The 40,641-nt window shown below is 40.1% G+C and carries 29 protein-coding genes, 1 pseudogene and 1 other annotated feature (1 of these 31 cut by a window edge); of the genes and pseudogenes, 21 read left to right on the plus strand and 9 right to left on the minus strand.

Annotated features, from left to right (window positions below):
• From FC85_RS12360 to FC85_RS12370, 3 genes are all read left to right on the plus strand, one after another.
• On the plus strand, window positions 1-1,367 hold the 3' portion of the coding sequence (locus tag FC85_RS12360; RefSeq protein ID WP_057865845.1) for an MFS transporter. It extends 67 nt beyond the left edge of the window; the window shows 1,367 of its 1,434 coding nt (coding positions 68-1,434); its start codon lies beyond the left edge, outside the window; it ends in the stop codon at window positions 1,365-1,367.
• A 630-nt stretch (window positions 1,368-1,997) separates the two neighbouring features.
• On the plus strand, window positions 1,998-3,344 hold the full coding sequence (gdhA, locus tag FC85_RS12365) for an NADP-specific glutamate dehydrogenase (RefSeq protein ID WP_057865846.1): 1,347 nt from the start codon (window positions 1,998-2,000) through the stop codon (window positions 3,342-3,344).
• Window positions 3,345-3,648: 304 nt separating this feature from the next.
• A complete protein-coding gene (locus FC85_RS12370; RefSeq protein WP_057865876.1) occupies window positions 3,649-5,103 on the plus strand; it encodes an ABC transporter substrate-binding protein/permease in 1,455 nt (484 codons plus the stop codon).
• Window positions 5,104-5,283: 180 nt separating this feature from the next.
• Here FC85_RS12370 and FC85_RS12375 read toward each other — a convergent pair whose 3' ends face one another.
• Window positions 5,284-6,540 carry a M20/M25/M40 family metallo-hydrolase gene (locus tag FC85_RS12375; protein WP_083485134.1) on the minus strand — a complete coding sequence of 419 codons (1,257 nt, stop codon included), beginning with the start codon at window positions 6,538-6,540 and terminating at the stop codon, window positions 5,284-5,286.
• Window positions 6,541-6,545: 5 nt separating this feature from the next.
• Window positions 6,546-7,715: an amidohydrolase gene (locus FC85_RS12380; RefSeq protein ID WP_057865847.1), complete on the minus strand. Its 1,170-nt coding sequence runs from the start codon at window positions 7,713-7,715 to the stop codon at window positions 6,546-6,548.
• 383 nt (window positions 7,716-8,098) lie between these two features.
• Between FC85_RS12380 and FC85_RS12385 the strand changes: the two genes are divergently transcribed.
• The 3 genes from FC85_RS12385 to FC85_RS12395 all read left to right on the plus strand — a co-directional run bounded on the left by FC85_RS12385 (window position 8,099) and on the right by FC85_RS12395 (window position 11,146).
• Entirely contained in the window at window positions 8,099-8,650 is a 552-nt protein-coding gene (locus FC85_RS12385) for a LemA family protein (protein WP_057865848.1), read from the plus strand.
• 17 nt (window positions 8,651-8,667) lie between these two features.
• A complete protein-coding gene (locus FC85_RS12390; RefSeq protein ID WP_057865849.1) occupies window positions 8,668-9,669 on the plus strand; it encodes a M48 family metalloprotease in 1,002 nt (333 codons plus the stop codon).
• 466 nt (window positions 9,670-10,135) lie between these two features.
• Complete coding sequence (locus FC85_RS12395) at window positions 10,136-11,146, plus strand: ketopantoate reductase family protein (RefSeq protein WP_057865850.1); 1,011 nt, start codon at window positions 10,136-10,138, stop codon at window positions 11,144-11,146.
• Here FC85_RS12395 and FC85_RS12400 read toward each other — a convergent pair.
• On the minus strand, window positions 11,134-11,976 hold the full coding sequence (locus FC85_RS12400) for a prephenate dehydratase (protein WP_057865851.1): 843 nt from the start codon (window positions 11,974-11,976) through the stop codon (window positions 11,134-11,136). The two genes, FC85_RS12395 and FC85_RS12400, sit on opposite strands and share 13 nt — an antisense overlap.
• Window positions 11,977-12,287: 311 nt before the next feature.
• Between FC85_RS12400 and FC85_RS12405 the strand changes: the two genes are divergently transcribed.
• Both FC85_RS12405 and FC85_RS12410 read left to right on the plus strand, forming a co-directional pair.
• Window positions 12,288-13,223 (plus strand): alpha/beta hydrolase, encoded by a 936-nt coding sequence (locus FC85_RS12405; RefSeq protein WP_057865878.1) that lies wholly within the window; start codon window positions 12,288-12,290, stop codon window positions 13,221-13,223.
• Between the two features lie 384 nt (window positions 13,224-13,607).
• Window positions 13,608-14,024 carry a hypothetical protein gene (locus tag FC85_RS12410; RefSeq protein WP_057865852.1) on the plus strand — a complete coding sequence of 139 codons (417 nt, stop codon included), beginning with the start codon at window positions 13,608-13,610 and terminating at the stop codon, window positions 14,022-14,024.
• A 330-nt stretch (window positions 14,025-14,354) separates the two neighbouring features.
• On the opposite strand, the gene FC85_RS12415 is transcribed toward FC85_RS12410, so the two are convergent.
• A complete protein-coding gene (locus FC85_RS12415) occupies window positions 14,355-15,242 on the minus strand; it encodes a LysR family transcriptional regulator (protein ID WP_057865853.1) in 888 nt (295 codons plus the stop codon).
• A 120-nt stretch (window positions 15,243-15,362) separates the two neighbouring features.
• On the opposite strand from FC85_RS12415, the gene FC85_RS12420 reads away from it, so the two are divergent.
• A complete protein-coding gene (locus FC85_RS12420; protein ID WP_057865854.1) occupies window positions 15,363-15,941 on the plus strand; it encodes a sugar O-acetyltransferase in 579 nt (192 codons plus the stop codon).
• A 223-nt stretch (window positions 15,942-16,164) separates the two neighbouring features.
• Here the strand turns inward: FC85_RS12420 and FC85_RS12425 are convergent, their stop codons facing one another.
• Complete coding sequence (locus FC85_RS12425) at window positions 16,165-17,136, minus strand: 2-hydroxyacid dehydrogenase family protein (protein WP_057865855.1); 972 nt, start codon at window positions 17,134-17,136, stop codon at window positions 16,165-16,167.
• A 176-nt stretch (window positions 17,137-17,312) separates the two neighbouring features.
• Window positions 17,313-17,552 (plus strand) — a binding site (T-box leader).
• Between the two features lie 183 nt (window positions 17,553-17,735).
• Between FC85_RS12425 and brnQ the strand changes: the two genes are divergently transcribed.
• Window positions 17,736-19,133: a branched-chain amino acid transport system II carrier protein gene (brnQ, locus tag FC85_RS12430; RefSeq protein WP_057865856.1), complete on the plus strand. Its 1,398-nt coding sequence runs from the start codon at window positions 17,736-17,738 to the stop codon at window positions 19,131-19,133.
• 149 nt (window positions 19,134-19,282) lie between these two features.
• On the opposite strand, the gene FC85_RS12435 is transcribed toward brnQ, so the two are convergent.
• Complete coding sequence (locus tag FC85_RS12435) at window positions 19,283-19,897, minus strand: hydrolase (protein ID WP_057865857.1); 615 nt, start codon at window positions 19,895-19,897, stop codon at window positions 19,283-19,285.
• A gap of 246 nt (window positions 19,898-20,143) precedes the next feature.
• Between FC85_RS12435 and FC85_RS12440 the strand changes: the two genes are divergently transcribed.
• From FC85_RS12440 to FC85_RS12450, 3 genes are all read left to right on the plus strand, one after another.
• Entirely contained in the window at window positions 20,144-23,245 is a 3,102-nt protein-coding gene (locus tag FC85_RS12440; RefSeq protein WP_057865858.1) for a YfhO family protein, read from the plus strand.
• 177 nt (window positions 23,246-23,422) lie between these two features.
• Entirely contained in the window at window positions 23,423-24,070 is a 648-nt protein-coding gene (locus FC85_RS12445; RefSeq protein ID WP_057865879.1) for a peptidoglycan recognition protein family protein, read from the plus strand.
• A gap of 107 nt (window positions 24,071-24,177) precedes the next feature.
• Complete coding sequence (locus FC85_RS12450) at window positions 24,178-25,086, plus strand: metal ABC transporter solute-binding protein (RefSeq protein WP_057865859.1); 909 nt, start codon at window positions 24,178-24,180, stop codon at window positions 25,084-25,086.
• 96 nt (window positions 25,087-25,182) lie between these two features.
• Here FC85_RS12450 and FC85_RS12455 read toward each other — a convergent pair whose 3' ends face one another.
• A complete protein-coding gene (locus FC85_RS12455) occupies window positions 25,183-25,650 on the minus strand; it encodes a DUF2975 domain-containing protein (RefSeq protein ID WP_057865860.1) in 468 nt (155 codons plus the stop codon).
• A 286-nt stretch (window positions 25,651-25,936) separates the two neighbouring features.
• Here FC85_RS12455 and FC85_RS12460 point away from each other — a divergent pair, with 286 nt between their 5' ends.
• Entirely contained in the window at window positions 25,937-26,629 is a 693-nt protein-coding gene (locus FC85_RS12460) for a GH25 family lysozyme (protein WP_057865861.1), read from the plus strand.
• Between the two features lie 230 nt (window positions 26,630-26,859).
• On the opposite strand, the gene FC85_RS12465 is transcribed toward FC85_RS12460, so the two are convergent.
• Both FC85_RS12465 and FC85_RS12470 read right to left on the minus strand, forming a co-directional pair.
• Window positions 26,860-28,014, minus strand: coding sequence for a GH25 family lysozyme (locus FC85_RS12465; protein WP_057865862.1), 1,155 nt, complete (start codon window positions 28,012-28,014; stop codon window positions 26,860-26,862).
• Between the two features lie 197 nt (window positions 28,015-28,211).
• A complete protein-coding gene (locus FC85_RS12470; RefSeq protein ID WP_057865863.1) occupies window positions 28,212-29,162 on the minus strand; it encodes an AraC family transcriptional regulator in 951 nt (316 codons plus the stop codon).
• A 378-nt stretch (window positions 29,163-29,540) separates the two neighbouring features.
• Between FC85_RS12470 and FC85_RS12475 the strand changes: the two genes are divergently transcribed.
• From FC85_RS12475 to FC85_RS15755, 7 genes and pseudogenes are all read left to right on the plus strand, one after another.
• On the plus strand, window positions 29,541-30,959 hold the full coding sequence (locus tag FC85_RS12475; protein ID WP_057865864.1) for an MFS transporter: 1,419 nt from the start codon (window positions 29,541-29,543) through the stop codon (window positions 30,957-30,959).
• Between the two features lie 54 nt (window positions 30,960-31,013).
• Window positions 31,014-32,984 (plus strand): glycoside hydrolase family 127 protein, encoded by a 1,971-nt coding sequence (locus FC85_RS12480; protein WP_057865865.1) that lies wholly within the window; start codon window positions 31,014-31,016, stop codon window positions 32,982-32,984.
• 653 nt (window positions 32,985-33,637) lie between these two features.
• Window positions 33,638-35,077, plus strand: a complete 1,440-nt coding sequence (locus FC85_RS12485; RefSeq protein WP_057865866.1) for an NADP-dependent glyceraldehyde-3-phosphate dehydrogenase — start codon at window positions 33,638-33,640, stop codon at window positions 35,075-35,077.
• Window positions 35,078-35,366: 289 nt separating this feature from the next.
• A complete protein-coding gene (locus FC85_RS12490) occupies window positions 35,367-36,554 on the plus strand; it encodes an MFS transporter (protein ID WP_057865867.1) in 1,188 nt (395 codons plus the stop codon).
• 402 nt (window positions 36,555-36,956) lie between these two features.
• The gene (locus FC85_RS12495; RefSeq protein WP_057865868.1) at window positions 36,957-38,843 is read left to right on the plus strand and encodes a DUF2264 domain-containing protein; all 1,887 of its coding nucleotides are present in this window, start codon (window positions 36,957-36,959) and stop codon (window positions 38,841-38,843) included.
• Window positions 38,844-39,116: 273 nt separating this feature from the next.
• Window positions 39,117-40,112, plus strand: coding sequence for a LacI family DNA-binding transcriptional regulator (locus FC85_RS12500; protein WP_057865869.1), 996 nt, complete (start codon window positions 39,117-39,119; stop codon window positions 40,110-40,112).
• A 375-nt stretch (window positions 40,113-40,487) separates the two neighbouring features.
• Window positions 40,488-40,641: pseudogene (locus tag FC85_RS15755) on the plus strand (MFS transporter); the annotation flags it as partial.

A 40,641-nucleotide genomic window follows, 5' to 3' on the forward strand; every position in this document is an offset into this window, starting at 1 on the left:
CACTTTCAGGTTCGAGTACAAGTTTAGCAATTCCCAAAATTGCGGTTACGATGGACGTATCGAGTAGTGCTGCTACCTGGGTTGTTCAAACCGGATTAATTACAACTGCCATTTTATTAGTTATGTTTGGTCATTTAGGTGATATTTTATCCAAAAATTGTGTCTTTTTAGCCGGTGGTTCTATTTTTGTTCTTGGTGCTGCGATAACTGGGCTTGCACCAAGTTTTGTTATTTTGCTATTTGGCCGAGTGATCGAAGCGATTGGATCGGCGATGATTATGGCCAATTCGATGGGGATTGTGACGCAATACTTTCCAAACGACCGGCGTGCTGAAGCATTGGCAATGATCTCAATGTTTATTTCGGTGGGATCAATATCCGGTCCAGGGATTGGCGACTTCATTATGTCAATTTCGAGTTGGCGATGGATTTATCTATTTAACGTGCCATTCGGCCTGTTTGTCTTATGGCTGGGATTCAAATTTTTGCCCATTCCAAGAGAAACTTGGTCAAATATTCTAAAGGTAACCAAGGGAGCTAATTGGACTGGCCAAAATCTGTTTACAATTGGTATTATCTTATTTTTCTTGAGTGGTACTTTTTTCCAAAGTGGTAGATCCGGGCTGCTGATGGGGTTAGGATTCTTCGTGGTTGGTGGTGCAATTACGATTTACTCGTTTTTCCAAGATGACAAGGCAAATTTGCCATGGATTGCCCCCGAAGTGATTCGAAACTGGGGGTTTATGACGTCAATTTTAGCGCTGATGCTGGTCATGCTGGTAAATGCAATTTCAAATATCCTGTTGCCATTTTATTTCCAAAGCTTCAATGGGATGACGCCTTTTACCAGTGGTCTGATTATTATGTTGCAATCCGTTGCGATGCTGGTTACGACGCCTTTTACCGGTTTCCTGGCCGATCGAATTAATCGTGAACTAATGACCGTCATTGGGCTGGCAGTGTTGATGATTTCTCAAATCGGTTACGCACTGTTTCCGGAAGGGTTGAACATGTATCGTATTATTCCCGCAATTTTATTAAATGGGATTGGCATGTCAATTTTCTTATCACCCAACAATGCCTTAACAATGGGAATGGTTGATAAAAAATTAGCCGGGGTTGCTGGCTCATTTAACTCATTTGCCCGGACACTGGGGTTGACGATCGGGATTAGTTTTGGCTCCGCAATCCTGTTCTTCCAGCTTCCAGGAGTTGGTCGAATTACGTCAACTTTAGGTAATCGGTTTATGCAGGCTTTCACCAATGTCTTCTGGGTTGCAACGACGGTTTCCGCGATTGCATTGGTCATTGTTTTAGTAAGATATCTGAGTTCGAAACGTCATCCCGAGAAAGCTGTCAACCAGTAGCAACTGTATCCAAGTTACAGCGGTTATTAGTTCGTTGAGAAAATTATTATTAACGCTTGATTAACGTCAGCTTTGCGAGTAAATTAGTCGTTAAAACATTATTTAGATTGATACTATTTTTGGACGATTAGAGGTTGAATTAAGCAGTGACAATTTATCAGAAAATTTTCGCAATTTGGGTGATTCTTTTGGTAGGTTTGCTTTATGCAATTGTTCGAAAAAATAAAACGCAAATTGCTTTTTGTGCAGTGGCGTGGGTTGGCTTTACATTATCCACGTTTGCTGGGGTTGTGTTGGTGTTAAAATAGTTTTTGAATACACACAGTCATCGTAATCAAGTTGATCGGCCGCCGAAGATTATTGAAAGATGATCTTTGGCGGCCGATTTTTGATGTAAATGGAATGATTGTTTTTAATCCGATGTTATTTTACGTGTGTTTCAATCAAAGGATATATTATGTTTCAATTTGCCTTTGGAGATAGTTTTGATATGTTTAGTAAAAAATTCATAAAGTGAGAAGATTTTTCATAATAATTCTGATAATATAGATAACATACCGACGTAAGTTATCTTTAGTAAGCTGTATGTTGGTCTGTTGATACAATGTCAAAAGAAAGTGGGAATTTATCGTGAGCAATGCTAAATCATATATCCAATCTGTTGAGGATGACATTCAACGTCGCGATCCAGATCAAGTTGAATTTCAAGAAGCTGTTTTTACGGTATTAGATAGTTTAGAGCCGGTACTTGAACAGCATCCTGAGTATATTAAAGCAAATTTATTGGCTCAGTTGGTTGAACCTGAACGGGCAATTCAATTTCGGGTTCCCTGGCAATCAGACGATGGTCAATTTCATGTTAACCGCGGCTGGCGAGTTCAGTTCAATTCAGCCATTGGCCCATATAAAGGTGGTTTACGATTACATCCCAGTGTTACGCTAAGCGTGGTCAAATTTCTTGGGTTTGAACAAATTCTTAAAAATAGTTTAACCGGTCTACCAATTGGTGGTGCCAAGGGCGGTAGTGATTTCGATCCGAAAGGTAAATCTGATTCAGAAGTCATGCGTTTCTGTCAGAGCTTTATGACCGAACTTCAACGTCATATTGGGCCGGATCTAGATGTTCCAGCTGGTGATATCGGTGTGAGTGGCCGTGAAATTGGTTATTTATTTGGCGCGTATAAACGTTTGAATGGGTATCAAAACGGTGTTCTAACTGGAAAAGGACTCACATTTGGCGGTAGTTTGGCTCGAACAGAGGCGACCGGTTTTGGTTTGCTTTATTATACAAATGCACTGGTTAAAGCACAGGGCGATACGTTAACTGGTAAAAAAATCAAGGTTTCCGGTGCTGGTAATGTGGCAACTTACGCGATTCAAAAAGCAACTGAGTTGGGTGCAAAGGTGATTACCTGCTCAGATTCCGATGGTTATGTGTATGATCCAAGTGGCATTAATTACAAAATTGTGCAACAAATTAAGGAAGTTGAGCGTGGCAGAATTAAGGAATATGCTGATCGGGTTGCAACTGCTCAATACCACGAGGGCTCAGTTTGGGATTTTGATGTTGATTATGATTTGGCATTACCATGTGCAACTCAAAATGAAATTAATCAACAACAAGCTGGCCTAATTGCCAAAGATGGTGCGAAATATCTTTGTGAGGGTGCTAATATGCCAAGTGATCCTCAAGCGATTGCCACATATCGCAAGAATGGCATTGTTTTTGGACCCGCCAAGGCTGCTAACGCTGGTGGCGTAGCTGTTTCAGCTCTTGAGATGAGTCAAAATAGTGAACGGCTCTCATGGAGTTTTGAAACGGTTGATAATCGATTGCATGATATTATGGAAGATATTTTTGAAAAGTCGGAAGCCGCTGATAAGAAGTACCATCTGGATAAAAATTATCAAGCCGGTGCGAATATTGCTGGATTTGAAAAAGTAGCCGAGGCAATGTTGGCACAGGGATTGGTATAAGCTAACCATTAAAAATCATTTAGACGCCTCAAGCTCGCGTTTGGATGATTTTTTATTTTGGCAGTAAATGTGATGTTTTATGTCATCCAAGGCATTAAATGTATTAATATTTTAAAAGGTGAATAAAAAAATAGCTAAAATTAGAGAAACACTCATAAGAATTGTTATTACAAGTGTTTGTTTGATAAAAAAACGTCATTTATATAGTAAAAAAGTAAATAAAAAAATGATTTCACTTCCTATAAGGCTGATATAATGCTATATTTTATAAAACGACTTTTAAGGAGTGGGTATTTTGAAGTGGATTAGAAAAATCCTAATTTCAGGATTGATAATTTTTGCGTCGATGTTTTTAATGAATAATATTGCATCCGCAAAATCAGCAGAACATTATACGATTGGTGTGGGGCCAACCTTTGTACCATTTGAAATTCAGAATAAGCAAGGATCTTATAATACGAAGCATCCGGGCTTAGATGTTGAAATTTTGCGGGCAATTGCCAAGAAGGAAAATTTTACATATACGTTTAAGATTATGAACTTTGCCGGTGCGGTTCAAGCGCTTGAGGGTAATCAGGTAGATGGTGTTATCGCTGCAATGATGGCGACTCCTGAACGGGCAGAGAAAATTGATTTTTCCAAACCTTATTACAATGTTGGTTTGGCATTAGCCGTTCCTAAAAACAGTGACGTTAAGAGCTACAAAGACTTGAAAGGAAAGGTAGTGGCTGTTAAAACCGGGTCAACTTCGGAACAATATGCTGAAAGCGTCCAGAAGAAATATGGGTTTCGGGTTCAGCGGTTTAATGATAGTAACACGGAGTTGAGCAATGTATTAGTTGGTAATTCGGATGCAGCAATTGATTCGACTGCCACATTATTGTACTCGATAAAAAACCACATGAATTTAAAATTGGTTGGCGCCGCCAAGAATAAAAATCCAGTTGCTTTTGGTGTTAAAAAGGGTCAAAACGCTGAACTGTTGAAGCGGTTTAACGCTGGCTTGGCCGCCATTAAGAAAGATGGCACGTATGCTAAAATTGTCCACTTTTATACTGGTGAAAAGAGTAAGTCAGCGATTCCGGTTGAATCTAAATCGGATCGAACTTACTTTGGCTTATTAAAGAGTAACTCAACGTCATTTATTAACGGTATCAAAATGACGCTGGAAATTACGGTTGTGGCCATCTTTTTTGCGACGATTATTGGGATCATTTTAGGTGTCCTAGGTTCACTGCCAAGTAAACTCTTACGGGGGATTTCATCGACGTATGCGTTTGTTTTTAAGAGTATTCCCGTCATGGTTCTGGCCTTCTTCGTTTATATTGGGATTCCGAACTTAACAGGTGAAAAAATTCCATTATTTATCGCTGGGGTGATTACCATTGTTATGGAGAACAGCGCCTATACGGCATCGTTTGTTAGAGGTGGCATTGAGGCGGTTGATTCAGGACAAATGGAGGCCGCACAGTCGAACGGAATGTCTTATTGGCAGGCAATGCGATACATTGTTTTACCACAGGCATTGCGAATTATGGCACCGTCGTTCATTAATCAATTTATTATTGCATTGAAAGGAACCTCAGTATTATCGGCCATTGGGGTTGCTGAATTAACGCAACAAGGGACCATTATCATTTCACGAAATATGGAGGGCTTTAAAGTCTGGTTGTTAGTATCGCTGATGTATTTGGCCATGATCGGACTATTGTCTTACCTATCAAACTTGGTGAAGAAGCATTATCAATTGGATAAATAAGTAAAATGAGGCTTGATAACAAAATTAAAATCGGTAACTAATCAGAAAGTAAGTGATTGATTAGTTGCCGATTTTTTGGGAGATGAAAGGTGATTTATAGGGAAAGTGAACAATCCGTTTTCAATAAATGAGAACTTAAAAGAAACCAGTTTTCATTTATTGAAAACTGGTTTCTGATGACTATTTTAAATATTGGCTGCCAATTTCTTGATAAGTATCAATCATGTTAAAGTATGTGTTTAAGTCGACATACTCATCGTGTTGGTGGCTGGTGGTGTTTCCTGGTCCTAAGACAACCACGTCCATTTTAGGATTTACCCGAGTATATTCTGAAGCGTCGGTTCCCAGTGATACCCCAATCGTTGGTAAATCAAGTGATTCATGAAGATGGTGTTTCCCGGCTGCTTGCGCAATATCAATAATCTTTGAACCTGGATGGTTAATGACAGGTCGTTTACTGGCAATTTCAATTGACAGATTGTAGCCAGGTCGCTGATTGAGTTCGGTGATCATTTCATGAAGTTTGTTGATGATTGTCTGGTTATCGAATTCGGGGATTGTTCGAATTTTAACTTGGAGAGTTGCTTTGTCAGGAATACTGTTAATTTGTTTCCCACCCTGAATAATTGTTGGTGCATAGACTGTCTCACCTAAAACCGGATCTGAAGCTTTAATCGTTTGATAAAATTGCTTTTCTTTTAAGTAGTAATTAATCAGCATATCAATTGCGTTAACGCCCATTTTAGGCATTGAGGAATGAGCGGCTTTACCATGCGCCGTTACTTTATACATGAGCCAGCCCTTATGAGCGTAAAAAATAAAATGTTGTTCTGCGGCGCCATTATCGTGGCTGACTTGATGAAGCTGGGCTGCTAATTTTGATGGGAACTTAGCCCCGCCGCTGTCAACATAGTCATCTAAACGTTCTTTTGAAACACCGCTGGGTTCACCAATTACAACCGCATCCAAGTCATCAACCAAGCCGTCGTCGGCTAAAAGTTTAGAACCGAGTTCACCGACCTCTTCACCCATTGTAACGTAAAGTCGCAATTTTCCCTTTTTGATTTGATGTGCTTCAATTAATTCAATAAACGCAATTGTTAACCCGGCTGTACCGCCTTTCATGTCAGAAGTGCCCCGACCATACAAACGATTATCGCGAACACTGGGTTCGAATGGCGGTGTGGTCCAAGTTGAAAGGGCTCCCTCATGGACAACATCAGCATGACCGGAAAAACCAAGAACCGGGCCAGGGTTTCCAGTATCAAATTCTGCGACTAAATTATCCCGACCCTCGGCATATTGAACATATTTGGATGGGATACCATGATTAGCTAACAGATCGTGTAAATAGCTGGTCACTAAATGTTCATTATCGTTAACAGTCCGGAATGAAATGAGATCTTCTAATATTTGTAGTTTTTCACTTTTATCCATTATGGTTAGTCCCTCTCAAAACTTTCGTGATGGTTTAATGCATTAAGCAGTGCTAATGCGGCCTGTTCATGATATTTGGCAGCATATTGAAGTCCGTCTGGATTAGCGATCATGTCAGGATGATGGAGATTTGACTGTCCCTGACTTCCCATGAACGCGTAGCAGCCGGGAACATATTCTTCATAGGTAGCGAAATCGTCGTCAGCATTTGAAGGAATTGCGGGGACAACATCCATGAAGGTTTCTGCTGCATGCTGGATAATATCAGTCACGTCTTCATTATTATCAACTGGTGCCGGTCCCTGGTCCCAACTGATGGCAGCTGACTGATCATAGGCAGCAGCAGTCTGATTGACAATTTCGTAAAATCGTTTTTTAGCAAGTTTGCGGTCGGTTGCCGAAAAGGCTCGGATAGTTCCCTTAAAACCAGCCGTCTCAGGAATGACGTTATTGGTGTGACCACCACGAATTTGGCCAACGGTTAATACTAACCGATCCGAGGGTGAAATATTTCTGCTGACGATGGTTTGCAATAGCATGATAATACTGGCAGTAGCAACAATTGGATCGCGACCAGTCTGTGGCATGGCAGCGTGAGAGCCAATTCCAGTAATCGTGACGTCAAAATTATCGTTTGAAGCCATCAATTTACCAGTCTTAATGCCCACTGTTCCAACTGGTAGGGTGGGCATATTATGGATGCCTGAAATGGCCTTAACATCCTTTAAAACGCCAGCAGCAATCATTTCGACTGCCCCGACGTGTCGTTCTTCACCAGGTTCGAAGATGAAACGAATTCGCCCCTTTAATTGCGATTCTTGCGTTTTAAGTAATTTTGCGGCACCAAGCAATGCCATGATATGAAAATCATGACCACAGGCATGGGCAACACCAGCAATTTTGGATTGATAAGGCAGACCACTCTCCTCTTGAAGGGGCAGTGCATCAATATCTGCTCGCAGTGCGATGATTGGGCCATCGGTTCCAAGTTCCGCAACAACACCACTTTTGATCGGAAAGTCCAGCAATGGAATTCCGATCCGGGTTAATTCGGCCTTAATTCGTTTGGTTGTCCAAGATTCCTGATGACATAGTTCCGGATGTTCATGGAATTCTTTAAAAATTCGAATCATCCGTTTATTTAATTCCGGCGGCACTACAGTTTGCCCATTCATGAAGGTCACTCCTAATAATTTTCTAATGCATATTTAATAATACACTAAGAGTTCTATTCAGGATAGTCAAGGAAATTAGCTGTTATTATTAATTTTTGATAACTTATTATGTCAAAGCAGGTCAAATGAGTTTATACCAGAAAGCATAGCTATTTCTATCTATAAACAGACAAAGGAGTGTTTTTTTAATATCGTGTAAAGAAATAATTAAATGACGTGATTGTAAGGGTCATTTAACCCCTGGATGAAATCCTTGATTTACAATTAAGTTGTATACAAAAAAACAAGAATTAGTTAATTGTTAAGGTTAGCGGCCAAAGTATCTTTTCCGAACCACCCTGATATGGTATGTTTGTAGTCAAATAGAACAAGGAGGACCCAAAATGATATTATTAATTTCTGGAATTATCATCGTCATTATCATTTTCGCCGTGATTGCGTTGTATAACGGGCTGGTTAATCAGCGAAATCTGGTTGACGAAGCTGCCAGTCAAATCGACGTCCAATTGCAACGACGTGGCGATCTATTGCCCAATTTACTGGAAACAGTTAAAGGATATGCTAAGCATGAACAGGAAACTTTTACCAAGGTAACTGAAATGCGTTCACAGATTTCTGACCCGAACACGAGTTTAGGTGACAAAGTAAAAGCTGATAATGAATTGACCGGTGCCTTGAATCATTTGTTTGCCGTTTCAGAAAATTATCCAGAATTAAAAGCAAATCAAAACTTTCTTTCGTTACAAGAGGAATTGTCTAATACGGAGAACAAGATCGCTTTTTCTCGGCAAAACTATAACAGCAATGTGATGGCTTATAATAATAAGCTACAGACTTTTCCAAGTAACTTAGTTGCCAAATTCGGAACCTTCCCTGCCCATAGTTATCTGGAAGTTCCCGAAGCATCTAAAGAAGTTCCTCAAATGAAATTTTAGTTGAAGGGGGACTGATCATGGATACCATAAATCAGCAGGTTAAACAAAATCGCTACCGCACGTGGTTTGTGATGAGTGGCTTTACTATTCTGATTGCGATCATTGGTTTTCTGATCGGTTGCATATTTGCGAATCAGAATGATTATTTTGATATTATGATTCCTATTTACACAATGCTGGGCTTTTTGGCTGGAGCAGCGATTTATTCAGTAATTGTGTACATGAGTGTTACCAATATTTTAATGCGATCAAGTAAGGCTGTTCAATTGCAGGAATCAGATGACCCACAGCTGTTTAATATTGTCAGTGATCTCGCAATGGTGGCCAACATACCAATGCCGGATATTTACTTAATGGATGACCCGGCACCGAATGCATTTGCGACCGGCCGCGATCCAAAACATGCAGCAGTTGCCGTTACAAGCGGGTTGCGAAAGATGATGGATCGAGAAGAACTTGAAGGGGTTTTAGCCCACGAAGTTTCTCACATTAAGAATTATGATATTCGAGTCTCTTCAATCACGGTTGCCCTAACCACCTTTATTGCTGGAGCAGGTGCGACATTAATTATTTTAGGTGTTAGTCTGATGCGTGGCGGTAATTGGATGGGATTTTTCGGTGGCAATGATCGTGATAATGACTCAAAGAGCTCCTCTTACTTTTGGCTGGCAGTCTTAGGCTTTGGTTTTATCATCTGGATCGGTGGTTGGATTATTCGCATTATTGGGGTACCAATCGCACAAATTATGCAGTTTGCGGTTTCCAGACAACGAGAGTCGCTGGCAGATGTTTCCGGCGTTAACCTGACGCGTGATCCGCAGGGCTTAATTGACGCGCTAACCCTACTGAAAGATGATACCACTCCAACATCTAATCCGGCGGCTAAAGGGGCGGCTCTTTACATCAATGAACCGGTAACGAAACAAGGACGCACGCCGTTTTTAGTTAAAATGTTTGATACGCACCCACCTTTGGATGAACGAATTGCTCGTCTAAAACGGTTGTTGGGTGAAAATTAAATCTATTTTTTGAAAAATAATCTCGTTAAAATGTTAGTTTCCTTGGCATTTAACGGGATTCTTTTATATTAAAGGCCAACTAAAAACGATTATTTTTAAAATTTATGTTGACAATTAAAATTTCATGGGTTAGATTAAAGTCACATTAAAATTTGATTGAAAGAAATGCAGCGATGAGGAGAGTAACTTTGCGAAATCATTTCAGGGAGTCCCGTTAAGTGAGAAGGGATAATGAGTCGTTAGGTGAAAGTAACCTCTAAGCAGTAAATGCGAAGAAATGAGTATTTACGGTGGGCACCCCTTAAAGTGCTAGCGTATCGTCGTCTTAGACTGTACGCGAAGAGACGATTTGTGTGAGCAGATCGTGAATAAAGGTGGTACCACGCATAAGCGCCCTTGATCTTATAAAAAGATCAAGGGCGCTTTTTTTAGTCAAAAATATATTAGAAAATGGAGAGTGATTTTTATGAAGTTCGCAATGATTGGTGCAGGTGCAATGGGGTTACGTTACGGAATTTTACTGCAGGAGGCCGGCAACGATGTCACGTTTATTGATACTTGGCAACCACATATCGATAAAATCCGTGAGCAGGGCGGCGTCTACGTTATGCGGGATCATAAAGATCGCCACCTGACAAAGATTAAATTGGAAACTCCTGAAACTTATGATGATGATCCGGATATGCTGATTTTCTTCACAAAGCAAATGCAGTTGGAAGATTACCTGAAACGCTGCGAGCACTTCTTTAATGATCGTCAGTATGCCTTTACCTGTATGAATGGGATGGGCCACATTGAAAAACTGCAGAAGTACTTTGCCGATGACAAAATCATTGGTGGCACTGCTTTAATTGCCACGGTTTTACCAGGTCCCGGTGAAGTTGATTTTATGGGCAAACGTGGTGCCGGTATGATGAACATGTGCCCGTTGAATGAAAAGCCGGATGACATGTGCTATCAACTATTCAATGAGTTAAAGAAGGCCCAAATGAATCCAACTTTAACTAATGACTTTACTGGAACTTTGATGACAAAAGTTATTTTTAACTCTGTTATCAATACGATTTGTACAATGTTTGAAATTCCGATGGGTGAATTTGGTAATTTCAAAGGGGCTTATCAAATGGGCCGTCAATTAATTGATGAAGCTTATGACATTTGTGCTCGTGCCGGCATTCATTTGGTTTCAACCCGAGATGAAGAGATGGCAGCTTTGGATCACAATACCCGAATTGATATGCCGCTTCATTACCCTTCCATGTATCAAGATATGATTAAGGATCGCCCAACTGAAGTTGATTATATCAATGGCTACATCGCGAACTTGGGTCGTAAATATCATTATGAAGCTGCGACTCACTTGTTTGTTACCCAAGCGGTTCATTTAGCAGAATATCACCGACAAAATGAAGCTAAAAGGCGAGCTGCTGAAAAGCAACGGGCAGAAATTGAAGCTCAAACGGCTCAAACAGCGTAAAAGCCGAGTAGGTGAACGTGATATAGTGAAGCAAGTTCTGTGAGCGTTGCGAATATTTCCTCCTGTTGATCGCGCGTTCCGGAAACTTCAATGTAAAACGAGTAAACACCAAGCTCAGTTTTGGTTGGAAGAGACATTAGGGTAATTAAGTTTAGCTTAGCCTTAGCAAAGTAACCCAATATCTCATATAGTGTTCCTGGTTGGTCGTTGAAGGAAGGTGTAACGAAGAGTGGGGCCTTAAAGTGGTTTGTATCAAGGGGTTGTTTGGATAATTCATCCAAATTGGCTGGTTGGTTTTTAAAAATGATGAATCGGGTGTTGTTATCATCTTGATCAGCAACATGATTCTTCATTAACGGAAACTGTAAACCTGACATTTCTGATTGTGGAACGATCGCAGCGTCGCCAATCTCGCCCGTTTGAAATTTTTCCAATGAAATCATATTTGATGATGTCGTCATGATTTGCACACTAGGTAATTGAGAAAGTAGATTTTGGCACTGCCCTTCAGTTTTGAATTGAACATAGATTCGCTTAATTTGATTTAAGTTGGCAACGTTTGCCACTAACCCGAAGTTAACTGGGATAGTGACTTCACCGATTTCCGTGACGTCGGCAGTTTGTAAACGTTGTAAGGTTGCGGACACATAACCATCAAGCTGATTTTCCAGGGGTAACAGACCAAGGTTGTCTCGGCAAACAGCTTGATAGACCTGATCAAAAGTGGGGTGATAGTCAAGCGTAACTGTTGTACCAGGCTGGGTTTTTAAATAGGCTTTTGCGGCTGCATCGGTAAACGTGCCGGCGGGTCCAAGAACTGAAAGTTTCATAAGCACCATCCTTTAAGTGAGCGATTTGTTGATTAATTGAAAGTTATCTAAAATTCTAAATTCGTTAACTGATATTATCTCACATCCACCACGATTTAAATACATTCGAAAAATGATAAAAATGAAATTGAAATGACTCCCTTCAAGCCATCTTAAGAAAAACGGAATTTCTTAGGTTGAATTGAAGGGATTTTATTGTAAAAAATAAGATCTGGTAAATATGACCTTGGGTGAAGCACTAAATGACATCACTCTGAAGGAAAGTTGTTATAATGAATCTTATGTAAGAAGGGGTGTGCCAACAAATGCTAATGCAGAAAAAGTCATCACTAAAACCGTTACTAATTCCACTAACCGCTATTACAGCTGGCAGCTTCTGGATTAGTCACAAATTATTTAACGTTGCTTTTAAACGGGTTAATTATGTTCCAGAAACTTCTAAAGAAAAGCAAAAGTATGCTGATAGTTATTATGAATATGTTGATTGGTTTCATAAAGTGCCATCCGAAACATGGTATCTAAATGATCGTTCATCGGAGAACAAGGTGGTTGCAACCTATATTCCAGCTGCCCAGTCAACGACTAAGACCGTTATTATTTCCCACGGCTATAAAGGGAATCGTGAAACAATGGCCAATTACGCGAAAATGTTTCATGATATGGGATTCAATGCGTTGGTTCCTGATGATCGCGGGCATGGTGAAAGCTCAGGTGATTATATTACTTTCGGCTGGTTAGACCGACTGGATTATTTGAAATGGATTAACCGCGTGATTAATTATATTGGGACAGATAGTCAAATCGTTTTGTTTGGTGTCAGTATGGGTGGCGCTACGGTCGAAATGGTTTCTGGTGAATCTTTACCATCTCAAGTCAAGGCATTGATTGCAGACTGTGGTTACGCCAGTATCCGCGAAGAATTGATTTATTTGTTAAAGCAACAGTATCGATTGCCCAAATATCCTGTTGAACCACTGGTAAGTGAAATTAATAAACGACATTCAGGCTTTTATTTGGGGAGTGCCTCATCAGTTGATCAACTGGCTAAGAATGACCGGCCAATTTTGTTTATTCATGGTGGCAAAGACACTTATGTGCCGGTGAAGATGGCCTACGAAAATTATCGGGCAACCAAGGCGCCAAAGCAGTTGTGGATCGTTAAAAATGCGACTCACGCCGAAAGTTTTTGGTATGACCCGGAAGCTTATCGACGACGGGTACAAGGATTTTTGAAGACGTATTTGTAATAGCGCGGGATAAAAGATAACTTCCGGCCGTGTGACCGAATTATCCAACTAGAGCTTATTCGAACAATCCAATTACACTATGGAAATTAAGCCCCTTTTATCCTGCGCCCTTTTTAGGCTTAAAAGGGGCACTTGTGTCGTGGGTTGCTCGCTTATGTTACTAAATGATTACAAAAGCGGTGCTTTTTTATTCAAGAATTGATAAATGATTATTCCCAAAAAATCTACTGTAAATATTGATATATCAGTCTTTGTGTAAAAATTCCTTGGAATGTTTCACAAAGTTTAACTTTTAATTAAGCCAATTAGGTTACAAAAACATTTCGTTGACATTATTTTGTAACGTGGTTAAAATGAGTCCATAAATAAGGAGGTATCATTGTTATGAAAAAATTTGCGACCGTTATTACCGCTGTATCACTTGCATTACCTTTAGCATTTGCCGCACCACTTGCTGCCAATGCTGCAACCAAGCCAGTTGCTACAAAGACTGTTAAGGCTGCCAAAGGGACGACCTACACGATTGCTAATAAGGGTGCTCAATTCTTTAGCAAAGCAAAGACTTATCACACCAAAGATGCTTCACCAGCTGTTTACAAAGGCTTAGTTTACGCTGATGCACCTAAAGTAACGTTTACTAAGAAGGGCAACTTAAAGTCTGGAACAACTTATAAAGTAACCCGTTCGCTGAAAACAGCTGCAACCAAGACAACTAAGGCAAAAACGTTCTTTTATGTAAAGGGACAAGGTTGGGTATTGGCTTCTGCATTAACTAAGGGACCATTCCAACAAGCTGACTAAGCATCTTGAATTAATAATATGCTCTAAATAATCATTATTTTAAAATGTATTTGAACTAAAATAACATCCAACTTCCACAAAAAGCTGACCATTTCCGGTCAGCTTTTTGTGTTGTACCACACTTTAATTTAGAAAAAATTGGTTAATGCTTTGATCGCACTAAATAAGCAGGCAACTAAATATGAAGCCACGGCGCTAAATGACATGTTCTCACTTCCCAGGATTTGTTATTGCTATTTTAACTCAATTTGTAACGATTGTTATAAGTGACTTGGATTTGGATCCAAAAGGTTCGGGTCGATTTTGGATGGTTGGCAGATCAGGTCCTTTTTACTCGCTCGCATTGGCGTGAACGATTTTGACAATTTCTCTTAAAAGCGCCTGGGCAGGTGAAGAGGGTGATGCTTCTTTATTCCAAACGAGAGTCGACTGGGCCGTTAGTTGTGGATAAAGTGGCCTGAAAACAAGATTTGTACCATTTAAATTAAGGATGCCATCAAAAGTAAGTGCGTAGCCAACTCCAGCCGAAACCAACAGTGAAGCATTATAAAGCAGATTGTAGGTTGAGACGATGTTCAAAGCATGATGAGTGCCACCAAGCCATTCATCAAATTGCTGATTAACCCCTGTTTGGGTTGAAGCAATTAGTTTTAATCCATTTAGGCTGGTAGGTGTAATTGTTCTCTTCCGGGCAAGTCGGGTATCGCGAGGCATCAATAGCCCCCAGATATTCTCAATGGGTAAAGTAAGAAAATTAAAGTTTTGTTTGTTGGTTGGACCGAGAACGACCCCGAAATCGAAGATACCAGTTCGCAAACCTTTGCTGACTTCATCAGCGTTTGTACTAACGATGTTTACACGGATATGCGGATATTGTCTTATAAGGGACTTGATTGCTTTGGCGATCAATCGAACGGCTGGGGATTCGCCGCTGCCAATGGTAATGCTACCGGAAAGATCCTTATTTTGATTCATATTGCTTGTGGTTTGGTCAGCGATTGAAATGATATGCTTTGCCTGTTGAACCAAATAATCGCCATGTTCAGTCAATTCGATTTTGTGTTTTGATCTGTTAAATAGTGGGACACCCAATTCGATTTCGAGTTCCTTTAACTGACGCGAAATGGTGGGTTGAGAAACATGCAGTTTTTTTGAGGCTTTAGTCATATTTAATTCTTGAGCAACCGCTAAAAAATAACGTAATACGCGAATTTCCAATTGAACGCCTCCTATAGGACCAAGTTATTAATCATGATTGATTATAGGTATTAGACATCAATCGCGTCAACTTTTAAACTGGTTATTGAAAGATAATTTCGAACGGGAGGCAGTTAATAGATGAGTTTTAATACTTCAGAAAATAGTTTGTTGGCAGATGCTTTGGCGGGAAAACAAATTTTATTTGATGACTCGAGATTTAGTGAAATTGATCGTATTGTTGAGCAGAATACAGAGTTACTACGGCAATTTAACTATATTGCCAATACTCGGCAGGCCCGGCGGCAACTTATTAAAAAAGTAATTGGTAAGCCTATCCAAGAGGGGACTGATATTAATCCGCCATTCAATTCTGATTTTGGTCGGCATATTTTTATTGGCAAGAGAGTCTTTATTAATCGTGATTGTATGTTTGTTGATCTTGGTGGTATTTATCTGGAGGATGATGTATTAATTGGGCCCAAAGTCAGTTTACTATCGGTTAATCATAATCAGGAAAATGGCCATCGACGAGACTTATTACCACAAGCTGTTCATATCAAAAAGCACGTCTGGATTGGGGCTGGCACAGTTGTATTACCTGGTGTAACGGTTGGCGAAAATGCGATTGTGGGCGCTGGATCGGTTGTCACAAAGAACATTCCAGCTAATACAGTAGTGGTTGGCAATCCGGCACGGATGGTTCGCAAAACAATATAGGGTGTTTCCTGAGATAGAAAGGTTCATCATAAAAAATAGAAGAGGAAGAATAAATATTGCTTCGAGCTTTTGATGTCAAAAAAATGATTGATCGAAAACCTAAAACGAGAAACAGCAACCTCTAAAAATGATTACTGTTTCTCGTTTTACATATACTGGATTGTGATTGAAAGTGGGCAACTATTTTAAATTTGTACATGTCACCTAATAGTCTTATTACAGCTTATTCAACATTATTGATAACGTATTGTGGCTTGTTGCCTTGATCAACAGCAACCGTATTTTGAGCAACAATTTCTGCCATTGCATTACGTGCTTCGACAGTTGCGTTTCCAATATGAGGGGTCAAGATAACGTTCTTAAGGGCTTTAAAACCATCGTCGACATGGGGTTCCTGTTCGTATACATCCAAAGCAGCCCCGGCAATTTCATGATTGACTAAAGCATTGTATAAGGCTTTTTCGTCGATAATTGGTCCACGAGCAGCATTAATTATAAGGGCGTTGGACTTCATTGCCTTAAACTGATCTGCACCTAATAAGTGATGAGTTTCAGGAGTTGCCGGTGCGTGAATGGTGATGACATCAGATTTTTTCACAATCTCATCAACTGATGCAAAGCTTGCACCAAGTTTGCGCTCGGTTTCCGAATCTAATTGGTGATGTTTATTGTATAAAATATCCATATCAAATGCGTGCATTCGTTTGGCAACCGCTTGACCGATATTCCCCATTCCAATAATGCCCAAAGTTTTATGTGCTAATTCATTTCCAAGGAAGAAGAGGGGTGCCCAACCGGTGAATCCAGTTGTTCGCATCACCTGGTCTCCTTCAACAATTCGGTGAGAGAGGCTTAGCATAAGCCCCGCCGTTACTTCGGCAACAGATGTTGTTGAAACACCTGGTGTATTGGTAACGGGAATCCCTTTTGATTTGGCATAGGCAATATCGATGTTATTGAAGCCGGCACCATAATTTGCGATTAATTTCAAATTGGGTGCACTGTCAATGACCACTTTGTCCACCTGTGTTGAGAGTGGCGTAATTAAAAAGTCTTTATCTGCGATGTCATTGATTAATTCATTCTTTGTAATCAAATTCTGACTATCATCATAAACATCAACATCCAGTCCAGCATCTTTAAGAATACTCATGGCATGGTCTGGAATCCTACCTGCAATTAATACTTTTGACATAAATGTTCACTCCTTTGAAAGATTATATACAATTCTATTATAGAGCTTTAGATATCAGATTGGAATCGCTTTCTATTTTGTACAGGTTGTGTTATTAGTGACAACTAATTAAAATAATTTAGTTGTCACTATTGACATTTCTATGACAGGATATTAGTATAATTGGCAAATAGTTAGAAAACGCTGTGAGAAAGTTGAGTAATGTTTTACGATTCTAAAGCGAGCTTCGTTTGGTGAGAGGAAGCAGAACGATAAACGTGAAAATCCCTTTCGAGCGATGTACCGAAGACAAAGTAACGTGCATTGGTGACACCCATTATCGTGTTAGCGTATCGCTTTTTTAGCCGTACGTGAAAGGCAGCTTTAGTGATAGAGCTGCAAACATAAGGTGGTACCGTGCCATAAGCACCCTTAATTCAGTGTCAGACTGAGTTGGGGGTGCTTTTTTATTTGTCGTTATCAAGGTTTAAAGTTCTAACTGTCATTAACTCAAATCTCAATGATGAAACGGAAGTGGTTTTCTTGGAATCTCAGATTAGTATTGGTCCGATTAGTCAGCTGGTAAAAATTCTATCAAAAACAAAGGGAGTTCTTCATAAATGCGAGATTTACAAGACTTAAATCCGAATCCATTATCAAAAAAAGATTACTTTATCGTGAGTTCAATGTTGTTTGGGCTATTTTTTGGAGCCGGTAACTTGATTTTCCCAATTCATTTAGGGCAATTGGCCGGTTCACATTGGGTGTTGGCAACGGTTGGCTTTTTGGTAACCGCGGTGTTACTACCGTTACTATCAGTGTTAGCTGTTAGTGTTACCCGTTCCGAAGGGGTTTACGATATTGGTAAACCACTTGGGCCGGTTTTCGCGCTTGCTTTCATGGTTCTTATCCATGCAACGATTGGCCCTTTGTTTGGGACACCCCGAACTGCAACGGTACCATTTACCGTGGGGATTCAACCTATGATTCCTGCTTCGTGGGCACATGTCGGATTGCTATTATTCTCAGCAGTATTCTTTGGACTGGCATTTCTGATTTCATTTAGGGAGTCCAACATTATGACCAGTGTTGGGAAGGTTCTTAATCCGGTATTCTTATTGCTATTATTCAGCGTTTTCCTGTTGGCCTTTTTAAATCCAATGGGTCACGCAGCTGGTCAAGCGACAACCGCTGCTTATAAACATGCCTCTTTCTTTAACGGTTTTCTGCAAGGATACAACACCATGGATGCACTTGCTGGTTTGGCATTTGGGGTGACTGTCGTGACTGCTGTTCGTCAACTCGGTAAAACCAAACCCAGCAGTAATGCGAAAGTAACGGCTAAAGCAGGTCTGTTCGCGACATCAGCAATTGGGTTCATCTACGTGGTTCTAATCTGGATCGGTGCAACAACGTTATCGACTTATCGCCCCTCGGTTGATGGTGGCGTTGCCTTCAATCAATTGGTGACTTATTATCTTGGTGGTTTTGGCCACGCACTATTAGCAACCTTGATTACAGTAACTTGTTTGACGACCGCCGTTGGCTTGGTTGCCGCCTTTGCTCAAGATTTTCACAAACATTTTTCTAAAGTCAGTTATCGCACGTGGTTGGGTTTTATGTGTTGTGCTTCATTTGTGACTGCCAACTTTGGTCTTGATCAGATCATCTTATGGTCAACACCAATGCTTATGTTTCTATATCCATTCGCAATGGTTTTAATCCTTTTGTCAGTCTTTTCACCATTGTTCCATCGTGATCCGGTTGTTTATGGATTTGTCGTTGGTTTTACAACGGTTCCGGCACTGCTTGATATGGTCTCTGCATTTCCTCCCGTTGTTAGTCAAAGTGCATTTGGCCAAGCCTTAACTGCCTTCCAGCATAGCGTCTTACCATTTGCCAACTTAGGAATGGATTGGGTAGTGCCAGCGGCTGCCGGTGCGGTTCTCGGTTTGGGTTTGCATTTCCTGAAACCGGTATTTGGCAGAGCACGACAAACAACTTCTGAACATGATTAGATCGCTTCTTACTTGTAAAACAGGTTAGCGAAATTAGTATAGATTTAAACGACATATCATTACTTTCCTCCTAAAACACATAAATAAAGAGACTAACGGGCTTTTTGACAATAACCTGTTAGTCTCTTTTACTGTTTTTGAGTGATTAATTAGAATTGGGTAAAGGCACCAACTTCACTTAATGCTTGAATAAAGCCGGGTACGGTATCAGTCCGATTCCAATCACGTTGTAATTCACAAGCTAATTGTGGAATCGTGATTAAATGTGCGCCGGCCTGCTCAACTCGACGAAGCGCTGTCTCATGAGAAATGGTGGATGTTCCACCCACGGCATCGACAACCGGATAAACATCGTAGCCTTCCGCAATGGCATCAATTGTTGGGAAGGTTAAACAAGCTTCGGTCCATAGCGCAAGAATAATAATTTTCTTTCGTTTTGTGGCCTTGATTGCCGCGTTATATTCCTTATCTTCCCATGCATTGATTGATGAACGATCATATGAAGGAACATCACCAATTTCCTTTTGTAACGAAGGAATGGTTGGTGAATTTCTTGAAGTATGGGCATTAACAGTTGAAAGAATAATTGGAATTTTATACAGATTAGCAATCTTAGCTACCAATTCTGCATTTTTAATTAAATCAGCGTGTCGCATTGAGCCAATCGAATTGATTTGGACTGGTTGGTAGTCAATAATTGTTAAAACTGAATTGTCGGGTGATAATAAGCGGTCCTCTGGGCCTCTTTTTTCAAAACTTGCCATATTCATAAGCCTCCCTAGAAATTTAAATATCTGAATTCGTTTTCATAATACATCAGAAAGCGACATGCGACTATTATTTGCACTCCCAGAATGACAGTTCTGTGACTTTACGATTAAAAACATTAAACTTTTCATTTTAGCTTGTTTTGGAAACGCATTAGGATACACAATAAGAATAGTTGTTTTAGGTTTAATTCATCATTGGTAAATACATACAAGCCGATAACAGAGAGGGGTATTTTTCTAATGGATACGGTAACGACCCGTTCAACTAGGAAGACACGAAAAATTCCAATATTTTTACTATATACAATTTGTTTTGGCATTATTTGTTTATTAACCTACTCGTTACCCTGGTTAGCGGGCCGGACGTTAATTTGGAATGTGGATGGCATCGCCCAACATTTTCCGATTTTGGCGCAATTTCAACGAATTTTACAAGGAACGGCTCATCAGTCGCTATTTGGCTGGTCATGGAACTTAGGGGCCGGCGCTGACCAGTTGACGACATTTGCCTTCTATATTGTTGGTGACCCGTTTAGCTATTTGATTGCACTATTTCCTGCCAGCCAACTTGAGCTCGGGTATCAAGTTTTAATTCTTGTCCGACTTTATTTCGTTGGTCTATCATTTCTTGCTTGGGCAAATCAGCGGTCCTTTAGTCGTCACAGTAAATTAATCGGGACGTTGATTTATACGTTTGCGGGGTATAACTTCTATGTTTCAATGCACCACCCGTTTTTCCTACTGCCAATGATTATTTTCCCATTACTCGCGATGGGGATCGAAAAAGTCCTTCATGGACAAAATTGGTTACCGTTAGCCATTGCGGTTGGCCTAGCGTTAATTAGCAACTTTTATTTTGCGTATATGCTGGCATTAGGGACATTGGTTTATTTACTAACCCGATACTTTCATTTGCGGGCGATCATTCTGGATCATTTACCACCACTTAGGATTCTATATTGTCTTGGTCAGGCAATTGTGACCGGTTTATTAATGGCTGGGGTAGTCTTATTTCCAACCTTATTAGCCGTTTTTCAATCAACCAGAATTGCTTACCACGCGAAGTTTGCGAATGGTTTGCTGTTATATCCGCCTAAATACTATTTATCCATACCAAATCAATTAATCACCAGCACGACAATTAAAGATTATTGGCTTGTGTTGAACTTCTGTGGGGTTGTGTTTCTGGCAGCGATCTTTGTGTTGCGGCATTTTAAACAATACCGAGCCTTAGCGACTATTATTGTATTAACATTCGTTGCGATCTTATTGCCACAAGTCAGTGCAGCCGCAAATGCACTTTCGACACCATCAAATCGTTGGTTATTTTTAACGGTGCTACCACTTAGTCTGGCTGTGATGATCTTTGTTGATCAGTTACCTCATTTAACCAGTAGTGATTTACGGTGGCTGATTGGGGCAACATCGGTTTTGATTGTTTTAGTTTTTGTAAGTAAAGGATTCACACTTAAGATTCCCCAAAATGATTTGATTGCATATGGCTTTTTAATCGCTTTTCTACTGTTAATTGCTTGCCAAAAGTCGTTGAACCTTTCGGCTAAAGGTGTGGCACTTGTGTTAACTGGTTTGGTATTAGTTAACATTATTAGTAATGGTCAGGGATGGCTCAGTCCAAATAACAGTCGAAATCTGGATTCCGAATTAGGGACTGGAACAGCATCGAAATGGGCAAAAAATTACTATGATGGTGCTGAAAAGGGATTGCCTAAGAATGAAGGATTTTATCGGACAACCACGATGACCAATTTTTATCCTCGCCGAACGGCTGGCAACAATATTCCAATGATTTTGGGAACTCATGATTTGGGCGATTATTATTCAATTCAGAACGGTTATCTTTATAAATTCAGCCGGTCACTTGGAAATGCTCAAGCGGTTGTTAATTCCGTGGTTGGTGAGGGTGATAGTCGGACAACGTTGTTAAATTTGCTGGGCGTTCGTTATATGTTTGCAAAAACGGATATTGTTAAACGACCACAAGCAATTCCATATGGGTTTCACTTTGTCAGAAATCCTAATGGGTCAATTACGGATTTTCCAGAATTGCCAGTTCCTGGATTAAGTAATCACTCTGGAACGGTTTTGTTAAAATCTGATTTTGCGTTGCCGTTAGTTTATATGCAAAAGCATGTCATTTCAGCAACTGATTATCATGAAATGGATGTGCTGCAGCGGGAACAGTCCCTTTTACAGGGAGCCCAGGTAGAAAAGCCGGTTTCAGGTATTTCGCGCACTCAGCCTAATCCCAAAACAGACTCGGTTTCTTATACAACCCGTCTGTTTGATCAGCATCTTGTTGATAATCCGGTTAAAGCAGTCATGGCTAGATTGCGGAAATCTCCGAATGCCAGATACCGGGATACGGCTAAGAAGTATCAAACTACGTTACCAGCAAACAAGGTGGCAATTTGGGAAAAGGCAACCGGCCTTAATCCAAATGGCAAACCGCTAAATAAGATCATTTCTCAAAATAGGGCAGTGATTTCCCGGAATATTAAGGAAAATCGGTCAGGGTTGCATTTAATGGATAATGACGCTCAAGGCCGACACCTGTCATATCAATTGAGGATTAATCACCCGCAACGTTATCGTAACAGTGAACTGTATCTGGTTATTGATGGCATTTCAGAGACTCGTCATTCAATGATGGATCGATTAAACACTTTAAGAGCTGATTCTATTGTAACGGGGACCCCGGTTTCGAAATTACAAAAAATTGATCGACTTAGAACAGCTGCCCAAGTACCTGATTTAGGCGGCTTCAGTGTTTCCGTCCGACTCGCCAATAATTTAGCGAAATTCCGACAATTACCAATGAATAATTTGTCGGATTATGAAGACCGGCAGCACGTGGTCCTAAATCTCGGCTATTCAAAGCGGCCCCAACAGTCAATGGTCGTTCGATTCGCTGGGGTTAAACAATTACGTTTCAAGCGTTTGAAATTGGTTGCAGTTCCATTTAACAAAAACTATGATCGTCAGGTTCGCAAACTTCAACGAACTGGTCTGCAATCCCAAAGAGTAACTAATGATGCCGTTACTGGTTACACACGGTTTAACAGTCAACCGCAGGTGATGGCAACTTCAATTCCGTACTCACCCGGTTGGCAGTTAAAAGTGGACGATCATCCAATTAAAACTTTTAAAGTTAACCAAGGATTTATTGGCGCTAGAATCCCAGCTGGAAGGCATTATATTCAGTTGAAGTATGCGACCCCAGGATTTAAATTAGGTATTATTTTGACAATGATTGGTATTGTCTGGTTTGGGGCTTTCTCAATTGGTTCTGGAATTCAGTTCCTTTATCGAAAGTGGCATTAATGGCTTAAAACCCGGTTGGCAATTGAGAGTTTAAGAATTAGCCGAGTGAGCGTCATTATTGAACTTATCAGAACACATCTTCTTGAAAATTGAACGCATAATGACTAGCATATTAATTGAATGCAAAAGATAAAGTGGTGAGGCTTAGGAATAATGAAGAGACTAATTGAATTGATAATGATCGGATTTGTGGTGATGATATCAATGGTGGTAGCAGATACTCAAGTGAGTGCTTCTGCGGTTAACAATTACATTGCAAGTCATAACATTACAAATGTTTCGATCACTAAGCAGATTTGGGGAGGGTTTCCAAAGTATAAGTATCGTCATGGTAAAGGCAAGCCTGAGGGAGTCGTGGTCCATGAAACAGGCAATTCTAATTCAACTATTTTTGACGAGATCGCTTATATGAAGAAGAATTATCGGAACGCTTTTGTCCACACCTTTATTGATGATGATCACATTATTAATATTGCCAACACCGATTATCTTTGTTGGGGCGTTGGTTATCCGGGTAATGCGCGTTTCGTTCAATTTGAACAGGTTCAGATGCACAGTAAGTCCAGCTTTGCTCATGAAGTTGAAAATGCAGCTTACTACACGGCATATATTTTGAATAAATACAATCTTAAGCCAAATGATGCCGCGTATGATGGTAAAGGGACGGTCTGGTCACATAACTCAGTTGCCAAACATTTGGGCGGCTCCGACCACACTGATCCGGTTGGGTATTATAGCCGAACTAGTAAGAAGTATTTTCATCATAAGTATACGATGAAACAGTTTTATCATTTGGTTTTAACAAATTATCACAATTTAAGCTAAAGTAAAAAAGTTGTTTGTAAAAGTCATGATTACTATTTACAAACAACTTTTTTTATATTATGATCATTAAGTGTAATCGTTACTATTTAATAGGAAGAGGTAGAGTTATGTTACATAAGTTGTTTAGATTCAAAACAGTTTTGCTGGCAGGATTGTTGGTCATGCTGGCAGTAGTTGGTGCGGGTTGTTCACAAAGCTCGTCACCAAGCAATGGTAAGATTAAAATCACGGCCACCACTGATTTTTATGGTGAGGTTGCCAAGGCCGTTGCCGGAAATAAGGGAACGGTTAATTCAGTAATTACCAATCCGAATGTTGATCCTCATGATTATGAGCCAACAACCAAAGTAGCCAAGGACGTGGTTGGTTCAAAAGTTGTTCTTGCCAACGGAATTGGTTACGATGGCTGGATGGATAAATTAGTCAAGAATACCAAGAACGTTGATTACATTAAAGTTGGTAACGACTTAATGGGGAAACAGAATGGTGATAATCCACATCTTTGGTATAATCCAAAGACAATGCCAAAAGTTGCCAATACCATTGCAACTAAGCTTGGTAAGATTCAGCCAAAGAACAAGCAATATTTCAAGAATAATGCGAAGAAGTACATTAATTCACTCAAGCCAGTTAATACGAAGATTGCGCAATTAAAGAAAGTTGCTGCAACAAGCAAAAATAAGGATGTTTATACGAGTGAACCGGTTTTCGATTATGCGTTAGAGGCAATCGGCTTTAAAGTTGGCAATCCTCAATTTGAAAATGATACTGAAAAGGGTGTTGATCCATCACCACAAACGATCAAGACGATGCAAAATGGAATTAAGTCACATAAAATTGCCTTCTTCGTTTATAACTCACAGGTTGACGATAAAACCGTTAATAATCTAGTTGCACTTGCTCATAAGAGTAATGTTCCTGTTTTGAAAGTTACTGAAACGTTACCATCTGGCAAAAATTACAAGTCATGGATGGTCAGTCAATATAGTAGTTTGCTACAGATCTTGGAGAAGTAATGATTTGAGTTAGTTGTTAATAAGTTTACAAATCAAAAACGGGAAGTTCAAACAAAGATAATCTTTGTCTGGGCTTCCCGTTTTTTTGGAGTCGTTTTAGTGAACAGGTTTTAGTTGAATCGCTTCTTTGAGTAATCGTTCAAGAATTGCTGCAAAAGTGGCTAAGATATATGGAACTGCCACGATGGCACTCATCATCAGAACCATCCCAGGTGCCTGTTCGATAATGGCAACGCGATAGATAAATGGTAAGAGAAACATATAGCAAACACCCATCCCAAAGACGGCTTTTTTAACTTTAATAATCGCGTTAAGTGCCGTGGTTGAGAAAGCAGTGTGATGATCGATAAGATTCAAAATGCGATAAGCGTTTATCGAAGCAAAGTAGAAGAGAATGGCTGATGCGTAAAGACCTGCTATAAAAAGTGATTGTTCAAGGAAGTAATGTGGATAGATTATTTTGAGCTTTTCAAATAAATCAGGGAATCCCAAAGTGCAAAGTAGTAGAACCATTAACCCAAGGACAATCAATATGAGCTTTAAGAATAGAGTTAGAAATTTCATTGTTAAATCCCTCCTCAATTGGACCAAGCGTATCATTGCCCACTTGGTTAATCAATCAAGGGTGCTCAATCAAGGCGAACTTTAAGCAAAACTGAAAATTATTACAAAACATTGACAGGGTGGCTGAGATTGTCATGTGAATTTAACTAAAGTAGTTAGATTGGTGAGGCAGAAGAATTTATCAATATCATTCTAATTTCGGAATAGTCGGGTTTTATGGTATATTGCTATTATATTTGTCATTATCGTTATTTTTGAAAATGGATTAGCAGGAGTGAATAAATAAATGAAAAGATCAAAAAAGATAGTCGCAGCGTTAATTGCTCTGACTGCTGGCGGCTTTCTCGCCATTAGCAGTACAAGTGTTTTGGCAAGTCAGCCCAAGACCGACATGGTTGATTTGTCAGCTTGGCAGGGTGCGATTAGTAACCTTGGTTACCAAAATATGAAGAATTCAGGCGTTAAAGCAATTACGATAAAAGCAACGGAAGGCACGTTTTATAAGAATCCACTGCTTGGGCAACAAACAGATACGGCGGTTCAGTCAGGGATGAGCATTAATTTTTATCACTTTGCTAATTTTACGACTAAGGCACAGGCGAAGAAAGAAGCCAAGTACTTTGTTAAAGCAGTTGAGTCAGTAACGAACCAGAAGAATGTGGTGATGGTTATTGATTTTGAAGCATCAAAATTGGCTAAGCTGCCCATTGCGACTAATAATCGAAATGTGAAAGCCTTCAATAAAGTCGTTAAAGCTGCCGGATATTCGAAAACCGATCTTTATACGAACGCAAACTGGGTTGACAGTTATATTAGCATGACTTCTAAAAATAAGGGGTGGCTGGCGTCATACCCAACTAATCCAACTGGGGTGAGATATGCCGCAGCAAATGCCTGGCAGTGGTCAAGCAGTTATAAATTTGGTGGTAAGACGAGCAGCCTTGATGTCAGCCAGATGAATAATGACTACTATACTTAACTCATAAAAGCAAGTGGACGTTTCTTCATAACGTTTCGATTTTTCATGATCATTAGCCGTCAAACAGTAAGCAACTGATGATTGAATGGATTTTAACGATAAACACCCCCGATACCTTAGCGTTTTGATGAGGTATCGGGGGTGTTTATTTAATTGGAATTATGCTTAGTGACAACCAAAACTATGAGTTATCAAGAACGTGGCCTGAAAGACAACTTTCGTCCTACTATCTATTTATTGAGATAACCACGCCAGATCCAGCCACCGTGATTACCAGTCGTGCTCTTAACGTGGTAGTAAATGGCATATTTGCCAGTATTCTTTTTGTATAATTTTTGGTGTGCATCTGTGACCCAAGTAACATTTGGTAGATCAGCGTTATAACCGTAGCGAGTTCCCAGGTGTTTTGAATAACGGGCACCAGCAGTTGTTTTATAGTAATGACTGTTCATCCCTCGTCGCCAAACCAGTTTGACGGAATTTGATCGGGCTGCTGAGTATTGACTACCTGAGGATTTAGATGGTCCAGGAACCATCACAACATTACCAGGTTGCTTACTGGAGCTGGAGGAAGGCGTTGAACTTGATGATGAACTGATTGAAGAACTCGAAGAACTTGAACTGGTAGTGTCTGTTGAGCTCCCTGTTGTTGATCCGGTACTTGCAGCCGTCGAGTTAAGATAATAATCGTTATTTAATTGACTGACATCAAGGTTTTGATTAATCGATGGGAATCGATAATCAGAAGCCCATTGCCAAGCATTGGCGTTGGGATATTTGGAACCGCTTGGTGCAGCCGGGTAGTCAGCAATCCAGCCTGCATTAGCTGAGTTGGTGTCGATTACCTTGCCAACCCAGCTGGCCATGGTATATAAATCAGTCTTGTTATAACCAGCTTGATTCAGTGCGGAATCAAAGGCAGCTAAATTAGCATCATTGTTTGCCTTGCCAAGGGATCCTAATTCGGAGGATTCAAAGTCGGCAACCATGACAACGTCCTTTGATGATGTCACGGACTGGACGGCGTTTACAAAGTTTTGGGCTTCGCTGGTTGCGGCTGACGGACTTGTAAAATGAACAAAATGGTAAAAATTAATACTTAAACCGGCTTGTTGCGCATATTGAACTTGTTGGCTGAGGTCGGGATTAATGTATCCTTGACCCTCAGAGGCTTTGATGGTGACAGCTTTAACACCATTAGCAGCTAATGTTTGGTAGTCAGCGGCAGTTAAATTTCCCTGCCAGCTGGATACATCAACCATGTTGGTTTGCGGTAATGTGCTCGATGGGTAAAGTGCGGCATTGGCTGTCGTCGATGTGCCCATTAAGATACCACCAGCAATTAGGCCAAGAACTGCCAGCCCGTATTTTCGGTATTTCTTCATGATTATATTGCCCCCATATCACATTTATCGTTCATCGTGATAGTAACATGAATGGCGCCTTTGCAAAAGGCTTTTAACTTGGTTTTAACTTAATGAAGATCAATTGAAAACCGGTGGTAAATAATTGGTAATATTGGCTGGAAAATGTCATTAAAACTAAATCTTACGAGCTTGACAGGATCAATTTTGTGATGCATTTACTCTGGAATATCGCCATTTTCAGGAATATAGTCAATCGAATCGGCAATTCGTTTTGGAATTGGAATTTGTGGGTCAACGTGAGGATTGTTTAAATGAATCAGGTTGTATGATTTGCGATACTCAGTCGGTGATAGGCCGGTTGAACTCTTAAATCGACGCATAAAGACTTTCGGATCGTTGAAATACGAGCTGTCAGCAACCTGTTTAATTGGCATTTCAGTTCGGATCAGCAGCAGCGTTGCCACTTCTATTTTGACGTGGTTGAGGTACTGCAGAGTGGTCATCCCAGTATATTGTTTAAATAGCCGCGTTAGATAATCTGGATTAAGGTGGACCCGGTTGGCAATTTCAGCTACGGTCAGGGTACTGGACATGTTGGCTCGAATCCATTCTTTCATATAATTAATCCGGGTGCTGTCTTCATTTGAATCGGGTCGATTAAAGTATGACTTATAGAGCTGAATTAAAAGGGCAGATACCAAATAGTCGCGTTCCTCAATAAATGAAAGTTCGTTATGGATCGATAAGATCTGATGAATTAGGATTGTGGCCTCTTCATAATCGGTTAACTTAAAATACATAGGAAGAAAGATTTTGTGCTTGGCGGTTTTGTTTGCCCGAACTTCAGAAGTCATCGTTGCTTCGTCGGATTCAAAAGCGTCTTCCTTGTGTTGTGAGAAGAAGTGAAGCCAGTAAAAATCAACGTCATTCTCTGAGTCCTGATAACCATAAAATGTTGTAAATGGTGGGACAATTAAGACTTCGTGGGGCTTTAACGTAAAGCGTTGATCGTTAATTTGTAAATAAATCGGTCCCTTAATACATAAAATGAGTTCGTAATCGCCCTTATGGTACATGCGACGATGCTTCCACGGACCATGCGCGATGAATTCACCACCTTTGTAATAAAGAAGTGTTTTTGCAATTGTAAACGTTGAAAATAACATTTTTTAGAGCCTCCAATCTTATGTCGGAAATGATCACCAAACCTACACAAATTAAGAAAAACACAAACATCGGAAATCATCACCAAATGTTCAAAATGTATGAGTAACGGGCGTCTTAGCGGTCTGTTCAAGGATTAATTTATATTAACTAGTCGGATAAAATCACCTCTTGTGCTATTATAGACCTTTTTTATTTACTTGGAAACGCTTACTATAATAACCGTAATATGAATCATATCTTTTAACTCAAATCAACGAGAGGGTGATTGTTTTAAAAGCCAGTGTGACTGGTTGACACTGGTAACCAGATTCAAGCGTCAGCTATTTTTTATCATCTTTATGTAAGCGTTTAAATTATTCTATATGGAGGCTAGTATCATGAGTTCAAACTCAAATCACGTAGATGCAAATACAGCATCTGCCCAAGCATTATTGGCAAGCGACACGTTGCCATGGCACAGAAAGATTACCTATGGGTTTACGGATATGTCCGGGAACCTGCTGTACTGTATTATTAGTAGTTACATGCTTTACTTCTTCACCAACGTTTTTGGTCTCTCAGTTGGAACTGCCGGTGTCTTACTGTTAATCGGCCGGATCTTTGATGCCATTGGTGCACCGGTCATGGGGATCCTGGTTGACCACACCCACAGTAAATATGGTAAGAGTCGTCCTTGGTTCCTGTGGATGTCATTACCATTTGCCATCTTCGTTTGGCTACTGTTTACCACCCCTGCTTTGAGCGGAACGGCTAAAGTTCTGTATGCCGGTGTGATGTACATTTTAGCCGACTTATCATATACGGCAATGTCAACACCAATTACTTCAGTATTGCCAAACTTGACATCTGACACTGACGGCCGGATGCAAGCCAACTCAATTCGTTTAGTTCTTGGGAATGTTGGTAACTTCTTCGCTGTAACTTTCATCATTCCATTCGCCGGTGTTTTAGGCAATGGAAACGAACAACGCGGTTGGTCGTTAGCCGTTGGGGTTTACTCAATCGTTGCCTTTATTCTTTTGATCGTAGCCTTCTTGGATATGCGTGAAAAGAACATCGAAAACGAAAAAGTAATTAGTATTAAGGAAAGTTTGAAAGCCACAAAGGGTAACTGGCCTTGGGTCTTGATCGTTGTTGCCAACCTTGCTTACTGGACAGCATTTATTGTTCGTAACTCATCAATGCCTTACTACTTCCAGTACAATATGGGCAGCAAATCATTAATTTCATTCTTTAACGGTTTCACAATTATCCAGGTTATTGGGATGGCATCTGTTCCATTCTTCGTTAAATTTATGCACAAGTGGGGCACAACCGTCTTCTTCCTGGCAATGACCATGGTTGGTCAAGCTTGGATGGGCTTTGCCGGTTCAAACACGACTTCAGCATTAATTGCTTGGTGTGTGGCATGTATCGGTTCCGGCTCTGCCTGCACGATGTTCTTCGCCATGGTTGGTGACACCGTTGACTTCGGTGAATGGAAGACCGGTGTTCGTGCTAACGGGTTCTTAACGGCGATTGGTGCTTCATTCTGTATCCAAATGGGTTCAGGATTCGGTTCATTTATCGCTTCAATGATTCTGAGTGCCTTCGGTTTCAACGCTGCTCACGCCACTCAATCTGCTGGTAGTCTTTCAGGAATCAGCTTCACCTTTGTCTGGGTTCCAGTCATCATTTACGCAATCAGCTTGATCTTGATGATTGTTTACCGTAAGTGGGAAAATCATGAACCAGTTGTTAAAGCTGATCTTGCAGAACGGAATGCGAAAGCGGAAGCTGCTGCAGCCAACAACTAATCGATTTGTTAATTAAAAACAGTTTAAGTGATATCTTAGGAGGACGACACATTTATGCAAGTTAAAACGACACCCAAATTAGATAAGGTGGAAGTTACTTCAGATTTTTGGAAACGTTATCGTGAACTCGTTGTTAAGGAAGTCTTACCATATCAATGGAAAGTGATGAACGACGAAGCCGATATTTCAATTGCTGAAGATCCGCAAAACAACGGCCAAGACAAAAATAGTCACGCTGTTGCCAATTTGAAGATTGCTGCCGGCGAAATGAAGGGCCATCACTATGGGTTCCCATTCCAAGACACTGATGTGTACAAGTGGTTGGAGGCCGCCGCATATTCATTCGGTTACCATCCCAATCCAGATTTGAAGGAAATTACCGATAATTTGGTTGACTTGATCGCCAAGGCGCAAGACGACGACGGTTATTTATCGACTTACTTCCAAATTGATGCTCCGGAACGTAAATTCAAACGATTACAGCAATCTCACGAATTATATACAATGGGTCACTACATTGAAGCTGGTGTTGCTTATTACAATGCTACCGGTAATGAAAAAGCCTTGGACATTGCTAAACGCATGGCTGACTGTATCGACAAGCATTTTGGCCTTGAAGAAGGTAAAATTCCTGGATACGATGGTCACCCTGAAATTGAATTGGCATTGTCACGACTCTATGAAGTTACCAATGACGAGAAGTATCTTGATTTAGCGCATTACTTCTTAACCCAGCGTGGCCAAGATCCTGCCTTCTTTGAAAAGCAGATCAAAGCTGACGGTGACAGTACTGATCGTGATTTGATTCCCGGTATGCGTGATTTTCCTCGTGAATATTACTTAGCCGCAGAACCAATCAAGGATCAAAAGGTGCCTCATGGTCATGCTGTTCGAGTCGTTTATCTTTGCACCGGAATGGCTTACGTTGCCCGTTACACTGGCGATAAAGATTTATTAGCTGCCTGTGACCGCTTCTGGAACGATATTGTTAAACGTCAAATGTACATCACTGGTAACATTGGTCAAACCACTACTGGTGAAGCCTTTACCTACGACTATGACTTGCCCAATGATACGGATTACGGTGAGACTTGTGCCTCAGTCGGCATGTCATTCTTTGCTCGACAAATGTTGAATATTCATGCTAAGGGCGAGTACGCTGATGTTCTTGAAAAGGAACTCTTCAACGGCGCTTTAAGCGGGATGTCACTTGATGGTAAACACTTCTTCTATGTTAACCCGTTGGAAGCTGATCCAGCTGCCAGCAAGGGTAACCCAGGCAAGTCACATATCTTGACTCATCGGGCTGATTGGTTTGGTTGTGCATGCTGCCCTGCCAACCTGGCACGGTTGATCACTTCTGTTGACGAATACCTTTACACGGTTGACGAAGACACTATCCTGAGTCACCAATTCATTTCCAATAATGCTGAATTCGACAATGGGGTTAAGATTTCGCAAACTAACCACTTCCCATGGAGCGGTGATATTCATTACGAAATTGCCAATCCAAACAACGAATCAGTTAAATTGGGCATCCGAATTCCAAGTTGGTCAGTTAACAATTACGACGTTTCAGTTGATGGCAAGAAGGCTGATCCTGAACTTAAAGACGGCTTTGTTTACTTCGATGTTGATGGCAAATCATTAACCATTGATTTGACACTTGATATGAGTGTTAAGTTTATGAAAGCAAACAATCGAGTTAAGGCTGACTTTGGTAAGGTTGCCGTTCAACGGGGACCAGTTGTCTTCGCCGCTGAGCAAACTGATAATGAAGCCCCACTTTGGGACTACGAAGTCAATACCGACGCTAAACCAAGTTATCACTATGATGATAAATTATTAGACGGTGTTGGTGTTGTCAAAGTAGCTGCCAAGAAACAAGACCCTGACTCAACAGATGCCCCATTATACACGGAGGTAGCCTCTGAGGATGCAAAGGATGTGGACTTAACCTTAGTTCCGTACTATGCATGGGCTAACCGTGAAAATGGTCAAATGAGAGTTTGGTTGAATAAGTAATCTGATTGTCATATCAAATCATTAAGAAGGGGGGATGGGAGATTGAACGCGTCTTCCATTCCCCCTTTTTGTATCAGATGTTCAGTGTTAGAAGAAGGCAGGATTGGCATTTAAAAGTGACCATTCTAATCTTGTAAAGATGGTTACTGAGCTCGTTAGAAAGATCAAAGTAGTTGTTGATTGATCGGATTAATTTTGAGAGCTGCTGGAATTGTTTAGATTGTTAAACCAATGACGAAGCTTCTTCTTGAGTTTCAAAAAGGTTGAAACCTAATAACACCTCATGTTACACTATTAAAAAGTTATCAATCGAATAAGTAAACGCTATTTCTGACATGGCGTTTCGAAACCCCATTCGATCTTATTCGAGATAATATTTGAGCTTTGCAAAGTAGATGATGCTATTTTGCAAAGCTTTTTTATTTTGAAAACTAAGTTGTGTTTATTCAGAGACATTTTCACAAAAATCAGGAAAACAATTTCAACTGTAGATCTTTCTGATTAATGGTTATAGGGTGTCAAATGAGCTGGTATATCACATTTTCAGTTGACTTTCATAAATGAGGACACTATAATTTCTAGTTAAACGACTAATGAAAGCGGGATGAAAATACCTTGATTTAGTCAAAAATTATGAAAAAGAGGTTGATTGAATGGATGTCTTAACGACATATCAAGCATATTTAGCTGGTAACTGGCAAGACAGTGATTCTAAACGAACGATTGAAATTGTTTCGCCATGGCAGCATCAGCCAATTGGGCGAGTCCAAGCAGTTACCCAAGACGAAGTTGATCAAGCAATTCAGCAAGCTCAAAAAGCGCAACCTGCATGGGCCTCATTGTCACTTGGCGAGCGCGGCGCCTATTTAAACCGTTGGGCAGATCATTTAGATCAATCCGCCGATGATCTGGCAATCTCTGTAATGAATGAAGTTGGTAAAAACTATGATGACGCTAAGAAGGAAGTTCTTAGGACAGTTGATTTAATCAGATATACAGTTCAAGAGGCATTGCATATGCATGGTCAAAGTGTCCGTGGGGATGGCTTTCCCGGTGGCTCAAAAGAAAAATTGGGGATTGTTGAACGAGTCCCATTAGGCGTTGTTTTGGCAATTTCACCGTTTAATTACCCTGTGAATTTATCAGCATCTAAGATTGCACCAGCGCTGATGGCTGGTAACGCAGTGATTTTCAAACCAGCAACCCAGGGATCAATTAGTGGTATTAAAATGATTGAAACGCTTGATCAAGCTGGCCTTCCTAAGGGTTTGATTAGTTTATTAACTGGACATGGTTCAGAAATTGGGGACTATTTGATTGAACATCCGGGTATTAATATGGTTAGTTTCACTGGCAGTACCCAAACTGGAAAGCATCTTTCAGAAAAGTCAATTATGGTCCCAATGGTCTTGGAACTTGGTGGCAAGGATCCGGCCATTGTTTGCGAGGATGCCGATTTAGATGTAACGGCTAAAAATATTATTGGCGGTGCTTTTGCTTATTCAGGTCAGCGCTGTACGGCCGTGAAACGGGTATTGGTTAATGATCAGGTTGCTGATAAATTAGTTGAGAAACTTAAGTCAGGCGTTGAAGGTTTATCCGTTGGGAATCCAGACGAAGACAATACAATTGTCCCGTTGATTGATGATAAATCAGCGGACTTTGTTCAAAGGTTAATCGACGATGCATTGGGCAAGGGTGCAACACTTGTAACAGGAAATCATCGTCAGGAAAATTTATTGGCACCAATATTATTGGACCATGTCACCCAAGATATGGATGTTGCTTGGGTTGAGCCGTTTGGGCCGGTGCTACCTATTATCCGGGTTCATTCTGATGAGGAAGCGCTCCGAATTGCTAATAAATCGCAGTTCGGCTTGCAGGCTAGCGTGTTTACCAAAGATTTAGATGAGGCTTTGGAACTTGCAGGGAAGCTTCAAGTTGGAACTGTCCAAGTAAATGGTCGACCACAAAGAGGACCTGATAATTTTCCGTTTCTAGGGGTTAAGGCATCTGGAATGGGGACTCAAGGTGTTCATAATAGTATCTTATCGATGTCACGGGAAAAATTAACCGTTATGAATTTAAAGTAGGATTTTCCAGGACGATTGCTATTGGTAAGTAGGGTGAAATTGATTTATCATTGACTTTCCCTAAATAATTTGAATATGATTGTTGTTAGCTAGGCTCTGAAAATTAATCTAATATTGATTTTCAAAGCCTATTTTCATAAATAAACGGTTCCAAAACACCGTGATAACGCTTTATTAGGTTCTTTTAAAAAAATAGTTATTTAATCTTTCTTTCGCTTTCATTTTGGCTTACAATGTTTTTGATCTTTAAAGATATGTTGTGGGTGGATTGAACTGGGAGGATAAAAGGATGCAAAAGAAATCAGGAATGATGGCATTTTCACTATTAGCGTTGTCGTTATTGCCAATGTCAACTGGTGCAACGGCTGCAACAATTCCGGACTTGATGAAAACATTTCCAAGCATGACACAAGAAACGGCAGAATTAACCGTAACAATGCCATCTTTCACAATGGCTTTAGCGATTGTGATAAGTAGTTTTATGGTAAAACGCTGGGGAACAAAGAAACTTGTGCTTACCGGCACAGCTTTAACAGCGGTTGGTGCTCTGGCTTCAATGCTGGCACCAAATGTTTTGATTCTGCTTGCTGCCAGAGCCGTGATGGGAGCTGGGATCGGTCTATTTAACGCGCTTTGTATCAGTTTAATTGATCTACTATATACTGGGCAGCAACGTGAACGTTTACTAGGCTTTCAAAATACGTTTCAAGGACTGGGTGCCGCTGGTGGTGCATTGATTGTTGGCCTTATTTTAATGAATACGAGCTGGAAGATGGCATTTTCCTTCTATTTAATTAGCATTCCAATATTCCTTCTATATTTAATATTTGTTCCCGAGGTTCGGTATGATGCACCCGATGTTAAAGAAACAGTCTCCGTGAATGAGAAGGTGACAACGGCATCAAAAGTTCAATTTGGTTATTATTGGATTGTCTTATTTATTGTGATGGTGTTCTATATGACGGTTAATGTTAAGATTCCGAGTTATATTTTGAACAATCATTTTGGCCCATTAGCCGTTGGATCAAGCGCGGTGGTCATGATGTCGGTTGGAACGATTATTGGCGGTTTAATTTATGGTATTTTCTATGAAATTGCTAAAAAATATACATTGCTGTTGGCGATTGTGATCGAGGCTGTCAGCGTCTTTACAATTAGCGCCGCCGATTCATCGATTGCCTGTTTTGTGGGTGCCATTGGGGTTGGCTTTAGCTTCGGCCTATTTATTCCGTTTATCTTTTCCAAGGGACTTTCCTTTGTTCCTAAAAAGTATGGGAATGATGCCAGCACGATTTTAATGATTGCGACCAATTCGGCGAACTTCCTCTGCCCGTATGTTGGCAAATTAATTAATGTTGGTGGGACGGATCAAAGCTTGTTTATGGTTTCAGGCATTATTGCCTCGGTGGTTGCAATGATTGAACTAATTAAACTCTTGAGTGGGCACCGGATGGCTGCTTTACGGCAGGAAATATAGATATAAACCAAGAGATAAAAATCAAAATGGATGGATTAGATGATCAGCTGCTATCGACGAGATCAATCCACGATTATTTCAAAAAATCAGAGCGGGACAAAAGGCGCTTAACTTCCGGCCGTGTTTTTACTTGGTAATAATCGTGTTTACACTAACAGAGACTGGGCAAAATGACTATTGTCCCAGTCTCATCTTTTTTATTTTCCTAAAATTTTTACATGTGTTGTTATCAGATTGAAACCTTACAAACCGGTGCTTTTCTTTACTGAATTGATATTATCCCAATTAAATCACTAATTAAAATCATTAAAATAGTAAAACTGTGTTGAAATTTAGTAAAATAAGCAGTATTCTTTAATTGTTGAAGCGCTTACAAAAATAATCAAACGAGGTGAATTTTAATTGAAACGCAAATTATTTAACGAACAAATTAAAGATAATCCGTTGCGCAGTAAAGCTGATGTCAAAGCAGCTTTAACTGATATTTTGGCACCGGCAATGACTGTTCTGGCTCAACAGAAACAAAAGGGCCGCTTCCGAATGAGCGACAGTGGTGCGGTATATATTCAAGAAAAAACTGAAATTGAAGGATTCATGCGTCTTCTCTGGGGACTAGGCCCCTATTTTAGTGACAGGGAGCGTATTTATGAACATCCGGATTGGTATGAACTAACCACGGAAGGTATTTTAGCGGGAACTGACCCCGATTCGCCCGACTATTGGGGTGGCGAGTTAGGTGACTATGATCAACTATTTGTTGAAATGGGTGCCTTAACTGCCTTCTTATATGAAACCAAATCGACCTTCTGGGATCAAATGTCTACTGTTCAGCAGAAACGAATTGTGGATTGGATGGATCAGGTTAATCATAAGACAATTCCAAAAACAAACTGGCTATTTTTCCGAGCAATGGTTAATCAATTTATCACTGACTCAGGATATCACGATAATCAGAAGTTGATTGACGATGATTATGCCATCACAAATCCACAATATTTAGGCCATGGCTGGTCATATGATGGCTATGTTAACCAAATTGATAACTATATTCCATTTGCCTATCAGTTCTTTACAATTTTAACTGTTGGGTTGGCCAAAACAGATAACAAACAGGCCAAACTACTGAAAGAACGTGCTAAAGCATTCGTGCCAAGCTATGCCAACTGGTTCGCAAAGGATGGCGCAGCGCTTCCATTTGGACGCAGTTTGGATTATCGATTCGCCCAAGCAGCATTTTGGGCTGCCTATGCTTATGCGCACGTTGATCTACCGGATGGTTATACGCTAGGTGATATTAAACATCTATTGTTGCAGAATTTACGTTGGTGGTTCCGGCAGAATATTTTTCAAACCGATGGGCTGATTCCGATTGGGTATTCATATCCAAATATGAATTTTGCTGAAGGATACAATGGTCCGGCCTCTGCTTACTGGGCGTTAAAGACGTTTATTTTCTTCGCATTACCGGACGATGATCCATTTTGGACAACTAAGGAAAGCGATGACTTTAAGTTTGAGCCTTTGAAGAAGCAACCCGAACCCAGGATGTTAATTGCCCACAGCAAAACTGGTTTGGAGGTTCAATCATTTACAGCTGGGCAACACTCACATGAACATGCTCATGGTGAAGCAAAATATGAAAAGTATGTTTATTCAACGACGTTTGGTTTTAGCACGCCTAAAGGGTCGGTATTGCTGAAACAGGGGGCTTATGATAATACGTTAGCGGTTTCCGAAACGGAGAATTTCTGGCGGACAGCGTTCAAATATGAAGATTATGCGATTCATGATGATTATGTTTACAGTGATTGGAAGCCATGGGACGATGTTGAGATTAAAAACTTTGTTGTACCATCAATGCCTTGGCATGTTCGGGTTCATAAAATTGATACCAAGCGGACAGTTCATTTAGCAGAAGGCGGTTTTGCGGCGCCAGACTATGGGACGGACAATCAAAAAGAAATTTCGACCAATATTAATAATGCCATTTTTTACAGGACTGAGGTTGGGATTACCGGAATAATCGGGTTATCCAAGGAACTTAAAGCCGAATTATCGGTTCCTGAGCCTAACACGAATATTCTTTTTCCTAAAACAAAGATTCCTTTACAAACTGGTGTCCTAAAACCAGGCAAGTATACACTGGTTTCACTTTATTTAGGTGATCGCGAACTTGAAAGCCTTGATGAAAACGGGAACTTAATCATTCCGAAAATTCAATTAAATGGCAATCAGCTTTCAATTTCAATTAAAAATCATACCTCATCAATAATGCTAGCTGAATTTTAGAAGCGGTTTGGTAGTTGTAATGATTGGAAAATAAGTTTGTGTGAGACTCTTAATGAGTGCTAATCCTTTACCTAAGTATTTTTAAAGGGTTGGGACTCATTTTTTACATATGTTGGCGCTATTTGATTGATCCACTTTAATTATCGACATAGTTGTTTATTGCGATTAGTCCAAGTGTTACACTAAATTAGTATAGATTTAGGCACAATTTTAGCGAATAACCATTTCTAAAGTGGGAAGTTTTACCAAATGAATATTAATGGGTGATTAATGATGACAACAATTAAGGATGTAGCAAATGAAGCTGGTGTTTCGATTTCGACGGTTTCACGAATTTTAAACTTCGATGATACTTTGTCTGTGGGGGAAGATACGCGTCGGCGAGTACTTGAAGTGGCTGAAAAATTACAGTATAAGAAGCGAAATAAGCGCCAAGTTAAAACCGGTAAGCAAATTGCCATCGTTCAGTGGCATACAGATAAGGAAGAATTATCGGATCTCTATTATTTACAAATTGAATACGGTATTGAAAATAAAGCTGCTAGCTTGGGTGCCACTATTGAGCGGGTAACGTACGAATCAATCGATAAAAATCGAATTAAAAATTTCGACGGCATTATTGCGGTTGGAAAATTCGATAAGACTGAAGTAACAGAGCTAGCGTCCTATGGATTGCCAGTTATTTGTATTGGTGAAAACTATCTTCAATATGGGCTGGATTGTATTAGAAGTGATTTTGAATCACCAGTCAGGAAAATTGTTGACCGGTTTATTGAAAAGGGGATTAATGATATTGGCATGATTGCCGGTAAAGAATTAACGGTTACTGAGAAGCAGGGCGTTCGCGATCCACGAGTTGCGACTTTTAATCAGTACTTAAGCGAAAAGGGACTTTATAATAGCGATTTTGTCTTTCAGGGACCTTTTGGACCGGATTCAGGATTTGAATTAATGAATGAGGCAATTGGGAAGTTGGGTGATAAACTTCCCCATGGATTTATGATTGGTAGTGATTCGATGGCTGTGGGGGTCTTGCGTGCGTTGCAGCAGCACAACATTAAAGTCCCGGATCGCGTTAGTATCATCAGTTTTAATGACGTCGCAATTGCCAAATATACAAGTCCAGCTTTAACGACGGTTCATGTTCATACTGAACTAATGGGCGAACGAGCCATTGAAATGCTTTTACAACGGATCAAGAATCCTAAGAAAGTTCCAGAACTAACGATTATTGCCACTGAATTAGTTAATCGTGAGAGCAGCAAATAATTTATCTACTTTTAGTGAAAAGTCCGGTTTTCGAAAATCGCAAACCGGACTTTTTTATTGTGCCATTAATTAATTTTTAACTTGTTTATCTATTTTAGTAAAAGGAGACCATGTTAGTATAGTTTTTTGCAATTTAATTATTCCGAACGCTAGATATAATCAAAGATTGATTTTTCTTTAAAGAAGGTAAATCAGTTAACCTTGCGATTTAATAGTCGTTTCAAGAAATAAATTTACGAAAACTCATATATTAATTCGAATATTTTACTAAAATACTATTTACATTACTAAATGAAAGCGCTACAATCTGTTTGTAAGCGTTTAACATTTCTTTTCTATCTCTGTAATTTATTTTATCGAATGGAGTGATATATCATGTCTCAGAATAATGATTCCAAGGAACCGGTTAAGACAGTTGTTGGGGAAATTACTAACGCTAAAATAAAAGATTCACAACAACCAAAACTACCTTGGATGGTTTCGTCGGCTATGTTTTTAGCACCACTTTGCTGGTATGGGCCAATTGGTT

Source organism: Lentilactobacillus diolivorans DSM 14421 (assembly GCF_001434255.1).
Taxonomy (GTDB): Bacteria; Bacillota; Bacilli; order Lactobacillales; family Lactobacillaceae; genus Lentilactobacillus; species Lentilactobacillus diolivorans.

What these genes read in the sequence shown, in the direction of transcription:
- FC85_RS12375 (WP_083485134.1), bottom strand. Translation starts at nt 6,540, where the DNA reads ATGGATAAAAGTGAAAAACTACAAATATTAGAAGATCTCATTTCATTC.
- FC85_RS12380 (WP_057865847.1), bottom strand. Translation starts at nt 7,715, where the DNA reads ATGAATGGGCAAACTGTAGTGCCGCCGGAATTAAATAAACGGATGATT.
- FC85_RS12385 (WP_057865848.1), top strand. Translation starts at nt 8,099, where the DNA reads ATGATATTATTAATTTCTGGAATTATCATCGTCATTATCATTTTCGCC.
- FC85_RS12390 (WP_057865849.1), top strand. Translation starts at nt 8,668, where the DNA reads ATGGATACCATAAATCAGCAGGTTAAACAAAATCGCTACCGCACGTGG.
- FC85_RS12395 (WP_057865850.1), top strand. Translation starts at nt 10,136, where the DNA reads ATGAAGTTCGCAATGATTGGTGCAGGTGCAATGGGGTTACGTTACGGA.
- FC85_RS12400 (WP_057865851.1), bottom strand. Translation starts at nt 11,976, where the DNA reads ATGAAACTTTCAGTTCTTGGACCCGCCGGCACGTTTACCGATGCAGCC.
- FC85_RS12405 (WP_057865878.1), top strand. Translation starts at nt 12,288, where the DNA reads ATGCAGAAAAAGTCATCACTAAAACCGTTACTAATTCCACTAACCGCT.
- FC85_RS12410 (WP_057865852.1), top strand. Translation starts at nt 13,608, where the DNA reads ATGAAAAAATTTGCGACCGTTATTACCGCTGTATCACTTGCATTACCT.
- FC85_RS12420 (WP_057865854.1), top strand. Translation starts at nt 15,363, where the DNA reads ATGAGTTTTAATACTTCAGAAAATAGTTTGTTGGCAGATGCTTTGGCG.
- FC85_RS12425 (WP_057865855.1), bottom strand. Translation starts at nt 17,136, where the DNA reads ATGTCAAAAGTATTAATTGCAGGTAGGATTCCAGACCATGCCATGAGT.
- brnQ (WP_057865856.1), top strand. Translation starts at nt 17,736, where the DNA reads ATGCGAGATTTACAAGACTTAAATCCGAATCCATTATCAAAAAAAGAT.
- FC85_RS12435 (WP_057865857.1), bottom strand. Translation starts at nt 19,897, where the DNA reads ATGGCAAGTTTTGAAAAAAGAGGCCCAGAGGACCGCTTATTATCACCC.
- FC85_RS12440 (WP_057865858.1), top strand. Translation starts at nt 20,144, where the DNA reads ATGGATACGGTAACGACCCGTTCAACTAGGAAGACACGAAAAATTCCA.
- FC85_RS12445 (WP_057865879.1), top strand. Translation starts at nt 23,423, where the DNA reads ATGATCGGATTTGTGGTGATGATATCAATGGTGGTAGCAGATACTCAA.
- FC85_RS12450 (WP_057865859.1), top strand. Translation starts at nt 24,178, where the DNA reads ATGTTACATAAGTTGTTTAGATTCAAAACAGTTTTGCTGGCAGGATTG.
- FC85_RS12455 (WP_057865860.1), bottom strand. Translation starts at nt 25,650, where the DNA reads ATGAAATTTCTAACTCTATTCTTAAAGCTCATATTGATTGTCCTTGGG.
- FC85_RS12460 (WP_057865861.1), top strand. Translation starts at nt 25,937, where the DNA reads ATGAAAAGATCAAAAAAGATAGTCGCAGCGTTAATTGCTCTGACTGCT.
- FC85_RS12465 (WP_057865862.1), bottom strand. Translation starts at nt 28,014, where the DNA reads ATGAAGAAATACCGAAAATACGGGCTGGCAGTTCTTGGCCTAATTGCT.
- FC85_RS12470 (WP_057865863.1), bottom strand. Translation starts at nt 29,162, where the DNA reads ATGTTATTTTCAACGTTTACAATTGCAAAAACACTTCTTTATTACAAA.
- FC85_RS12475 (WP_057865864.1), top strand. Translation starts at nt 29,541, where the DNA reads ATGAGTTCAAACTCAAATCACGTAGATGCAAATACAGCATCTGCCCAA.
- FC85_RS12480 (WP_057865865.1), top strand. Translation starts at nt 31,014, where the DNA reads ATGCAAGTTAAAACGACACCCAAATTAGATAAGGTGGAAGTTACTTCA.
- FC85_RS12485 (WP_057865866.1), top strand. Translation starts at nt 33,638, where the DNA reads ATGGATGTCTTAACGACATATCAAGCATATTTAGCTGGTAACTGGCAA.
- FC85_RS12490 (WP_057865867.1), top strand. Translation starts at nt 35,367, where the DNA reads ATGCAAAAGAAATCAGGAATGATGGCATTTTCACTATTAGCGTTGTCG.
- FC85_RS12500 (WP_057865869.1), top strand. Translation starts at nt 39,117, where the DNA reads ATGACAACAATTAAGGATGTAGCAAATGAAGCTGGTGTTTCGATTTCG.